The organism is Sphingobacterium daejeonense (assembly GCF_901472535.1).
GTDB classification, from domain to species: Bacteria; Bacteroidota; Bacteroidia; order Sphingobacteriales; family Sphingobacteriaceae; genus Sphingobacterium; species Sphingobacterium daejeonense.
On the sequence record NZ_LR590470.1, the window covers coordinates 230,687 to 287,245 of the forward strand.

The 56,559-nt window shown below is 42.1% G+C and carries 68 protein-coding genes and 3 pseudogenes (2 of these 71 only partly in view); 56 read left to right on the forward strand and 15 right to left on the reverse strand.

What is annotated here, in order from left to right; genetic code table 11:
• Positions 1–4 carry the 5' portion of a response regulator transcription factor gene (locus tag FGL31_RS01100; RefSeq protein WP_171017506.1) on the reverse strand. It extends 626 nt beyond the left edge of the window, so the window shows 4 of its 630 coding nt (coding positions 1–4); it begins with the start codon at positions 2–4; its stop codon lies off the left edge, out of view.
• Positions 1–1,962 carry a tetratricopeptide repeat-containing sensor histidine kinase gene (locus FGL31_RS01105; protein ID WP_138089455.1) on the reverse strand — a complete coding sequence of 654 codons (1,962 nt, stop codon included), beginning with the start codon at positions 1,960–1,962 and terminating at the stop codon, positions 1–3. The genes FGL31_RS01100 and FGL31_RS01105 overlap by 4 nt, the downstream gene beginning before the upstream one ends.
• Positions 1,963–2,127: 165 nt before the next feature.
• Between FGL31_RS01105 and FGL31_RS01110 the strand changes: the two genes are divergently transcribed.
• The 5 genes from FGL31_RS01110 to FGL31_RS01125 all read left to right on the forward strand — a co-directional run bounded on the left by FGL31_RS01110 (position 2,128) and on the right by FGL31_RS01125 (position 3,972).
• On the forward strand, positions 2,128–2,529 hold the full coding sequence (locus FGL31_RS01110) for a lipocalin family protein (protein WP_171017507.1): 402 nt from the start codon (positions 2,128–2,130) through the stop codon (positions 2,527–2,529).
• 77 nt (positions 2,530–2,606) lie between these two features.
• Complete coding sequence (locus tag FGL31_RS01115) at positions 2,607–3,038, forward strand: hypothetical protein (protein WP_138089457.1); 432 nt, start codon at positions 2,607–2,609, stop codon at positions 3,036–3,038.
• Between the two features lie 25 nt (positions 3,039–3,063).
• The gene (locus FGL31_RS01120) at positions 3,064–3,345 is read left to right on the forward strand and encodes a hypothetical protein (protein ID WP_138089458.1); all 282 of its coding nucleotides are present in this window, start codon (positions 3,064–3,066) and stop codon (positions 3,343–3,345) included.
• A gap of 7 nt (positions 3,346–3,352) precedes the next feature.
• Complete coding sequence (locus FGL31_RS22470; protein WP_171017508.1) at positions 3,353–3,508, forward strand: hypothetical protein; 156 nt, start codon at positions 3,353–3,355, stop codon at positions 3,506–3,508.
• 23 nt (positions 3,509–3,531) lie between these two features.
• A complete protein-coding gene (locus FGL31_RS01125) occupies positions 3,532–3,972 on the forward strand; it encodes a hypothetical protein (RefSeq protein ID WP_138089459.1) in 441 nt (146 codons plus the stop codon).
• Between the two features lie 572 nt (positions 3,973–4,544).
• Here FGL31_RS01125 and FGL31_RS01130 read toward each other — a convergent pair.
• Positions 4,545–4,832 carry a helix-turn-helix domain-containing protein gene (locus tag FGL31_RS01130; RefSeq protein WP_138089460.1) on the reverse strand — a complete coding sequence of 96 codons (288 nt, stop codon included), beginning with the start codon at positions 4,830–4,832 and terminating at the stop codon, positions 4,545–4,547.
• A 916-nt stretch (positions 4,833–5,748) separates the two neighbouring features.
• Here FGL31_RS01130 and FGL31_RS01135 point away from each other — a divergent pair.
• The 5 genes from FGL31_RS01135 (at position 5,749) to FGL31_RS01150 (ending at position 10,980) form a co-directional block, all read left to right on the forward strand.
• A complete protein-coding gene (locus FGL31_RS01135; RefSeq protein ID WP_138089461.1) occupies positions 5,749–6,408 on the forward strand; it encodes a TlpA family protein disulfide reductase in 660 nt (219 codons plus the stop codon).
• A gap of 36 nt (positions 6,409–6,444) precedes the next feature.
• Positions 6,445–9,111, forward strand: coding sequence for a SusC/RagA family TonB-linked outer membrane protein (locus FGL31_RS01140; protein ID WP_232046152.1), 2,667 nt, complete (start codon positions 6,445–6,447; stop codon positions 9,109–9,111).
• Between the two features lie 22 nt (positions 9,112–9,133).
• Positions 9,134–9,607, forward strand: a complete 474-nt coding sequence (locus FGL31_RS01145) for a hypothetical protein (protein WP_138089463.1) — start codon at positions 9,134–9,136, stop codon at positions 9,605–9,607.
• A 73-nt stretch (positions 9,608–9,680) separates the two neighbouring features.
• Complete coding sequence (locus FGL31_RS22475) at positions 9,681–9,959, forward strand: hypothetical protein (RefSeq protein WP_171017482.1); 279 nt, start codon at positions 9,681–9,683, stop codon at positions 9,957–9,959.
• Complete coding sequence (locus tag FGL31_RS01150) at positions 9,946–10,980, forward strand: RagB/SusD family nutrient uptake outer membrane protein (protein ID WP_394366112.1); 1,035 nt, start codon at positions 9,946–9,948, stop codon at positions 10,978–10,980. Before FGL31_RS22475 ends, FGL31_RS01150 begins: the two co-directional genes overlap by 14 nt.
• A gap of 157 nt (positions 10,981–11,137) precedes the next feature.
• Here the strand turns inward: FGL31_RS01150 and FGL31_RS01155 are convergent, their stop codons facing one another.
• The 4 genes from FGL31_RS01155 to FGL31_RS01170 all read right to left on the reverse strand — a co-directional run bounded on the left by FGL31_RS01155 (position 11,138) and on the right by FGL31_RS01170 (position 14,410).
• Entirely contained in the window at positions 11,138–11,404 is a 267-nt protein-coding gene (locus tag FGL31_RS01155) for a hypothetical protein (RefSeq protein WP_138089465.1), read from the reverse strand.
• Positions 11,405–11,740: 336 nt separating this feature from the next.
• On the reverse strand, positions 11,741–12,724 hold the full coding sequence (locus tag FGL31_RS01160) for a helix-turn-helix domain-containing protein (RefSeq protein WP_138089466.1): 984 nt from the start codon (positions 12,722–12,724) through the stop codon (positions 11,741–11,743).
• Between the two features lie 49 nt (positions 12,725–12,773).
• Entirely contained in the window at positions 12,774–13,469 is a 696-nt protein-coding gene (locus FGL31_RS01165) for an ATP/GTP-binding protein (protein ID WP_138089467.1), read from the reverse strand.
• Positions 13,466–14,410, reverse strand: a complete 945-nt coding sequence (locus FGL31_RS01170; protein WP_138089468.1) for an AvrD family protein — start codon at positions 14,408–14,410, stop codon at positions 13,466–13,468. The genes FGL31_RS01165 and FGL31_RS01170 overlap by 4 nt, the downstream gene beginning before the upstream one ends.
• A gap of 246 nt (positions 14,411–14,656) precedes the next feature.
• On the opposite strand from FGL31_RS01170, the gene FGL31_RS01175 reads away from it, so the two are divergent.
• The 35 genes and pseudogenes from FGL31_RS01175 to FGL31_RS01310 all read left to right on the forward strand — a co-directional run bounded on the left by FGL31_RS01175 (position 14,657) and on the right by FGL31_RS01310 (position 39,130).
• The gene (locus FGL31_RS01175) at positions 14,657–15,631 is read left to right on the forward strand and encodes a hypothetical protein (protein ID WP_138089469.1); all 975 of its coding nucleotides are present in this window, start codon (positions 14,657–14,659) and stop codon (positions 15,629–15,631) included.
• Positions 15,632–15,697: 66 nt separating this feature from the next.
• A complete protein-coding gene (locus FGL31_RS01180; protein ID WP_138089470.1) occupies positions 15,698–16,870 on the forward strand; it encodes a hypothetical protein in 1,173 nt (390 codons plus the stop codon).
• 206 nt (positions 16,871–17,076) lie between these two features.
• A complete protein-coding gene (locus FGL31_RS01185; RefSeq protein ID WP_138089471.1) occupies positions 17,077–17,340 on the forward strand; it encodes a hypothetical protein in 264 nt (87 codons plus the stop codon).
• A 584-nt stretch (positions 17,341–17,924) separates the two neighbouring features.
• Positions 17,925–18,758, forward strand: coding sequence for a DUF8464 domain-containing protein (locus tag FGL31_RS01190; protein WP_138089472.1), 834 nt, complete (start codon positions 17,925–17,927; stop codon positions 18,756–18,758).
• A gap of 317 nt (positions 18,759–19,075) precedes the next feature.
• A complete protein-coding gene (locus FGL31_RS01195; RefSeq protein ID WP_171017511.1) occupies positions 19,076–19,729 on the forward strand; it encodes a DUF8464 domain-containing protein in 654 nt (217 codons plus the stop codon).
• Between the two features lie 406 nt (positions 19,730–20,135).
• Complete coding sequence (locus FGL31_RS01200; protein ID WP_138089474.1) at positions 20,136–20,453, forward strand: hypothetical protein; 318 nt, start codon at positions 20,136–20,138, stop codon at positions 20,451–20,453.
• A gap of 133 nt (positions 20,454–20,586) precedes the next feature.
• Positions 20,587–21,792, forward strand: coding sequence for a relaxase/mobilization nuclease domain-containing protein (locus tag FGL31_RS01205; RefSeq protein WP_394366113.1), 1,206 nt, complete (start codon positions 20,587–20,589; stop codon positions 21,790–21,792).
• 37 nt (positions 21,793–21,829) lie between these two features.
• Positions 21,830–22,258: a ParA family protein gene (locus tag FGL31_RS01210; protein ID WP_232046153.1), complete on the forward strand. Its 429-nt coding sequence runs from the start codon at positions 21,830–21,832 to the stop codon at positions 22,256–22,258.
• Positions 22,259–22,802: 544 nt separating this feature from the next.
• On the forward strand, positions 22,803–23,123 hold the full coding sequence (locus tag FGL31_RS01215) for a hypothetical protein (protein ID WP_099369424.1): 321 nt from the start codon (positions 22,803–22,805) through the stop codon (positions 23,121–23,123).
• Between the two features lie 25 nt (positions 23,124–23,148).
• The gene (locus FGL31_RS01220) at positions 23,149–23,436 is read left to right on the forward strand and encodes a DUF4134 domain-containing protein (RefSeq protein WP_232046154.1); all 288 of its coding nucleotides are present in this window, start codon (positions 23,149–23,151) and stop codon (positions 23,434–23,436) included.
• A 41-nt stretch (positions 23,437–23,477) separates the two neighbouring features.
• Complete coding sequence (locus tag FGL31_RS01225) at positions 23,478–23,786, forward strand: DUF4134 domain-containing protein (protein WP_028069947.1); 309 nt, start codon at positions 23,478–23,480, stop codon at positions 23,784–23,786.
• A complete protein-coding gene (locus tag FGL31_RS01230; protein WP_099369426.1) occupies positions 23,783–24,094 on the forward strand; it encodes a DUF4133 domain-containing protein in 312 nt (103 codons plus the stop codon). The genes FGL31_RS01225 and FGL31_RS01230 overlap by 4 nt, the downstream gene beginning before the upstream one ends.
• Positions 24,066–25,265 carry a hypothetical protein gene (locus FGL31_RS24135; protein ID WP_232046155.1) on the forward strand — a complete coding sequence of 400 codons (1,200 nt, stop codon included), beginning with the start codon at positions 24,066–24,068 and terminating at the stop codon, positions 25,263–25,265. Before FGL31_RS01230 ends, FGL31_RS24135 begins: the two co-directional genes overlap by 29 nt.
• Positions 25,266–25,281: 16 nt before the next feature.
• Positions 25,282–26,555, forward strand: a pseudogene (locus FGL31_RS24140) (TraG family conjugative transposon ATPase).
• A 74-nt stretch (positions 26,556–26,629) separates the two neighbouring features.
• Positions 26,630–26,767 (forward strand): hypothetical protein, encoded by a 138-nt coding sequence (locus FGL31_RS24145; protein WP_232046156.1) that lies wholly within the window; start codon positions 26,630–26,632, stop codon positions 26,765–26,767.
• A gap of 113 nt (positions 26,768–26,880) precedes the next feature.
• Positions 26,881–27,213, forward strand: coding sequence for a hypothetical protein (locus tag FGL31_RS24150; protein ID WP_232046157.1), 333 nt, complete (start codon positions 26,881–26,883; stop codon positions 27,211–27,213).
• The gene (locus FGL31_RS01245; RefSeq protein ID WP_138089477.1) at positions 27,210–27,869 is read left to right on the forward strand and encodes a hypothetical protein; all 660 of its coding nucleotides are present in this window, start codon (positions 27,210–27,212) and stop codon (positions 27,867–27,869) included. Before FGL31_RS24150 ends, FGL31_RS01245 begins: the two co-directional genes overlap by 4 nt.
• Complete coding sequence (locus tag FGL31_RS01250; RefSeq protein ID WP_099369430.1) at positions 27,866–28,540, forward strand: hypothetical protein; 675 nt, start codon at positions 27,866–27,868, stop codon at positions 28,538–28,540. Before FGL31_RS01245 ends, FGL31_RS01250 begins: the two co-directional genes overlap by 4 nt.
• Positions 28,541–29,046: 506 nt before the next feature.
• On the forward strand, positions 29,047–29,331 hold the full coding sequence (locus FGL31_RS01255) for a hypothetical protein (protein ID WP_138089478.1): 285 nt from the start codon (positions 29,047–29,049) through the stop codon (positions 29,329–29,331).
• A gap of 18 nt (positions 29,332–29,349) precedes the next feature.
• Positions 29,350–30,081 carry a hypothetical protein gene (locus FGL31_RS24155; protein WP_232046158.1) on the forward strand — a complete coding sequence of 244 codons (732 nt, stop codon included), beginning with the start codon at positions 29,350–29,352 and terminating at the stop codon, positions 30,079–30,081.
• Positions 30,015–30,491, forward strand: coding sequence for a TraJ family protein (locus FGL31_RS30455; protein WP_512745604.1), 477 nt, complete (start codon positions 30,015–30,017; stop codon positions 30,489–30,491). The genes FGL31_RS24155 and FGL31_RS30455 overlap by 67 nt, the downstream gene beginning before the upstream one ends.
• A gap of 21 nt (positions 30,492–30,512) precedes the next feature.
• A complete protein-coding gene (locus tag FGL31_RS30225; protein ID WP_232046160.1) occupies positions 30,513–30,893 on the forward strand; it encodes a hypothetical protein in 381 nt (126 codons plus the stop codon).
• Positions 30,894–30,897: 4 nt separating this feature from the next.
• Complete coding sequence (locus FGL31_RS30230; RefSeq protein WP_232046161.1) at positions 30,898–31,134, forward strand: hypothetical protein; 237 nt, start codon at positions 30,898–30,900, stop codon at positions 31,132–31,134.
• On the forward strand, positions 31,112–31,552 hold the full coding sequence (locus FGL31_RS01270; protein ID WP_138089479.1) for a hypothetical protein: 441 nt from the start codon (positions 31,112–31,114) through the stop codon (positions 31,550–31,552). The genes FGL31_RS30230 and FGL31_RS01270 overlap by 23 nt, the downstream gene beginning before the upstream one ends.
• Positions 31,553–31,567: 15 nt before the next feature.
• Positions 31,568–32,725: a conjugative transposon protein TraM gene (gene traM / locus FGL31_RS01275; protein WP_138089480.1), complete on the forward strand. Its 1,158-nt coding sequence runs from the start codon at positions 31,568–31,570 to the stop codon at positions 32,723–32,725.
• 26 nt (positions 32,726–32,751) lie between these two features.
• Entirely contained in the window at positions 32,752–33,174 is a 423-nt protein-coding gene (locus tag FGL31_RS01280) for a hypothetical protein (RefSeq protein ID WP_138089481.1), read from the forward strand.
• On the forward strand, positions 33,143–33,601 hold the full coding sequence (locus tag FGL31_RS01285) for a DUF4138 domain-containing protein (protein WP_171017512.1): 459 nt from the start codon (positions 33,143–33,145) through the stop codon (positions 33,599–33,601). Before FGL31_RS01280 ends, FGL31_RS01285 begins: the two co-directional genes overlap by 32 nt.
• A 139-nt stretch (positions 33,602–33,740) precedes the next feature.
• Entirely contained in the window at positions 33,741–35,042 is a 1,302-nt protein-coding gene (locus tag FGL31_RS24175) for a type IV secretory system conjugative DNA transfer family protein (protein WP_232046162.1), read from the forward strand.
• Positions 35,029–35,778: a TraM recognition domain-containing protein gene (locus FGL31_RS24180; RefSeq protein WP_232047117.1), complete on the forward strand. Its 750-nt coding sequence runs from the start codon at positions 35,029–35,031 to the stop codon at positions 35,776–35,778. Before FGL31_RS24175 ends, FGL31_RS24180 begins: the two co-directional genes overlap by 14 nt.
• Positions 35,779–35,831: 53 nt before the next feature.
• A complete protein-coding gene (locus FGL31_RS01295; RefSeq protein ID WP_099369437.1) occupies positions 35,832–36,356 on the forward strand; it encodes a M23 family metallopeptidase in 525 nt (174 codons plus the stop codon).
• A gap of 1 nt (position 36,357) precedes the next feature.
• Positions 36,358–36,516 (forward strand): hypothetical protein, encoded by a 159-nt coding sequence (locus FGL31_RS22480; protein ID WP_171017513.1) that lies wholly within the window; start codon positions 36,358–36,360, stop codon positions 36,514–36,516.
• Positions 36,506–37,024, forward strand: coding sequence for an ArdC-like ssDNA-binding domain-containing protein (locus FGL31_RS22945; protein WP_197734048.1), 519 nt, complete (start codon positions 36,506–36,508; stop codon positions 37,022–37,024). Before FGL31_RS22480 ends, FGL31_RS22945 begins: the two co-directional genes overlap by 11 nt.
• 21 nt (positions 37,025–37,045) lie before the next feature.
• Positions 37,046–37,732: pseudogene (locus FGL31_RS22950) on the forward strand (zincin-like metallopeptidase domain-containing protein); the annotation flags it as partial.
• A 28-nt stretch (positions 37,733–37,760) separates the two neighbouring features.
• On the forward strand, positions 37,761–38,576 hold the full coding sequence (locus FGL31_RS01305; RefSeq protein WP_138089483.1) for a DUF4099 domain-containing protein: 816 nt from the start codon (positions 37,761–37,763) through the stop codon (positions 38,574–38,576).
• Between the two features lie 50 nt (positions 38,577–38,626).
• The gene (locus FGL31_RS01310; RefSeq protein WP_138089484.1) at positions 38,627–39,130 is read left to right on the forward strand and encodes a hypothetical protein; all 504 of its coding nucleotides are present in this window, start codon (positions 38,627–38,629) and stop codon (positions 39,128–39,130) included.
• Between the two features lie 812 nt (positions 39,131–39,942).
• Here the strand turns inward: FGL31_RS01310 and FGL31_RS01315 are convergent.
• Both FGL31_RS01315 and FGL31_RS22485 read right to left on the reverse strand, forming a co-directional pair.
• A complete protein-coding gene (locus FGL31_RS01315) occupies positions 39,943–40,491 on the reverse strand; it encodes a penicillin-binding transpeptidase domain-containing protein (protein ID WP_138089485.1) in 549 nt (182 codons plus the stop codon).
• Positions 40,391–40,762 carry a penicillin-binding transpeptidase domain-containing protein gene (locus FGL31_RS22485; protein ID WP_171017483.1) on the reverse strand — a complete coding sequence of 124 codons (372 nt, stop codon included), beginning with the start codon at positions 40,760–40,762 and terminating at the stop codon, positions 40,391–40,393. The genes FGL31_RS01315 and FGL31_RS22485 overlap by 101 nt, the downstream gene beginning before the upstream one ends.
• A 389-nt stretch (positions 40,763–41,151) precedes the next feature.
• Here FGL31_RS22485 and FGL31_RS01320 point away from each other — a divergent pair, with 389 nt between their 5' ends.
• The 3 genes from FGL31_RS01320 to FGL31_RS01330 all read left to right on the forward strand — a co-directional run bounded on the left by FGL31_RS01320 (position 41,152) and on the right by FGL31_RS01330 (position 42,539).
• Positions 41,152–41,421, forward strand: a complete 270-nt coding sequence (locus FGL31_RS01320) for a YtxH domain-containing protein (protein ID WP_099369442.1) — start codon at positions 41,152–41,154, stop codon at positions 41,419–41,421.
• 91 nt (positions 41,422–41,512) lie between these two features.
• Entirely contained in the window at positions 41,513–41,974 is a 462-nt protein-coding gene (locus FGL31_RS01325) for a hypothetical protein (protein WP_197734049.1), read from the forward strand.
• A gap of 58 nt (positions 41,975–42,032) precedes the next feature.
• Positions 42,033–42,539, forward strand: a complete 507-nt coding sequence (locus FGL31_RS01330) for a hypothetical protein (RefSeq protein ID WP_138089486.1) — start codon at positions 42,033–42,035, stop codon at positions 42,537–42,539.
• Between the two features lie 13 nt (positions 42,540–42,552).
• Here the strand turns inward: FGL31_RS01330 and fcl are convergent, their stop codons facing one another.
• Positions 42,553–43,491 (reverse strand): GDP-L-fucose synthase, encoded by a 939-nt coding sequence (fcl, locus tag FGL31_RS01335; RefSeq protein WP_099369443.1) that lies wholly within the window; start codon positions 43,489–43,491, stop codon positions 42,553–42,555.
• A 55-nt stretch (positions 43,492–43,546) separates the two neighbouring features.
• Between fcl and trmB the strand changes: the two genes are divergently transcribed.
• Positions 43,547–44,200, forward strand: a complete 654-nt coding sequence (gene trmB / locus FGL31_RS01340; protein WP_138089487.1) for a tRNA (guanosine(46)-N7)-methyltransferase TrmB — start codon at positions 43,547–43,549, stop codon at positions 44,198–44,200.
• 36 nt (positions 44,201–44,236) lie between these two features.
• A complete protein-coding gene (locus tag FGL31_RS01345) occupies positions 44,237–45,673 on the forward strand; it encodes a M28 family peptidase (protein WP_138089488.1) in 1,437 nt (478 codons plus the stop codon).
• Here the strand turns inward: FGL31_RS01345 and pncA are convergent, their stop codons facing one another.
• From pncA to FGL31_RS01360, 3 genes are read right to left on the reverse strand one after another with little or no spacing between them, the layout of a single operon-like run.
• A complete protein-coding gene (gene pncA, locus FGL31_RS01350) occupies positions 45,674–46,264 on the reverse strand; it encodes a bifunctional nicotinamidase/pyrazinamidase (RefSeq protein WP_138089489.1) in 591 nt (196 codons plus the stop codon). It abuts the gene before it with no gap.
• 14 nt (positions 46,265–46,278) lie between these two features.
• Positions 46,279–46,953: a response regulator transcription factor gene (locus FGL31_RS01355; RefSeq protein WP_138089490.1), complete on the reverse strand. Its 675-nt coding sequence runs from the start codon at positions 46,951–46,953 to the stop codon at positions 46,279–46,281.
• Complete coding sequence (locus FGL31_RS01360) at positions 46,953–48,317, reverse strand: sensor histidine kinase (protein ID WP_138089491.1); 1,365 nt, start codon at positions 48,315–48,317, stop codon at positions 46,953–46,955. Before FGL31_RS01360 ends, FGL31_RS01355 begins: the two co-directional genes overlap by 1 nt.
• 340 nt (positions 48,318–48,657) lie before the next feature.
• Between FGL31_RS01360 and FGL31_RS01365 the strand changes: the two genes are divergently transcribed.
• Positions 48,658–50,019, forward strand: a complete 1,362-nt coding sequence (locus tag FGL31_RS01365; protein ID WP_138089492.1) for a DUF4270 family protein — start codon at positions 48,658–48,660, stop codon at positions 50,017–50,019.
• Between the two features lie 3 nt (positions 50,020–50,022).
• Positions 50,023–51,015, forward strand: coding sequence for a Kelch repeat-containing protein (locus tag FGL31_RS01370; protein WP_138089493.1), 993 nt, complete (start codon positions 50,023–50,025; stop codon positions 51,013–51,015).
• A 110-nt stretch (positions 51,016–51,125) separates the two neighbouring features.
• Here the strand turns inward: FGL31_RS01370 and FGL31_RS01375 are convergent, their stop codons facing one another.
• Positions 51,126–52,115 (reverse strand): aspartate-semialdehyde dehydrogenase, encoded by a 990-nt coding sequence (locus FGL31_RS01375; protein ID WP_099369451.1) that lies wholly within the window; start codon positions 52,113–52,115, stop codon positions 51,126–51,128.
• A gap of 367 nt (positions 52,116–52,482) precedes the next feature.
• Between FGL31_RS01375 and FGL31_RS01380 the strand changes: the two genes are divergently transcribed.
• The 4 genes and pseudogenes from FGL31_RS01380 to FGL31_RS01395 all read left to right on the forward strand — a co-directional run bounded on the left by FGL31_RS01380 (position 52,483) and on the right by FGL31_RS01395 (position 56,211).
• A complete protein-coding gene (locus FGL31_RS01380; protein ID WP_099369452.1) occupies positions 52,483–53,433 on the forward strand; it encodes an NAD-dependent epimerase/dehydratase family protein in 951 nt (316 codons plus the stop codon).
• Between the two features lies 1 nt (position 53,434).
• A pseudogene (locus FGL31_RS01385) lies at positions 53,435–54,161 on the forward strand (YebC/PmpR family DNA-binding transcriptional regulator).
• A gap of 75 nt (positions 54,162–54,236) precedes the next feature.
• Complete coding sequence (locus FGL31_RS01390; protein WP_138089494.1) at positions 54,237–55,409, forward strand: hypothetical protein; 1,173 nt, start codon at positions 54,237–54,239, stop codon at positions 55,407–55,409.
• Between the two features lie 58 nt (positions 55,410–55,467).
• Positions 55,468–56,211 carry a DeoR/GlpR family DNA-binding transcription regulator gene (locus FGL31_RS01395; protein ID WP_099369455.1) on the forward strand — a complete coding sequence of 248 codons (744 nt, stop codon included), beginning with the start codon at positions 55,468–55,470 and terminating at the stop codon, positions 56,209–56,211.
• Here FGL31_RS01395 and FGL31_RS01400 read toward each other — a convergent pair.
• A protein-coding gene (locus FGL31_RS01400; protein ID WP_099369456.1) for a CapA family protein crosses the window boundary here: on the reverse strand, positions 56,208–56,559 show its end. The gene runs 770 nt beyond the window's last position; the window shows 352 of its 1,122 coding nt (coding positions 771–1,122); its start codon lies off the right edge, out of view — the gene reads right to left on this strand; the stop codon is at positions 56,208–56,210. The genes FGL31_RS01395 and FGL31_RS01400 overlap by 4 nt on opposite strands.

Consider the following 56,559-nt stretch of genomic DNA (forward strand, 5'->3'; position numbering starts at 1 on the left):
TCATATCAAACATTCAATACTGATGGAGGTCCCTTTTTGGGGAAACGCATCGATGTTCATTTTTCCGTTGAGGTATTTCACCCGCGTTTCTATGTTGCTTAAACCCATATTGCGGCGAATGGTTGTGGGGTCGAATCCTTTTCCGTTGTCTTCTATTTCTATGAGCAATAAGTTGTTTTCTACCGTACATTGGAGAAAAATGGCCAATGCCCCGGCGTGCTTCACGGCATTGGTGACCAATTCCTGCACTATGCGGTAAACAGCCAGTTGCTTGTTCCTGTCGGTTAGTTGGGAGAGGTTGCTGGCATAAAAATCGATTTTGGTGTCTCGTGTTTGCAGATTCTGCACAAAATCACGCAGGGCGCTGTCCAATCCGTAGAGAACCAAAGACACGGGCATCAGGTTGCTGGAGAGATTGCGGATGTCCGACACTGTCTCTTCGAGTTGCGAGACGACCTTTCGCAGGGGGGCGTTGTTGTGAGTGGTTTCAAGAATGTTCTCGATGTTTATTTTTATCCCCGTTAGCTTGCCGCCCAAGCCGTCGTGCAGTTCCATTGCGACGCGCGAACGTTCCTGCTCGCTTCCTTCCATCAGCGCTTTGGATATCTCCACTTCTTTTTGCTGCGCCATCGAGATCAATTCCTGCCGGGCTTGCTTTTTATTTTGTTTCGAGACGTACAGGTAAAACGCTAGCAGCAAAATCGCGAAGGAAACGCTGCTCAAGGTAAGAATGTTTTGCGTTTTGGTTTTGTTTTGAAGCGCCAATATTTTTTTTTCTTGTTCCGAGGTGTTATAGCGGGCTTCGAGTTCCTCCACCCTCAACTTTTCGTTCCTTACCACCATACTGTCGTTTATTTTATGCAATTGCTTCAGTGCGTCGTACGCCGATCTGTAGTTGCCCAGCTTTAGCTCAGCCTCGGATAATAACTTCAACGAGTTTGCCTTATTCTTCAACGACCTGCTATTTATCTCATCCGCGAGAAGCATTAGACTTATTCTCTTTGCTTCGGCGTATCCGCCGGTTTGCAACAGATTATGGCCCAAGTAATGTGCCAACGAATTGTAATCGGATTTCAGATTGTATTTGCCGCAAAAAGCCATTCCTTCTCTTGACGTTTTAATGGAATTTGGCTTGTCACCGATCAAATCGTAGTATTTTGTTTTAATGATGTAATAGTAGGATATATAGGGCAGGTAATCTTCTTGCATTCTGCTCTTCTTATCTATAATTTTTTCGACACTTTGCAGGGCTTCAGCCGCTTTGTTGGACTTGGATAAATACAGGAAAGAATGTGCTAAATTTAGGTATGCCCACACGAGTTGCTTGTCTTCGATTGCATTTTCCCTCAAAAGACCAATGGCTTTTTGGCTATAATGTATCGCTTTGGGGTAATTTTTTTGATTAAAGAGAACCAGGCTCACATTGGTCAAATAAGAAGCATGCAGGCTCACCTTGTTTGTTTTCTGAATATAGGGAATAGATTTGTTAAGCAAAATATCCAGAAACAAATCGTGCCTGTCTTTGGCTTGCTCCAAGACACCATAGTTATTCCACAAACGTGCTCTATACTCGTAAGACAACGGAGATGAAAAATCTTTCAATATGTTTTCGGCTTGCATGTACAGTTGCTGACTTTTCTCGATATTTAAATCGAAATAAACACCCGCTTCGTAAAAAGTGAGAATGCCGTAATAAAGTTTATCCTTCGGGTCGATGAGAGAGTTGGCGGAATCCAGCATCGCAAACGCTTTGGCGGTGTCTCTGTAGGAATAAAAATCGGATAAAAGAAAGTAAATATCCGCCTTCTCCTTATTGCTACGCGTTGCCTCCTTCAGTTGTCTATTAAGACTATCCACATACGTCGTTTCCTGCGACCACACGACCGACGCCTGCAGCGTAGCCCACAAAAACAAAAACATGAAAACAACGAGACGCATGGTGAATTGTTTTATTTTTTCCACAAATATAATAACGCACCTCCCTAGAATCCAAACAATTAAGAATCATGTCGAGAAAAATCCTCCAAAAAGGGGAGAAAAAAATCCCGATTTCGGAGAATTGTACAGCATTGTGGCAGGCTATACCTTTGCTTTGAACAAAATCATAAAAACAAAATGCATAAGAAAATGAAAAGATTAACTTCGACACTTCTCTTGTTAACGGGACTTCTCTTATTGATATCATGTGCAAAAGATGAAATTTCGGAACAGGATCCGCTTGTGGGGTTGTGGAAATTGCAGCGCATTACCGCCGGAAACGAAAGCGTGGATGTTACCAATGTGACGTGTTATGGCCAATCAACTTTAAAGGTGACAAAATCGGAGATAACATTATCGTTGAAGAGTCCCCAAACAGGTGCAGATTGCAGTACCGATACTTCCTCGTTCGGATGGAAGAAAAACGGCAACGTTTATCAGGTTGTGGATGACGAGGTCGGAGAATATATTACGATTACATTAATCGGGGACGATTTATCGTTAACAGTTACTGCCGATGGAAATTCATCCATCTTTTTATTTAGAAAGTAAACCAAATAAATCATATTAAATCATCACAGTATGCAAAAAGAATCACATTTTTATGTTTAACGGCTGTATTTGTTTTTGTGCTTGGCGTATCGGCGCAAACAGCGGAAGGCAACCAATACAAATTGGGTGGGGGAATTTTGATTGACGTGGGCGATGGTGGTACCATGGTGGGGCCACACGCCAAGTATTTCTTCACGCCCAATCACGCGGGCGAAGCGGCTGTTTTATTCGGACGGGGCGCCACCTTTGTACACGGAGTATATAGTTACAATAGCACTTTCCCGGGCGTTAACGGACTGTCATGGCACCTAGGCGCCGGCCCCTCTGTGGCCTTTGGCGGCGGAACCACGCTATTCACTCTAATGGCGCCGGTAGGCGTTGAATTTGTCATCCCGAAAGCGCCCATCGCGGTAAGTGTGGATTGGCGGCCACGGTATTTTTTTATTGAAAACGAAACGTACTTCGATGCTTCTCGTTTTGGATTAGGATTACGCTATACCATTAAATAACAATCAATTTAAAAGCAAAAAAACAATGAGAAAATTTATTTTCACATCCATTCTCGGGTTCCTGATCAGTGTATCGGGAGCAAAAGCACAAAGCTTTTTAGACAAACTCGATAAAGCGGTAAATCACATTGACAGAGCCGCGCAGTCGGCCGACAAAGCGTCTAAAACAGGCGGTAAAGTAAGGTCGCTCCTCAATAAAAAACAAGGCGCAGGTGCCAACCAAACCATGTTACAGATTTCGGGAATCGATTTGTCGAAGTTAAAAAAAACTCAATGGCAATGTGGAGTCAGTAAAAGGGGTAAATGAAACCAAAATGAAATTCAATGCTGCCAAATCTACCATTACCGTAAACCATTCGGGTACTACGGAAGAGCTTTTGACCAACATTCAATTAAAATCTAGAGATATTTTCGACGACGAGAACGTTGCGGCTTTAGAGGAAGGATTGATTGAGATTCAATTAAAATAGACCTTACATAAAATTATAGTCAGATGAAAAAAATATTAATATTCGCAGTCGTAATGGTTGGAATGATCTCATTTACTTCGTGCTCAAAAGATGACGGTCCAGGCGTACAGAAAGGCAAAACCGCAAAGTTTACCCTCTCTGCTCCTGGACTTACCTCGGAAGACATCGTGGCATTTGTGTTCACAGGAAGTATGAATGGGCAAGTTTCGGGCACATCGTGGAAGATAAATGGGATAACACAAGATAATCAAGGAGTTATTCAAATAAAAAATGAGCTTTTGATTGGTAATAAAACAGTAATTGTAGAAACTACAAAACCTCTCGATAATATTATTGTTACGTTTGGCGGGAGTAGTGATAACACTCCTTATACCATTAAGTTAAGGGCGGAAATAAATGGAAAAATCGAAAATGATATTTCGGATATCGTTAACCAAACGTATTCTAAAAGCTTAAATTACTAATTCTATTTTCAAAAAGCTCATCAGTATTTTTTTTCATTTACGTTTCACAAGTTAGTGCTTTATTCCAAATAGTTTTGGTGAAGGGTAGAGCGGGCGTCGAATTTATTTTGACGCCCGCTTATCTGTTCCTTACTTATTTACATTTATCAAAGCTCTAACCTTTGAAAAAGTTACACAGGTAAGCTTTTGATATCGCCAATTAGACTGTTATACTTTTCCTTTTCTTTAGCATTAGTCGCACCTAATTTCGCATAATTAATTGCTATTGATTTATTCGGAGGTCAGAAAGTTAGCTATTCGCAAATAATAAACGGAGATATTCCTGTGTTAATTGAATCCACTATCCAGGACATTAAAAATATCGGTAATATAACTCTTACGGGAGTAAACCTCCTTCAAAAGGTTTTATTAAAAAGCCGGAAGTTATATACTTTTTGCTTTTGGAATATCAATAACGCTCTCTGACCAAACTTCATCGTTGATAAGTTATAGGATGCATTATAATGATAAGAATTATCTTACGTAAGAAAAATTCCTAAAAACTTATTATTTGTTAGATTCATTAATTAAAGCTATTTCTTAGAATACTTAGTTCGTAGATACTCTTCAAATTGTGAAAAAAAATCAGAAAGAGGGATTTCGGCGTATTTGCAAATTTTGAAAATAGTTGAGAATGGCACATCATATCCTTGACTTTTAGTTAATTTTGTGATAGTTGTTCTACCAATAGATGTAAGATCTTCATATTGCCGGATAGTCGGTTTATTCCCGTTAATTTTGATTGGTTCTAGAAACTTGATTCTAATAAAATTCAATAATTCATTTTCAAAATCTACATTTTGTTCATCTTTAAATTTCATCAATAAAAATTTTTTAAAAAAAATTGTCCGCTTTAGCGGACAAATCAGAATAATTACTTATCTTTGTAAGAGTTATTTATTAAAGCGACAATTACTAAAGGAAATCCTTTAGCAACGATGTCACTCATAGTCGAAAACCGCTATTTTCCTTATGAGTTGAACTTGGTGTCGCCTTATTATTGGATTCAAATTATATTTATATATTTGAGCCAATAAGGCGCTCCATGTCAGTCTCTGTGGAACCTTGATTGATCAAGGTGGTCCTAGCGGTACCTCGACCTGAGCATTGGAGTGTCTTTTTGGTTTTCGTTCCAATAGTCATTTTCCTCAGTTTCAAGAGTGCCCATCGTTATCATAAACCAAAAAAATTATGGTACGATTTACAATCACAATGAAAATTTGCACCAATAAGATTCCGAATTATAGTTGCCGGTTTTCTCGTAAACAACAAACAAAGAACATTTTTTGCAGTCCTGAATAGAATATAACTTTAAGGAAAAGGGTGGATTTGGGTACTTATGGCTTATAAAAGTCATAACACCAAAATATGCAAGAGATTAAAAATCCCTGAGGTAATAATCCTAATGGGAAATTTTCTTTTCTACCTCTTTTCTTAACCGACCTTCTATAAACTGACAGCGCATGGTTGTGAGGAAATAAGTGGATCGGTAGTTTTATTATATTCTGACACAATAAATCTAACTATTCTTTTCCACTATCCCAAGCGGACTGTGTTATAGTTTACTCCTTAAATAGGAGTGAAGGTCGGTTCTTTTTGTTTTTACTGAAGCTAAAGTGATGTATTGATCAGGACTATTGTTCCATGCCTTGAAATGCATCTTGTTGGTTTTCAGCTGTACTGTTTTAGTCTCCAAACGCATTATTGAATTTGTAATTCCGATTTAACCTATTAATTATGACAGATCCAAATATATATAGATTAGGTTCCATAACCCGATCTAAACAAACTATTAATCTCGAATTTTGGTTTCCCAAAGCCCTGTTAATTCTATTAAGTGGGGTAATACTATTGTTTCATATATTGTTTAGTTGTCCGGTCAAGGCGCAGGTGTCTTCTATAGAGCCTGCGTCTACGGATGTAAAGTATTTGCCAATCTTGAGAGTCGGAGAGAAGGTTCCTCCAGAATTCTGGGAAATAAAGCACCTGCTATTCGAGAATGGACAAACGCGAGAAATTACCTTAAAAGAGTTCAAAGGGAAGCTGTTGATCCTTGACTTTTGGTCCACAACATGCAGCATCTGCCTGAAACACCAAAAGGAGATTTCCCACTTTAAGGAAAAGTACAAAGACCGGTTGGCCGTTGTTATGGTCAACCCATTAAAAAGCTACGATAACCTTTCCATCCTTCAAGAGAAGATTGAAGAGCCTTTTTTTAAGTCTTTCGGAATCACCAAGTCCAATTTTACAAGCATCGTTGAAGATGAATATCTTCAATCGCTGTTTCCATCAAAGGGCTATCCTCAATATGTATGGATCAATTCGGCTGGATATGTACAATTGATCACCTTCAGGAACCTGCTGGACCGGAATTATTCTTCACCCTATATCGACTGATCATGAAAAAAAATAATTATATGGTTAATACTTGTGTTGGCACATAATCAAGTTTTAGCCCAGACGATTTTACAAGGGCAGGTCCTGGATAAGCATTCATTGGCAATCGAAGGTGCTACAGTGAGTATATTGGGAGAACCAACGGTTGCTAAATCGGAAAAAGATGGGCAATTTACAATCAATAGTCCGATCGAGTCAGGAAAACTTATGGTTTCCAAACAAGGGTTTAAAAATTCCTTCATCTCATTTAAGGGAAGAATGGAAGGTATAGTAATAGTTCTTGCAGATTCTTTAATTGCCGTTGAAGAGATCAAAATAGTTCATACTGGATACGAATCGCTTCCTAAGGAGCGATCTACCGGAAGTTTTGCTAAAATTTCAGCAGACGATATCACCCAAAGAATCGGCACGAATTTGATAGAGAGTATTGGGGGGTATATGCCCAGTTTGCAAGTTGAAACTCGATATGGTGAAACCGATCTCCATGTTCGAGGGCTTAGCTCGTTTGATCTGGCGATGAGCAAACCGCTAGTAGTGGTCGATAATTTTCCGTATGAAGGCGATCTTGAAGACATCAATCCTAATGATATAGAATCGGTAACATTGCTCCGAGATGCCTCTGCTACTAGTATTTGGGGGGCAAGGGCAGGCAATGGGGTATTGGTCATTTCGCGTAAAAAGGGAAGGGCTGGAAAGACCGAAATGACCTTGCAATCCAGAACACGTATTTCATCCAAACCAGATATCTATGCATATCCTAGCTTAAGATCATCAGAATTTATTAACGTGGAGAGGATGTTGTTTGATGAAGGCTTCTATGATGGTCTTTTGGATCCACTCTCCAATAAATACATCATTGTTTCACCTGTTGTCGATCTGCTGGCTGAACATCGGAGTGGAAGGCTAACGGATCAGGTCTTAAAGGAAGAATTGATGAGGTTGGGGACCAAAGATTATAGAGATGAACTTTATAAGCATCTTTTTCGTAATCCCTTTCTTCAGGAAACCACCTTTGGGATATCATCATCATTAAGCAAGCTCAATTATCGCGGGTCAATTGGGCACCATCAAATTATTGGCAACAAGGTAAATGAAAGTTCAAATCGGCTTACCCTAAGCAATCAGCTCAATTATGCGCCCAGTCCCAATTGGATTGTTAGCTTAGCCTTGGATCAGACCCATTCAACAGAACAGTTCATGCTCCAGGGGGAGGATTTTCCACTTAGGATTGGTGGGGGACGTTCTTATTTATATCCCTATGCTGAGCTGGCTGACGTCAACGGAAATTTTCTTTCTGTTCCCAAAGGCTACAACCAACATTATTTAGGTATGCAACAGGGGACTGGTTTATTGGATTGGAATTATTATCCCCTAATGGAACTTGACCGATCACTTGGTAGGACTCCTTCCTCCCATTTTCTTGGAAATCTGTCCATACAATGGAAACCAACTACTTGGCTGCAGACCGAACTGATGTACGGACTGGAAAATCAAAAAGATGGAAGCGATATGCTTTATGGCGCGGATTCCTATTATGTGAGGGACTTGGTGAACACCTATAGTAACATGATGGGTCAGGGATTGACGAATGCCATTCCTCAGGGTAGCATTTTAGATCAGGGCAGTGGATCGATGAGAAGTCAAAAGGGCAGAGGAATGGTCCGAATCGATCAATCCTGGAACGAAAACCATGAAATCCATGGTCTGATTGGAATGGAATTCAGCCAAACGCGACGGGAGACGATTGCTTCTCGAGTGTACGGTTACAATGAAGATTTGCGAACCTCCCAGCCTGTTGATTATGTTACTGTTTTCCCTACCTATGACGGTCTGCTGGGAAGCCAGCGGATCCAATATGGGAACTCAATCACGGAATTCAATAATCGATTTGTATCTGTATTTGCCAATGCCTCCTATACCTACCAAAGTAAATACACCCTGAGCGGTTCAGCCAGGAGGGATGCATCCAATGTTTTTGGTGTCAATACAAATAATAAATGGAACCCGCTCTGGTCAGTAGGTTTTGCATGGAACATGCATCGGGAACCATGGTTTGAGGAGGCGAGTTGGCTGGAGTCGCTGCGACTCAAAGGAAGCTATGGTCACAGTGGAAACGCCGGTGGAATTTCGGCAACAAGACCAATCCTAAGATATGAAAGTCCCACCACGGAATGGATCAATAGCTACCCCAGGGCACAGGTCACCTCACTTCCGAATGCAAATTTGAAGTGGGAAGATGTGGCAATGAAGAACATTGGCGTGGAGTTCTCGATATTCAATGGTTTGTTGACAGGTTCCTTCGAATATTTTGTAAAGCATTCGACCGACCTTCTCTCGGAAAATTACATGGATCCAACCACGGGATTTTCCAGAGCGACCATGAATATTGGGAAAATGAAAGGAAGTGGATATGATGCGGAACTGGGTGTAAGATTAGTGTCTTCGGTCCTAACTTGGTCAAGTACGCTGAATTTTTCAAAAAATCTTTCGAAGGTAACAGACTATCAGGGGGCATCCGAAAGAGCTTCATTTTACACATCGAACACAGGAAAAAGGATGAACCCGCGGGAAGGGCTGAGTCCCTATCCGGTCTTTGCCTATCGTTTTGCGGGTCTTGAGGCACAAACTGGAGATCCCCAGGGGTTTTTGAATAATGAACCCTTCGATCGACTACCGAAAGCTGCTCGCAGATTCGGTCAATAGGTTGCACTATTTTGGATCATCAATGGCACCCTATTTCGGGAGCTGGCGCAATGCACTTGGAATCAAAAAGTTTCTACTGTCATTTCTGGTTTCATACAAATTCGGTCACTTCAAACAAAGCGAGACCATTAATTACAGTGCGCTCTTCAATTCCTATGTCGGGCATCCGGATTTTGAGGATCGATGGCGACAGCCTGGGGATGAATCGGAAACGACCATTCCGAGCATGAAATATCCGGCCAATACGAATAGGGATAAATTTTATGCAGAATCGGAAGCTAATATTATTCGAGCTGATTTTATCCGTTTACAGGACATCAGCCTTTCGTACCCCTTGGATATCAAACTGGGGAACAAAATTACTAAAATGACCATAACTGGACATGTTAACAATGTCGGTGTGCTTTGGAAAAGAAATAAAAAAGGTATCGACCCAGAAATTTATCCAATTCCGGCTTCACGACATTTTGGCCTTTCGGTCCGTTTACTCTATTAATCCGATGAATATGAAAACACATTTTTAGTATTTGCATCGATGCTCATTATATTAAGTAGCTGCGATCATTTTTTTGGATATCAAGCCTGATCAATCGATCGCTATTCCCGAAAACCTTTCTGATGTTAGGGCAATTTTGGACCAACAATCTGAAATCAATGATAATTTTCCCGGATTGATGGATTTGGCTGCCGATGATTATTTTATTGACCATACGACCTGGCAATCAAAACCTGTCGATGACCAAATGCTTTACATTTTGGGACGGGGGGGCAACGACGGAAGATCCCCTGACCTGGAACGAATCTTATGGGGCAATCCTCATAGCGAATGTTGCGTTGGAATCCCTTGATATCTTGGAGTCTGATGGGAAAGACAGATCCGCCATTAACGAGCTCAGGGGTGAGGCCCATTTTATTCGAGCAATTCGACTATACCATCTTAGCCAATTGTTCTGCAGGCCTTATGCGTCCGGTACCGATAACGATGGACCCGGACTTCCATTGCGTGAGTCATCGGATCTCAATGCTACGTCCTTTCGAGTAACGGTGGAACAGACCTACCAATACATCTTGGAAAATTTATCCAAGGCTATTTCATTTCTGCCAAAAAAATCAGCCAGCATTACCCGACCCGGTCTTGATGCTGCGTACGCCCTTCAAGCTAAGGTTTATCTAAGTATGCAGAACTATGAAAAAGCCCTAACCGCAGCTGAGCAAAGCCTGGAAATCCACCCCGATCTGCTGGATTACAACGAGCTTGACCCCAGCCCTTCAATTCCTTTCACCCTTAATAATAAAGAATTGATATATTATGCGCATAATGTAAGTGCAGGGAGGTTAATTACACAGGCCCTGGCCAATGTCGATACGTTACTTTACGATCTTTTTGAAGAGGATGATCTGCGAAAGAAACTGTTTTTTGAACCTAAAAAGAACGGATATATGGCATTCAAAGGTCAGTATTCAGCCAATCAACGAAACCTTTTCGCAGGCTTGGCCACAGATGAGGTCTACCTTATAAAAGCTGAATGCGAAGCTAGGTTGGGTAAAACAAATGAATGTTTGTCCACATTGAATACCCTGTTGGAAAAAAGATGGGAGAAAGGAAAATTCCAGGGGATCCAATCCGACTCTTCGGAAAGATTATTGTCGATGGTTCTTTCAGAAAGAAGAAAACAGTTGATGTTCCGAGGAATCCGTTGGGGTGATTTGAGAAGACTGAATCAAGAAACCCGCTTTGAAACCGTCATTAGAAGAAGATTTCCAAACATCGGTGAAGAATATTTGTTACCTCCGAGAGATCTGCGCTATACATTTTTAATTCCTATGAAGGTGATTGAATTCTCAGGGATGGAACAGAATCCTAGATAAAATTTTTATTATGTTCGTATGCAACCTATCTTCACCTTAATAAAATAGCAAGGCTTTGGCCTTCAGATCAATCCTGAAGGCCAAAGTCCGCTGTTTAATTGATTACTTCAAACCTTTTAACGGTGTGAGCCCGCTCAGAATTAGGCAATTTTGAAATTTAATGACTTCTGAACGATTTAACAGTGCCGTTTGCTGTAGGCTTATTGTTTTCGATGGATTCCAGGGCGTCCTCAATGTCCGCAATCTGACTGGTACCCAACATAGGTTGACCTCCATTATTTGGAGCTTCAATGGTGCATACAGTTTGGGGAGTTCCGCCACATGAACCGGATGTCAGGGTATAGTCTGAAGGCTCTAATGGATCGTCTCCATTAAAAATACCAGACCAAAGGCAAGGCGTTCGAAGTTGTTGCGATTTCTGCATCCATCCTATTTGAATGGGCAAATGCGAGTGATAATAAAGCACAAAGAGACAGTCCCAATCCAAGAACTGTGATCTTATTTTTATTTTTTAATTTCATGTTTTAATTGTTTAAGGTTTTCCAAAGCCATATAATAATGGCTTTTTTTTTACTCCAATGGAAGGGTCTACACAAACCAGAATGATCTGCATAAACCCTTACTCGGGAACAGTGCAAATTTTCTGGTATGTGTCGGTATGCTCAACATGTTTCGTTATTCATTTGTTCATTCTATTTCAAAAGTAAACAGGATAAAAATCTGATGTTAACCATATCTGGTACATAATATTTTTTTACTTTTACGAAATGTGTAGATTTCTATGATGGGAACGGAACTTGCCCATCGTTGTTCCGGAATGTTTTTTGAAAGTTCTGTTCATGGCACTGATGGAACTGAACTTAAACATTATCGAAAGTTCCAACAGGGATATTTCAGTGTCTATCAATAGACCGGAGATCAGTTCGAGCTTCTTTTCTTGGATAAACTTTCGGACGGTTGTTCCATACCTTTCTTTGAACAGACGTTCCATTTTGGAGATGGACAAACCGTTTTTTCTGGCTAACTTTTGGACGAATTGTGTGTCGGCCGTTGCTAAATTGTTCAATAGGTCAATTTGAATTTGATTGATTTTTTTTATTGTACGATGGATATTGTATTTACCGTGCAATCCTTTATAAGCTGATAATAACTTGGAGAATCGGACCAAAAGATAATGTATGTAACGGGAGTTGGAGTTTTTAGGAACTTTTAGCAAACTTTTTAAGGACATGATGAAATAATTGTCCATTTTGTGAGGCTTCATTCCATTGATTTTTTTATTGTTGGAACCTGCAACAAAATCTAGCAGCAGACGGTTCCTATGAAAGAGCATTGGAGAAAGCGAGTCAAGTATACTAACGGTATACAGCTCCATCTCCTGATCAAGAAAGATGATATTATAGATATCCTGGCGTGCAAATAATAATATGGTTTCACCATCCTTTAGGTATATTGGATTCCCACCATTTTTTTCGGAATATGCAATCGAACCTTTCATGAGCATCAGAAGGACATATACATTAGTGGTCGATTGTATTGTCAATGAATAACCTTCTTTTGAGGTAATGATATAATGTTCTATCAACAGGCAGTCCTTATCAAAGCTTGCCAATTTTATCTGACAACGTTTTCCTTTTAAGTAGATGTACTCTGAACAGGGCAAGGGCATCAGTACTGTGTCTACAATTCCTTTGAGCAGGAGCTCTTTGGAAGTTCTTTCTGGAAGGGTAAGTATAAACTTCATGATACGTTCATTTTAATTTCCAGTTTATCCGACCGATGGGGGGCCAGCCCTACTCAAGGGCTATACGATCGAATTGATCTTTTTTCACTTTTAATGAAAGCATTATCGCTTCTTCCACAGTTATCTTAGATACTATATTAAGGTGATCTAAAATTATACTCAGTCTATTTTCTAATGTTCCGGTGACATATATCGGGGAAATATTAAGGGTTGGATAAGTATTTATGAGCATCCTTTCAGATTCCTCCCTGAATCTTTCAGAAGTCGGACGGTGTCCATCTTCAACAAATGGAAATTCAATGGGAAGATGAAAAAAGAGGTCGTAATTGTTTTTTGTATAGGTCTTTGCCAAACCTTCAAAACCTCTCATCAGCAATTCAAAATCTCTGTACTGTCTGTAGTTCTTTATTTTCTTCCATAACATCGACCACTTGTTCTCATTGGGATAAGCTCCAGTAACCAAACGAGTGCTCCCATAGAGCCATTCCTGCAGAGGACAGCCGTCACTGATGAAACCTGTGGTTAATCCACTTTCCGCTTCCAATCTATTCTTGAAACGCTCCATGCCCAATCGTAATAATTCAGGATAGGAACACTGTTTAAGATTCTTCCGTGGAAACAGATCAGGTAAGATTTCACGCATGGTTGGTGCATGTGTTGAAGGAATCCCTGTTGCGAAGGATAGAGCCAAGCTTAATGTGGTCTTGCCCGTACAGTAGGTTCCACTGATAACTATCCGCTTCATAAGTAGGCAATTTTATGACAAACATTGAACCTCGCATCCATATTTGCAATCTTACTTATGACAGAAAACGAATGGTATGTATGGTCTCCCATTTTGAGCATCTTTCTATCAGAAAGGTTGACCTTAGCCCTGTAATTTTCCCTCTTTTCTGGTCTTTCAAATTTGATATCCATTGACCTCAGCCAAATATTCGGACATTTTTCCCTTTCAGTCTTCAATAACCTAAAGAGCAGGACTTGCATAAGTTGTCCAGTAGTCCCTATAAGATCTGTCAATATTATATGGTCAAATGAAGTTCCCAGACCGCTCAGTTCTTGAAAAAGAGTTGGTGTGGGTTGCATGACACAGGAAATCTTTTCTTGACTCTCATCTATTTTAATTTCTGATATTTCAGTATTTCTATCTCGATAGGATCTGCTGTACATCGTTCCATCTTGGATCGGCCAGTCATTTTCCCTGAGCTTTACCTGGGAAGGGCCCGGGTGGTCCAAAGTGATCCTACAGGTCGTCCTTCCGATCTTTACAAGAAGTACCGTAAGCCTCCCGTTAAGTGAATCCAGTGTCAACTTGGAACTCAATTGATGGCATTCCACACAGATCTCTTCAGGATTGGAAGCAATTGTGATCTCTTTATTGATCTTGACCTGGAAATTTCTTGGAAATGCCCTGGCAAGTTCGGATCTCGTCAATCTGGATATTTTCACCATATGTACTTCAGCTAAATAAAGTGCAATTGCGGAATATTCCATACTGCCCAAATGGGGATTTTCCTGACGTGGCCTGCCCGGCCCCTTATATGATGCAGTAATCACTGAAGTAAAACCATCTTCTGTTAATCTAACCGTGTGCAGATCAAATTCAAAATGTTTGAACCCTTGAGAAAAATACCTTGAATCTCCTTTTCCCAAATAGCTGTCAATCTCTGTGCAATATTTTTCCATGATATGTTATGATTTGTCCATATTGTAAATCTAGATGCTCAAATGGATAATCATTGTTCTATTTCCGTAAAGAATGTTTTGTATTTTACGGGTTTCGTAACTTTAGGGGAAACCATTGGTTTTTATTTATGATATTCATAAAAAACGGAGCCTTTTCGTTAAATTCTATCTATAGACGTAAAATCTTGTTCAGAACATCAATAACAGATAAATTGAAATTTCCAGTAATAACTAAAATAGCTGATTATGAAAAAACAGACCAAATTGTTCGAAATCATAAAGAGAAAAGTTTTTGGTCCCAAAAAATGGGTCGAAGAGGTCTCAAGTGTTCTTCACATGAGCCATGCTTCAGTTTACAGGAGGGAAAGGGGAGAGGTTCCATTGGATATGGAGCAGGTAGGGATGCTTTCTGATCATTTCGGGATCGATATTGGCGAAATATTCCATGGGCAGGGCGAATATGTCCATTTTCGTTATTTGGATGTTGATGTGAATGATATGGAAAATTATCGGAACTATATAAATGGCATCATAAAGTCCATGGTCGAAACAAGATCTGCAATTAAAAGGGAAATCATCTTCTGTGCCGATGACATTCCTATTTTTCATTTAATGGCCTTTCCCGAACTTACATATTTTAAATTGTACGTTTGGTCGCAATGGATGGGCAATATCGATCACCAAATGCAATTTGAGGAATTTGTATACAAGATGAAAAGGAACGATATAGAACCCCTGTTCTCCGAACTCAAAAAGGAATACGAAAGTGTATCCTCAAGAGAAATTTGGACAGAAAACACGATAGACCCTTTTCTAAGGCTTCTTGACTATTACGAAAATATTGGGAGTTTTTCAGATCCTGGTTCCCTTGGAAAGCTTCTGGATCAACTTGAAAGTTTAAGAGAAAAACTTGAAAAATATACCATAGAAAAGGAAAAAGTTGAGGGCGCTTCTTTTGAACTTTACATAACCCCATTGGATTTCGGTTCCAGCCAAATGGTCAGTATGGTCAATGAAAGATCCGTTACATCCATTAAGCTCTATACCATAAACAGTATCATGACCGCCGATATGAGGTTCCAAGAAAGCAATCTCAGGGTCATAAAGGGAATCCTGTCCAAATCGACCTGTTTGAGCCACACCTCAGAACGTGAAAGGGTCCAGTTCTTCAAGGGATTTCAGTTTAAGATCGATCAATTGCGAAATAAATTGACGGGGTAGTTTCATATGGACAGAATTTTCTCTTTCTATAGGTACATTAATATTTTCTACTGACAGCAAACTATATTGGAATATAAAAAAGCATCATATACGGATTTCATATCGGACCTGCAGAACATCCAATCGTCATTAATCCAAGGAGACTTTGAGTCCCTTAAGGATGTTTTCATTTTCCGTGATCGAAAAGAGCATAGTGTATTTTCATTGAACCTGGCAATAACTTTGTTCAAATCAGTTGATTCTGAAACTGACCTAATCAGGGAAGCCAAGGTACTGATTGCGCTCAGTGATAGCATCTATGACAATTTTCTGCTTTTCGACCGAAATACCTATTTGTCAAACAAAGAATACCTTCGGTATCAAATATTGAGCATACTCCATCAAATCGAGGATATCCTCTGTGATATAGATAACTTAAGCCCGAGGATATTTTATGGACTAAAGATGTCCCGTTTTGTTATATCTCTTGATAAGCCTCGTATCAGGGCTGAACTTTCAGCGATTTCCTCTAAGCTTAAACGCGTCGGTACAAGTAATAAATTGAGAGAACTAATTATGAAAACGGTAAGTGGCCAACTAAAGGCCGGAAAAATCACCTATGGACAGATTGACAAAATCCGCAAGGTTTTAAACAGAATAAAATTCATGGAAGGGTTTGACGATACGGCTATTGAGAAGGTTCTGGTCCTTTCGGACCTAGATCCCTCCGCAATAGCCTGCTATTTAATTGACAGATCCAGGTATTCATTGCTTGAAAAAGAGTCCCTCTATGACCAAGCGAATGAATTGGTCAAGTTTAAGGAAGATACAGATATGCTATCCATCCTAATTGAGAAATATCAAACGAATGAATTTTCCATTACCGCGAAGAAACTGGAATCCTATTACAGATCCCAAAGCTCCAATATATCCAAAAAAATAAAACTTCATAGAAAAGAAGCAATTGATCAACAGAACTATCAGGGGAATAGGAAGCTTCAAGTCAACCTGCCAGTATCCCAATTTGGGCTGTTCATAAGACTTGCCATGCAGGTTGGCTGGTTCGGGGAAAGAGAAGTAGCTAGAACCTTTGAGTTCTTTTCCAAGAATTTCTCTACCTCACGAACACTAATCATCTCACCTGAAAGCCTACAGAAGAAATCCCTAGATGTAGAATATTCTACTGCCAAGAAAATGAAAGCCCATCTTATTCAGATGGTCAACCATTTAAACCAGCACCATAATACCTCCAAGCTCTGAAGGAAATGAATGCAACATAACACCCTAATCAAAATTTATTTTCCATTTTATCTACACTGCTAGATCCCCTAAAATCCCACTACACCTTAATCCCAACCTACATTTTTATTAAAGGGTGAAACTTTTCTTTCACCCCCTTTCACTGTTTTCGCCCTATGTAATTTTCGTGCTTTGTACCCGAATGGAAGAATAAAACCATCGGTAGAATGAAGTACACGGAACTGGCATCGCTGCTAAAAAATGCAGCCGAACAAGGAACAGCAAAAGCCATCAAAGAAGAACAACCTGTTCCAGATCAGTTGACCAAAGCCGACGCTTACCGTCTGTATGGCCGTAGCAATGTAGATAGATGGCTCCGTGAGGGGCTTATCTTCAAACAACAACCTACCGACACTTCCCAAATCTTTTTTGACAGATCGGAACTCGAAGCCGTAGCGGCTTCGAGCAATCGGATCACCTACCTGCCGTAGCGGACAGGTAAGCGCATCCGCTGCGATAGCGGAGCAAGAACGGTCTTTGACATCGAGGAGTGAAACATTATCCCGTGAGGAACGGGAAATTTTGCGAAAGTGAGGTAAGCCAATGCTTTGGCAATACCAATATGCTGAAAGCGCATTGGCAGGCGATAGCCCGGTCCGTACGGACTGACGTGAGTAGCTCCGACAACTTACCATAATCGGCAACAACGGATCTTTTCGGCTGCCCGTTGCCCGCTGCCGGTTCCTTTATTGAAAATCTTAATCTCTATATCTGTAAACCGTTAAACCCCAAAGAAGCCATGACTCACTTTTGACACCGTTTCAATTGCGGACACTGCTTTGCTTTGCTGTCGAAATGGGCGCAAAACTATCAGGTCCAAAATCCGCTCAAAAAATCAGAGGCATTCAAGCGGTATGGGCCTAAAAACGTACATCATTGGGTCGATCTGGGACTGTTGATCCTTCTCAAGACGGCGACCACACCCGCAGCGGGGAGGGTCGACCGCATGGATATCGAAACCATCTGCAAATCCCAGCAGACCTAATCCTAATATAAACCTCCAAAAACAATTATTATGACATCTTACAATAAAATCATACCATCCAACGAAACGCCAGACCTCGTAACCCTGCTCAAAGCATTGGGGCATGAACCGATTTCAATCAATTCCATTGAATTTGGGTACGCCAGTGTGTTTGGAAAGAGAAGCAATAACAAAATTGTACTAACGGTTAATCAACAATTTAACAGTTGGTTTGACAGCTCACTTCGCAAAGGGGGAAAGCTCATGGATTTTGCCCATACCTATTGGCCAAACCTGTCTACCGCACAGATCGAAGGAAAACTTCGGGAGATACAGGCCAGATCAGCAAAAGAAAATAGGCCCCTTCGAAAACGGAAAGCAATCAGGATACCCGATTATCGTTTCGCCAGTGCTCACCCATTGGGGTATAACAATGAGTTTGCCAATTTTCTGTTGGAAAGCGATCTTTTGGAACTTGCCGATCTGAACATACAAGAAGTCCATTATTATGTCATCGATCAAAAGGGTAAGCGAAAGGACTTCTGTGCAGCAGGTTGGCAGAACGAAAACGGAGGATGGGAAGTGCGCGCCCAAAAATATTCGGGCTGTATCGGCACAAAAGGAATGACCTTTATTCCGGGAAGCCACTCCGTGCTTGCCATATTCCCGGAATATGTGGACTTTCTGAAAAGACGGAACGATGAGCATCTGTACTACGCATCTATACTGATACTGAACCATCCCGAATTTTTGTCCGCCGCACTGAAACGTGCCAGCCATTTTAAAAAGGTACTATCCTATATCGATGATATGAGGCTAGGGTACCAATCAACGAGTGAAGTGTTCAAGGATAAACTACCGCATGCGGAGGTTAAACCCCTTTAATTATTCCATCCCTGCTTATGTCAAAATATGTAAATGTGGATGACCTCCGGGAAATCGCAATTTCGGACTTCTTGGCCCGTCTCGGCCACTACCCGGTACGCAGGTCGGGCAAGGAACTATTTTACCACAGTATGCTACGGGAAACCAAGCAAGATACGCCATCCCTTACCGTATGGGACGAGGGTGGAAAATGGATAGACCGGGGAGGCCCGAACTCGACGGGCATAAACGGCGGTAGTATCGTCCAGCTCGGCCTTGCCTATTGGCCAGGGCTTTCCTTTGTCGAGGTACTGGGAAAGATAAAGGATACCTGCGATATGCAGGTATCCATGATACCCGTTTATGAACCTGTCAAATACCCTACAGAACAAGAGCAGAAAGGATACGCCTTTGAACTCGTACGAACACAGCCAATCGGCAGAAACTTTGTACTGACAAAATACCTTGAAGGACGAGGGATATTGGACATTGCACATGGATACATGCAAGAGATCTATTACAGAAACCGTCTTGATATCGAAAATAAAAGTATATTCTATGCCATCGGATGGAAGAACGACCAATCGGGTTGGGAATTTACCAATGCCAAAGGCTTCAAGAGCAGTATCGGCAAAAAAGGAATTTCCGTGATACCCGGTAAGCCTGGACATGCCGTTCTCTTTGAGGGATATATGGACTGCCTAAGTTGGCTCAAAGTGAACCGCCCGGATCCTGCCCCTACAGCCATTGTACTGAACTCCATTGTCCAGTTAAAGAATGCCATCGAGCGGATCAGGGAAATTCCCGAGGTGGACGTGTATTTCGACAACGACGGTCCCGGGCGCAACTGTACCCAAATGCTGATCGATGCCGTACCACAGGCTAAAGACCGTTCGGGTGTTTATGGGTCGCACAAGGATTACAACGATATGCTAAGGGCAGTCCTAAATGAGCAGGAAGTACAGCTTCAGAGAGCGTGGCAGAAGCGCTGATTTTTAGAGATTCGAAAACGATTGTTCAGCTAAATAGGTAATCCGATATAGTTACATACCGAAGCTAGCTCTATTGCCATTCCGAAATATTGGCATCCATATGCTCCGATAATCCGATATACAGCTATTCAGAAAGCAGTGCATATCGATATTCATATATCCCACTATAGGTGTTGTATCCAGATAGGAGACGATATGATATTTTATGGCCACATATAGATTTAGGGATTTAAGTTAAATGGATATCAATCCGACAACGCCGAACCTACAGGGGAAAGTACGAAAAAATCATACTTGCAGAACATCGCGGTTCCGATGAGACAGGGATGTACCGGAGTAGGTAAAGGCCGAAGCTCGTCATTATCCTGCAAAGCACCGACAAAGAAAAAGAATTCAAATTAAAGCTATGAAATACAAAAAAGCAGACCGAAAATCCACAGGACATGTACAGCGTCACCGGCGCTTTGAGCTCCGGTTGAGCGATGAGGAACACGCACAGTTTCTCGAACTTGAAATAGCACTTAGCATGAACCGTGCGGACATCGTGCGAATCTGGGTACTACAACATTCCAAAAAGATGTTGGTCAATACCACCGAAATCATGAAACTGTTGGACAGTATCGGCACAGAGATCGGTCGGTCAGGCAACAAAATCAACGAAATGGCGAAAACAAGCCAACATCTTGCAACAACAGGGAATTTTGCAGCCCAGCCTGATCCGTGACCTTGCCCCCTTGTTCACCGAATATATCCAGTTGCAAAGGAGGTTGGAACGGACCTTCCGACATCTCCTCAGACTTATAAGGAGACAGGCATGATCGTCAAGATATTAAAAGCGGTCTGCCACTTTCAGGGGGGTGCGTTACAACACGGACAAAGTTGACAAGGATAAAGGGGAACTGATGAAAGTATCGGGTTTCGGTGCCCTGCACGCCCTGCAAAATCCCAGCCCAAAGGATTACGTCAATTATCTGGAGGCCCAATCCGCTGCCAGCAAACGGACGAAGTTTCCGCAGCTGCACGCAGTCATTTCCGGCAAAGGTCGCTCGCATAGTAAGCATGAGCTTGCTGCCATTGCCGACCGATGGATGGACGGTATGGGTTATGGCGAACAGCCTTATCTCTTGGTATTCCATAAGGACACAGCAAACAACCATATACATATCATTTCCACGCGGGTAGGCCGCAACGGCAAAAAGATAAACGACAACTTCGAGATAATCCGTGCCCACGAAGTGCTCAACCGTATCCTTGGCACGGACGTCAAACAACAGACAGAGAAGGATATCGGAAAAGTCCTGACCTATGGTTTCTCCATGCGGGAGCAATTCATGATGGTACTTGGGTCACTGGGCTATTCCCTCAAGCTATGTGATAAGGAATATCAGATCTTCCGTTACGGCAAAAGGCAAGGCACGGTGTCATTGGAACAGGTGGACGCCAAGATCGCAACTTTCAGCAAAGACATCAGTCGGCTTGGGCAGCTCCGGGCAGTCTTTGCTAAATATCAAGACCAATACGATCCGGCGGTGGTTCATACTCCGGCTCCACTTCCCGGCAACAGGCCGTCCGCTCCATCCGGCTATACATCAGCAATGGCGCAAATGCTATCGGCCAAAATCGGGGTACAGGTCATATTCCACGGTAAGGACGGAAAACCGCCATACGGCTACACGATCATTGACCATTCGAGGAAAATGGTATATAAAGGCAAAGACCTCATGCCATTGGCAGAATTTATCACACCATCGGAAGACAGACACAAAATATCGCCTAAAGCGGATATAACGAAACCTACTTTAAAGGGGCGTGTATCCCGGCCGGAAGAAACAGTCACCGAGAACGGTTATGTGCAATCAGCCAAAGACGACTTCGCAGAGCCGAACGAAAAAGAACGGAAATCGGTATCCGAAGAAACCACCATAGTTGCCGATCATGTACAGGGAACAGCCGATCAATGGATACCGAATATCCAGATCGATATTTCCGACGACATCGACGACGAGGCGATCCACGGGCGCAACCGGAGGCGTAAGCGCAAGGCCCGCACAAATACCCGTTGACACCCCTTTATCAACAACACCATTAACACAATGCACTATGCTCATACTCATTGGAAACCAAAAAGGCGGGGCGGGAAAAAGTACGCTCACCCTGCTGCTCGCCAATTACCTGGCCCAGCAACAGGAACGGCGGGTTACGATACTTGACATGGATTACCAGCAATCACTTTCCGCCAAAGCCGAGAAAGCAAAGATTTTGGAAAATGAACCACTGTACGAAATCGTACCTGCCGATCTTGGCCATTTTCCTGCAATGCAACGGAAACTGGAAAAATCACGGAACGAAATCGTACTCGTAGACCTGCCGGGCAAGATGGACGACGACGGGTTGATACCCATATTCGCCGCCGCCGATGCGGTACTCTGTCCGTTTGCCTTTGACGAATTTTCCGTGGATTCGACATTGCTGTTTGCAATGGTCATCGGCAAGATCAACAGTCGGGCTCCCTTGGTTTTTCGTACCTAACCGTATCAAGAACACCGTCAAGTACGAAACCCGCACGGAAGTCGAAAAGGTACTTCGGGTGTTCGGCACTGTAGCCCCCGGTCTGCCGGATCGCATAGACTTCCAGCGGGTAAATTCGTTACACACACCGAGCATCCTGTATCCCGTTATCCTGCCATTACTGGACCTTATCTATGATCAGTACATCGCCAAGCAAGTATCACCTTGATCTCAATAAAAATCCTTGCCGACGCGCTGCGGATTCCAAACGGAAAGGGGAACCGCCACAGCCATAAGAAATCCCCCTGCAGGGCAAAAGGGAGACACCAAAGAAAAAAGCGGAAACGCTGGAACGCCTGTTTGAAAGTATCCAAAACCATGAACTGACCGGACGTGAACGGTTACTAATCCGCCTGGACGACAAGACCCTTTTTCTGCTCAAAAAACTGAATGTTGCCAAAGACATTAACATGACAAAGATCATGTCTTTCAGCCTGCACCAATTTCTAAAAACCCATCCCGAACTCACCCGGTACATCAAAGAACACATTAAAACCCTTGATCTATGAACTGGACACAATTCCTGCTCGGCGTTATCGCCATCTATGGCATTTACTATGCCCTAAACGTACTGTATGACCTTTTTATCCACCGCCGTGCTCCACGGGCGGCCGATGGAGGAAACGAACTGACATTTGATGAAGATTCACCGCCAGAAAGGGTTATTCCCGAACCATCCAAAAGAGAAAACGAACCTATAGTAACCGAGGGGAAACCCGTTATCTCGTCCGGCCCCCTGCAATCCACAGGAGGCATAAACCTAAAGCAGCTCGTATCGCTCGTACAGAACGACGTTATCGAGTACACCAAAGCCATCCCTTATTGAATCCATTATGCGACCAATCCGCTTTGTGGCAGTATTCCTCACTGCCATTTTTTTTGACCTGTACGCAACCGCCCAGCCCGGCCTTGCGGAATTTAGGGAAGTGCGCAGGGAAGTCAATACGTGGTACTACAACTTCTCTGACCTTGCCTTTGTCATCGGTGCCGTGTGCGGACTGCTCGGCGGTTTGCGGGTGTACAGCAACTGGCAGTCCGGCAAGCACCACATCGATGCGCAGGTCATGGGATGGTTCTTTTCCTGCCTGTTCCTGTCGCTCGTCGGCGCCGCACTAAAGGCCCTTTTCGGGGTAAACTGACAATCCAATCATTTTTTATTCACTTTTTATCCATTATCTCTATGACAGTAAACACTAAAAAACTGTTTGCAATGGCCGCGCTTTGCCTTTCCGCGGCCCAATCAACATTCGCACAAGGTGGTACCGTGGGTATCGATGCCGCCACATCATCGCTCACCAGCTATGTAGACCCCATTTCGACGCTCATTTTGGCGATCGGCGCGGTCGTCGGCCTGATCGGGGGAATACGGGTGTACATCAAGTGGAACAGCGGAGATCAGGACATCAATAAGGAACTGATGTCATGGGGAGGTTCCTGCCTGTTCTTGGTACTCGTGTCGGTGGTCATCAAAGCGTTTTTCGGCGTATGACACAAGAGCGTTATCCGATCTATAAGGGGCTGCAAAAGCCCCTTATTTACCGCGGTTTCAAGGGTAAGTTTATCTATTGGGGCATAGGCTCCCTTATCGGCGGCCTGGCCATCGGTGGGCTTATCGGCGCACTGACCAACCTGATCCTGGGCGGCTTTGCCACCCTTGCCCTGATGGGTGCAGGACTTGCCTATACATTCATGAAACAGGGTAACGGTCTCCATGACAAAACCCGCCACCGAGGCGTATTTATCCATACCGCAAAATTATCGATCAGCTATGAGAACAGAGAGAAAGACAGCCTTTGAAATGCCCTACGTGGGTATTGACCATTATCAGGGAATGTCCATACTGTACGGTGAGCGTGGCGATTTTTCAGTCGTGATGCGACTGACCAATCCTGTCTTACAGTATGGTGCCGATCCCGAAGCCTATACCGCTTTCCAACAGGTATTGCTTAACGTCATCAAGATACTTGGCGAGGGACATATCATCCAAAAGCACGACGTATTCATCAAACGGAAATACCGCCCCAAACCTGCAACCGAGTTCTTGGAACAGAAATACCAAGAACATTTTGAAGGTCGGGAATATACCGAGATCAGAACCTATCTGACCGTTACCCGTCTGGTCAAAAAAGGGGCATTCTATACGTATGACAAAAAAGTGCTGGCCACTTTCGGGCAGAACATGGCCAAAGTATTTGATCTGCTTTCCGGCGCCGCACTTAACCCAGCATACCTTACCGAAGCGGAAATAAACCGTTTCGTAAACAGGGTGCTCGCCGTAGAGTTTGAACAGCCGCACATCACATTGGACAATCTCCGCTGCGGAGACCGCGGGTTGCAGATCGGTGACCGAACCGTCCGCTGTATCAGCATGGTGGGCACCGATTCGGTTGACCTGCCCGAAAAGGTCGGAACGTTCACGGCCAAAAATGAAACGAACGGTATGCGCGATTTTCCGGTGGACAACCTTTTTTTCCTGCACAATGTTCCGGGTTACCGCACCATTATCTATAACCAATTATTGGAGATACCCAGCCAACAGATCACGCTCGGTAAACTTGAAGTAAAGCGTAAAAGGCATTCGAGTGTACCTGATCCGGCCAACCTCATGTGCGTGGAGGACATCGACCGTTTATTGGTGGACGTAGCACGTGATAACCAGTTATTGGTAAATGCACATTATTCCATGATCGTATGTGCCGATACGGACAAGATCGACAAGACGGCCAATTTTATCGAAGCCGCCCTGTTCCAGCAAGGGATCATCCCGTCACGCAATGCTTACAACCAATTGGAACTTTTCCGTTGTGCCCTGCCGGGTGTTGGCGTGGAACTGAAAAAATACGATTGGTTCCTGACGACAGCTGATGCCGCGCTTTGTTTCTTTTTCAAGGAACGGCTACCGACGGACGAACCCTCGGAGTTTCTGTTAAGGTTTACCGACCGTTCAAGGGGTGCCCGTGGCGATTGACCCATCGGATTTGGTTATGAGGACAGGCCGTATAAAAAATCGCAATCGCTTCGTTTTGGGGAGCAGTGGTACGGGTAAAAGTTATGCCATAAATGCGATCTGTCAGCAGTACCTGCAATACAACATGGACGTGGTGATCGTGGACGTGGGACATTCCTATTCCGGTCTTTGCAGTACCTACGGGGGCAAGTACATCACCTATTCGGAGGAAAAGCCCATTACGATGAACCCCTTTGCGATCAGCGAGGAAGAATACAACATCGAGAAAAAGGATTTTTTGATAACGTTGATCTGTCTGCTCTGGAAAAGTTCCGAGGTTCGGTATCCACTGTCGAGCGTGACGTAATTTCCAATGTCATTTCAGCCTATTACGCCCATCATTTCGATAAGGCCATCGAAGACCGTGTAGACAGGTTGGACTTCAATTCCTTTTATGAATTTGCCGTTCAGAAAATCCCCGATATAAGGAACGAAGAAAGCATTGCTTTTGACGTGGAGGAATTTCGGTTTGTATTAAAGAAGTTTTACAGAGGGGGTGAATACGAAGCGATACTGAACGAAGATGCCGACCAATCCCTGTTCAACGAACGGTTCATAGTCTATGAAATTGACAATATACAGAATAATAAAACGCTCCTGCCAATTGTCACGCTCATCATTATGGATCTGTTCGTACAAAAGATGCGCCACCGGAAGAACCGCCGGAAAACGCTGATATTGGAAGAAGCATGGCGGGCCATTTCGTCGCCCATGATGGCGAATTTCCTTTTATACCTGAACAAGACCGTACGGAAATTCTGGGGGGAAATCATCGAGGTGACACAGGAGATCAACGACATCATCGGCAACCCCATAATCAAGGACAGCATCATAAACAATTCGGACACCATCATCCTGCTCCAACAGAACGAAGCCGACTTTAGAAAGGTCGCCGAAGTGCTTTCCATAGGCGAAGCCGAGCAGAAGAAGATTTTCACGATCAACCGTCTCGACAACAAAGACGGACGTGCCCGTTTCAACGAGTTCTATATCCGGCGTGGAAATACAGGTGAAGTTTACGGCGTGGAGGTCAGCATGTACCACCACTTGGCATTCACGACCGAAAAACCCGAAAAAAGCGCCGTGGAGATTTATGCCAAACATCATGGCAGCTACCCAAAAGCCCTAACGGCGTTCGTGTCCGACATGGAAAAGAGCGGTCTTGCATTGGGCGATTTTGTGCAAAGGGTGAACGAGAACAACGCGCCCGCCAGCACACAAAGAGAATATTTTAAACCTGATTTTACATGAGACGATTTATTGCAATAACGATCCTGTCCTTTGCCGTTTTCTATGCAAGAGGACAGATTTATATCGACCCCGCCGTGGCAGCTGCGACGGGTGTCCATGCAGGGGTCATGAACAGCCAGCTCAATGACGTAAACAGTAATCTCCACGCTCATCCAGCGTGGACAGCTCGCCGTCAAGGGCCAGCTCCTGATCGTGAACGATTTGCAGGATAAGATTTACAAAGGGTTAAGCGAAGTATCGGGCGTTGTCCGTTCACTGCTCACCCTAAAGGACATTGCCAGTATTTCCCTTGACATCGTTAACGATGTGGAAAAGGCAATGAACATTGCAAGGGAAATCCGGCACTCCTGCTGTTCGCCGAAGCGGGCTCAAGGAATTTAAGACACGGGCGACGAACCTGTCTGCCGAGGTCAGCGCCTTTGTGCTGAAAGGTGGAAAGGATAACCTGATGGATGCGGGCGAACGGGCAAAACTGCTCAACCGGATACGTACAGAACTGACCATCCTGCGGGGCGTAGCCTTTGGGATGCACAGAAGTATGTATTGGGCGAAACAGCGCGGTATCCTTAACTCCCTCAATCCATACGCAGGGTTTATCAATATCGACAAACAGATTGCCGATGACATTATCCGTAATTCAAAATTGCTCAAACGATGAGATACTTTATTCTGACCCTCTTGCTTTTGGCCACCAGCTTGACCAGAGCAACCGCACAGCTCAACGTGGAACTGCTCCACCAATTGGTCGAACACAGCAAAGATGAATACGACCGCCAGATCACCGCACGGAACCGACAGGCCATTACCTCGGCTAACGAGGAAGTAAACAAAGAAGAAACCTCAAAACTCAAAACCCGTTACCGAGAACTGCACAGCCGTTTTCAGGTTTTGGGAACAGCATTGCAGGGGCTTAGTATGGGGCTTGAATCCGCGCCAATTGTCACCGACATCATAAACCAACAAAAAAGGATTATCGGCATCGTTTCCGCACATCCCGAATTTCTATTGCTCGCCATCGATGCGGAAAAGGATATGGCAGAAAAAGCCGTGCAGTTGGCACGTTACCTGACCGGACTTTTTATCAGTATCGGTGACCTTAACCAGATGAAAGCAAGCGACAGGAGAATACTTTACGGACACGTCCTGCAGGAGCTTCGGAAGATCGCAGGAGCATCGCGAGGACTTGCAGCTACCCTATACTATTCGACACGAAAAAAGCTACTTGATTCCCTAAATCCGTTTTCGGGTTACATCAATGAGGACAAGCGTATAGTTGATAATATCTTAAGGCAATTGGAGGGATTTAAGCCATGAAGAAACAACTTATATCCGTGCTGTTTATATGCTTTTCGACGCTTGCCTTTGGACAAAGCTATGTAACCATTATCTATGATGCCAAGCACCTCGCCATCGTAAACGAGAACGGCGCGGTAAGGTTGGTTTCCGAACAGACCCATAACAACATGCTGGGCAATATCCGAGGACGGATCGACGACATCAATGTTAACCTTTCTTCCGTCGTGCTGGTCCAGAACATGATCCACCGATCATTGACCGAAGTGGATCGGGCGTTGAAGTCCGGCCGCTCCGCGTTCCATATTTCAAGGCTCGTTCAGGACATTGCCACGCACAGCACAAAAATGCTGGAAACCGCCAAAGGAGAACCGTGGTTATTGCTCTTTGCCGAAGACGTTGCCCGGCAGCTCAAAGACAGGGGAATAAACCTTGCTGCCGAAGTCTCCGATTTTGTTCTCCAAGAGGGAAAAAACGTATTGATGGACTATGAAAAAAGAGATCACCTCATGCGGAAAATCATTTTGGAACTAAAAGTTATACGGGCATTGGTATTCAGTATGGAAAGATCAATGTATTGGGCAAAAATCAACGGTGTACTGAAAATGGCAAACCCTTACCGCAATTTCATCAACATGGACAAACGTAAAGCGGACGAGATCATACGAAACTATTATCTACTAAAGGGCTGAACATGAATAGAATATTTATCACCGGCTTACTGTTGTGCCTGTTTCCATCACGGGAACAATGGCCCAGAACGTGAAGCGACAGACCGACAAACATATCGTACACCAACATGAGCGCATGGTTCACAAGCAATGGGATCGCAAGAAGTTTACGCCGACAAGTGGCTTTCTCGGTCTCAACTACCAATATTGGCTCACCTGGGCGTGGCACCCCAACTACCCCAAGACCGACCGTCGACCGTTGAGCGGTACAGGCCCGCAGACCTTGCGCATGGGGATGGTACTGGCCATGCAACAGACGGACGAAGCCTTTAAAAAACACGCAGATACCATCCGAAATGTGGCAGTTACCGAAGCCCTCAATTATTCCGGTCTGGTTACAGATGCCGACCCTTTATGGCTCCTGTATTACCGCAGGGAATTTGGAAACCTTATCGACGGAACAGAGGCCGATCCACTCTCCGGACTTTCACCGGACGTGAGGGATTATTTGAGAAATAAAGGGTCTATTGGAATGGTACGGCGAAGAACGTGCAGAACTCAAAGAACGGTTGGAAGCAGCCCGAACGACCACGCTTGACCGAGGCAGCCGTATCATGGCCTATCACCGTTTGCTTGGAGACCATAGAAAACTACTGTCCGCATGGGAGGCCAAAAAGAACTATGCCACCAAATTCCTTTTATTGGCAAAGAACCGTGACCGCATGCAAAGTGACAGCCCCGATCTGCCGGAGTTTGGTGGCGGTCGTTCCGATGTACAGATTGCGGAGGACATCCTAAAAAGAACCCAATAACCAAAATCAGATTACTTTATGGACTTTATCAACATGACGGGGCTAATGCCTCGTTTTTTATTGCAGGGAAATCCTGTAAATGTGCCGGACTCTTTTAAAGACACGTTCAATTTTTTACAGGGGAACGGTGTCTATGAGGAGGGTGTCATGCACTTTCTCAAAGGCATGAAAAACACGATCTGGACGCACTTCGATACGTTCATCACCGATGCACAGGCCCTTGCCGCCATTTTCATGCTCATATTCTTTGCCATCAAATCCTACGAAATGATGGCGGGCGACAAAAAAATGGAAATCATGCCCTTGTTGCGGCCGTTCGGGCTGGTCATGGTCATCATCTGGTGGGGAACGTTCACACGCGTACTTGCCTATCCCACGGACATCGTTGCCGCCAAGACGGAAAGCCTGTTTGACAGCGGGCAGATCGAAGTAAATAACCTACGCCTGCAACGTGCAAAACTCATGGTGGACGTTGCCGACCAACTGACCACGATACAGGCCGAAACCGAGATCGCCGAAAAAGAAGCGGATACATGGTACGGACAGGCATGGGATGCGGTCACATCAACCGTAAAGGAGGGTTTTGCTTCGGTATGGAACCCAATCGTTGAACTTAAAAACCGTATGCAAGTGGGGTTGCAGCTACTGGCGACCTATACCTTAGAAACGTTGGCCGTCTGGTATTGCGCATCTGCGTTTATATTATATTCATTATCCAGATCATCTATTCGAGCATCCTTATCATTTTAGGCCCGTTTAGTGTTGCCGTAAGTATCCTGCCTGCCTTTAGGGATTCCTTTGGTACATGGATAGCCCGGTTTATCGCCGTTAACCTCTATTCCGGCATTGCCTATCTGGTCATGCACGTAGCCAGCCTGTTCCAACAGTATGCAATGGAAGCCGAGATTACAAGGTATCAACAACTCCTTGAAAGCACGGGCGACACATTGGAGAAAATGGGCTGGTTTGCGGGCAACGGGATTTTAAGTTTTGGCATCGTCATCGTGACATTCCTGATCGGAGGACTGACCATGCTCACCGTGCCGAGTATCAGCACATGGATCGTATCGACATCCGGCATCACCTCGGCAGCCGCCACGATGGGCCGCGGTGCTTCCAACGCAGCCCGTACGGCAAGAAAGCTGATCGCCAAGTTTTAAACCTTTTAAACACTTCATTTCATGATAATAAAAAATATCGAAGCCAAGATCAGGCTTGCCACTTTTATTGCAGGGGCAAGCCTGATCGCCGCCCTGCTCATGGTGGTGGCGGTATCTTTTTTTGCCTACAAACAGGTCGGCAATGCACGGAAATCCGTGTACATACTTGATGCCAATAATGTACCCATGTCCGCAAACCAAACCGACGTCGAGGTAAATAGACCCATTGAATACCGCACACACATCAACTCATTTCATTCACTATTCTTTACCCTTGCACCTGACGATAAGTTTATCGAATACCAGATGAAAAAAGCTATGTACCTGATCGATGAATCCGGTGCTTTGCAGTACAACAACTTGCGGGAAAAAGGGATTTTTCAACTCCGTGCTATCATCTAGCTCCGTGCTCACCATCCAGACAGATTCCATCCATGTCGATCCGGTAAAGAAATACTTTAAGTTTTATGGCAAACAGACCATAGATCGGCGCAGCTCTACCGTAATACGCTCGCTGGTCACCGAGGGCTATTTACGGGACCTTGAAATGCGTACGGAGAACAATGGTCACGGTGTACTGATAACCCGATGGAAAACACTCGAAAACAAAGATATATCCTATGTTCAAAAAAATAACTTCTAACCGACCACCCGATACTACGGTATGGGCAGCTTTTTATAAGGAGTTTGGCAAGTACATCGATGGGAGCATCACACGTACCCAACGGTTTCTTGAAGCCCGGCCACGTGCGGTATTTTCGGTAATGGTGTTGAGCATCCTCGTTTCTGCCAGTTGCTTTCTTTTTCTCCCAAAGGAAATACCGAAGAAAGAACCCTTACAACTTTCCATGCAACAGCCCCTAATGGATGGAATGGGCGGTATTGTTACCACCGTTTCAGCTTTAAAAGAACTGCTTGAAATCCGCGCTGTCCTTGACACACTCATGCAAAAGGAACAGTTAAACAGTGCCGACAGCCTTCTTATGGAAAGTGCCATCGACAGGATGCAGATACTCGAAAAACGACTGTCCGAAGCCAACAAACCCCACAACTCACCCTAATATAATCCAACAAACATGAAAATCAATTTCAGACAACCGCGCTATGTGCTGCCAATCATAGTGCTGCCTTTTCTATGCCTGTTCTTTTACGTGTACCAGACAGGCTTTGCGAAGGATGAAGTACCACACCAAGAGGGCGATCCCCTGCAGGGACAGATTGCCGAAGTATCGGAAGATGTGAAAAAACGTGCGCTTTCGGACAAACTTGCCGCCTATCGTGAACAGTACCGCCATGGTGATGGCTATACAGCAATAGGCCAGCTACAGGAAGAAAGAGCCGAACAGTTTCGTTTTGATGAAATGTATAACGAGGAAGAAAAGCGCAGGCTTGATTCCATCGAACGGGCAATCAAAAATCAGCGACCTGTTTTCACTACTAGAGATTCGGAAAACAATGATCAAGATCGAGCGTTACAACAGGCTCTTTCCTCATTACAGCGAAAACGTGAACCGACGAGAGCCATGCCCGATAAGGCCGATCCGATGGAACTTTTCCGCAAACAGATGGCCTATGCGGACAGCATGGCAAGGGCAAACGATCCCGACGAACAGGCAGCCCGCATGGAACGTGAACGTATGGAAGAAGCAAAAAGGGAACTCGAAAACCAGCCCCGTCTGTCCGTCTCCAAATACGGTACAGGCCAGGGAACGTTCAACACCGTCCGCCCCGAAAATGACAATACTTTCATTCAGGCTATTGTCGATGAAAACATGACAGGGTATGCCGATTCGCGTTTGCGCATTCGGCTCATGGATGACCTATTGGTCGGCCCGCACGTGGTCAAGAAAGGTACCCACGTATTTGCAAAAATTTCCGGTTTTTCAGGGCAACGGGTACTGCTCACCATCACTTCCATTATGTACGGCAACAACATATTGCCTGTCCGACTGGAAATCTATGATAATGACGGTTCACCCGGACTGTACGTGCCCGCTTCGGCATTCAGGGAGTTTAGCCGGGAGCTCGGCGGTAACACCACGCAGGGAGTTAACCTGCAACAACAAGCGGAAAACAACAGCCAATTGGTCATGAGCGCCATCCAGCGGATGTTCCAATCCACAACGACCGCCGTATCAAAGCATATACGGAAGAACAGGGCGAAACTGAAATACAACACGATGGTCTACCTCATCGATCCTCCAAGCTCTCCGCCAAAACCAACAAAATTATAAACAGTAAAACCATTTAAGATTTCACCATGAAAAAAAAACATCATTTTCTAATCCTTTTCCTTTTGTGCTGTATCGGATATTCCGCCCATAGTCAACAAGCTACGGAAACCCGGTTAGGAGCACTTCCCGAACTTCCTTTGCACCAAGGACATACGCTGCATATCCTTTCGCCAGAACCTATACAGTATGTTGATATTGCTTCGCACCATGTATCAGGTGACCTGCCACTTGACAACGTGTTGCGAATCAAATTAAATGAGGACACCATGCTGACAGAACGCCTCGATTACGAACTTGGAGCGGTTACCATTGTAGGCGATAATTACTTCGCGCAATACCGCTTGACGGCGCCATTATTGATTGATGATAAGAGCATTCCGGCCATGCTGGAAATCAAAACCGGAACACACCCGCCCTTTGGAAATTTCGGAAATCGGATTGAGCCGTAGCCAGATGAAAAACCTCGCATTCGGTCTGCTTACAAAAGGTGTTCATCATCCTGTAAGAAGCACACAGGAAAACGGTGTGGGTATTGTACTTAATGGTATCAGCACATTGGGTGATTACATCTTCCTGGATATTTCATTTACAAACACATCAAATGTTTCCTACAATGTGGACGAACTCCGTTTTTTCATCGAGGACAAGAAGATCACCAAAGCAACGAACGTGCAGACCGTGGAAATCAACCCCCTTTGGCAATACCAAACTTTAAAGGAGTTTGAGAAAAGACACCGCAATGTGTTCGTACTGAAAAAGGCCACCTTTCCCGGCAGTAAGGTACTTAAGGTAAGTCTTACCGAAAAACAGATTTCAGGCCGTACTGTCAACCTAAAAATAAAGTACGGAGATATTCTGAAAGCCGACACTTTTTAAACCGGCTTTATCTAACCTTTCAAAGCTGACTTTATGGAAGCCTTCTGCTAACCAGATTGAAGGCTTAGTACTGATAAATAACCCAATTTATTATGGAGGAACGGCGAAGCCCTCCTTCCAACCGATAAAAAAAATATTTATGGAAGAAACCAAAGAACAGCTGGGGCTTTACCGTTCCCTGCAATTTGGCATCTACCTATCCGTTGTCCTCGAAGCCTTTCTTTTTTTCTATGTAGATAGGTTCGTCTTGACAGGAACAACCGATAGCGGGTTGTTCCTATTTGCGGAAAGGCTTTCGAGGGTGCCGTTCTATGCCGAACTGATAAACAGCAAACTCTTTACGTTCGTACTGATCTGTCTGGTCTCCGTTGGAACATTGAGCCGAAAGAAAAAAGACCTCAATCCCAAGACACAGATCGGTTACCCTTTGGCATTGGGGATGCTCATTCTGTTTTCGGGATTGTGGTTGCAAGGACGTGTAGCGGCTCCGATATGGGGGCAAGTAAATTGGTTTGACCTTGCCTATGTCACGAGTTCGTTTGCGGGAGCCGTTTTGGTACACGTTGCAATGGATAACGTGTCCAAGATCATAAGCACCAGTCTGGGAAAGGATCGCTGGAACGTCGAAGAAGAATCCTTTATGCAGCCGACCCAGCCCGTCGTAAGCCCGTATTCGATCAACATCCCGACATTGTTCTATTACAAAGGGAAAGTTCGCAAAGGTTTTCTATCCATCGAAAACATTTTTAGGGGCCTGATTCTTTGCGGAGTTCCGGGAAGTGGAAAATCGTTTGGGGTCATCATGCCGATCATCCGCCAAATGCTGGCCAATTCGTTCACGATGTGCCTGTACGATTTGAAATACCCCGATCTCGGCAAGGTAGCCTATTATCACTATCTGCTTGCCAAACAGGACAATCGGTGCAAGGATTACAAATTCCATGTTATCAATCTCAACGACCCGGCAAAGAGCAGACGGGTAAACCCGATGAAGCGGGAGTATCTGGGTACGCTTGCCGATGCTTCGGAAACAGCCGAAGCACTTGTTGAAGCCTTGAAAAAGGGCGACAAATCCGGCGGGAGCGACCAGTTTTTCACGCAGTCCGCCGTCAATTTCCTTGCCGCCTGTATCTTCTTTTTCAGCAGGTACGAGGACGGCCGTTATTCCAGCCTGCCCCATGTGCTTGCCTTTCTTAACCTGTCCTATGAACAGATTTTTACGGTATTGTTCAGCAACGGAGAGCTTAGTTCCCTTTTATCGCCGTTCATGTCCGCCTACAAGGCAAAGGCATTTGACCAATTGGAGGGGCAGGTCGGAACGCTCAAAATCTTTATCAGCCGGATGGCCACCAAAGAAACATTTTGGGTGTTCGCTGGCGATGATTTCGAACTACAGGTCAGCAATCCCAAACACCCCCGGTGTTTTGGTGCTTGCCAATGATCCCAGCACGCAGAGCATCAACTCCGCCTGCCTGTCGGTAGTACTTAATCGGGTTACGAAACTTATCAATACGAAAGGCAATTTACCCATCGGTTTAGTGGTGGATGAGGCTCCAAGCCTCTATATTCACCGTGTTGACCTATTGGTGGCACAGAGCAGATCCAATTTTTCTGGGGTGGTTTTGGGGCTTCAGGAGTTGCCTATGTTACGTCAACAATACGGCAAGGAAACGGCCGAAACCATCACGTCCATCATGGGGAATGTACTGTCCGGTGCGGTCAGGAGCAAAGAAACTTTGGAGTGGCTGGAACGTCTGTTTGGCAAGGTCAAGCAAACGGGTGAAAGCCTAAGCATCGACCGTACGAAAACCTCGCTATCCCTGAATGAAAAACTTGAACCGCTGATACCCGCCGGAAAGATAGCATCATTAAAAGCGGGTGAAATTGTCGGCATCGTTGCCCGTGATACGATGGAAACTTATACGGGCAAATACGAGACCACGGCGGTCAATTGCCGCGTCAATCTGGACATGGAAGCCATCAAAAAGGAAGAAGCAAGTTATCGGGAACTACCTACCTATTACGACTTCGGTGGTCGGAAAGAAGAAATCCTACTGGACAATTTTTTCCGTATCAACAGGGAGGTTGAAGAAATTGTCGAACAGTTTATTCCCGTTCAGGACAACATGCAATTCCCCACACCAAGTGAAATAACGGAGTACAACAAAAGAAAATAGTCACCCGACTTTTTAAAGGGAGTATAAGCCGTTAAACCAAAATCCAAAACATCATGAAGAAACCCGAACGTTCCGCATATCTGCGGAACAGACTTGTCGTCCCAAGCCTTTTTTTGGGGTGGTTGATGTTCGTTCCGTTTATGCTTTGTGGACAGGCTATCGACTACAGTCCACCGTTGGAGAAATTAAAGATTACCTCGCCATTCGGATACCGTATCCACCCGATCAGTGGTAAGGCTTCACACCATAACGGTGTTGACTTTGCCGCCCGTTCCGATCCCGTTTTCAATGTACTTGACGGCCGGGTTAAAGAAACCGGAAAGCATAAGTTGCTCGGCAAGTACATACGCATAGCACACGGCGAAGTAGAAACCATTTACGGACACCTTTCCCATATACTCGTTGCAACGCGTGATACAGTTATAACTGGACAGCCTATCGCCATCACTGGAAGCACGGGCAGGGCAACGGGAGAACACCTGCATTTTTCGGTGAAATTCAATGGTAAATTCCTTGACCCCTTGAAATTCCTGCGCAGGTTAAAAGAACAATCAGATCAATCCTTAAACATCGAATAATATGGACTATCATTTAAGAACACTGCAACAAAAACTAAGTGTCCTGGCCAGTGGTGAAGACATTGGACTAACACCAGCGGAAGCGGCCATTTATGGCGTAGAATACGCCGACGAATGCCCAGACGACGAATCCCCGGAGGTGGTCGAAGATGAGCATTAAAAATTCAAAATCCCTGCATGAAATAGTTGCGGAGAACATCATCAAGAAACTTGAACAGGGTACAGCGCCGTGGCAAAAGCCGTGGAACAGCAACATTCCAGCATTTGAACTGCCCTATAATGCGATTACGGGCAACCGTTACAAAGGTATCAACAGCCTGTCGCTGTTATCGTCAGACCGTGAAGACCCGCGTTGGATGACGTTCAATCAGGCTTCGACAAACGGTTGGAAAGTACGAAAAGGAGAAAAAGCATCCATGATCCAATTTGTCAAGACCCATGAACTTGTTACCAAAAGAGACGAGCAGGGCAAGCCGATTTTGGATGAAAAGGGCAAGCCTGTAAAAGCCAAAGTAGGTCTGAACCGGGCAATCATTACCAGCGCATGGGTTTTCAATGCGCAGCAGATCGATGGCATCGAACCTTTGGTAAAACCCGACGTAAAGCAATTCCAATGGGACTCTATCCAACGGGCAGAAAATATCATTCAGGCTTCGGAGCGGACATAACCTACAGATCGGGGAGACCGAGCCTATTACAGTCCGGCACTCGACAGTATCACCATGCCTATGCGCGAACAATTCGACGCATCGGATAAGTATTATGCCACCCTGCTCCATGAGCTCGGCCATTGGACGGGACACAAAGACCGTCTGGACAGAAGTATGATTGGCAGCTTTGGGACAGAGGGCTATGCTCGCGAGGAACTCCGTGCTGAAATCGCTTCGATGCTTATCGGTCAGGAACTCAATATTGGCCACGATCCCGGCCAACACGTGGCCTACGTGGACAGTTGGATACAGATTTTGCGTGACACGCCCTTTGAGATACATGCAGCCGCGGCTGATGCCGAAAAAATACTTAATTACCTTTTGGCATTTGAGCAAAAAAGGGAAATCAAAGCAGCCGCTAATGTTCAGACCGAGGTACAGGCCGAAGCAAGACCACAAAGGACAAAAGAAAGCAGCCTTTCTATAGGTGATGAAATTGCCTATAACAATACCGTCTACAAAGTGCAAGGTCATCTGAAACGTGGCCGTATGCGTGTGGAAGACCTGACTACCGGAAATATTTTCCCGCTATCGAAAACTGATCGGCTATACGGTTCACTGCTCCATGCCAAACAGTATCCCGATGCTATCAAAATAAGTGAAGACCTACACCGCCCGGTACATGCCGAAAAGGAGGCTGTTGCCGCCTATGGTATCAGAAGATAAAATCTAAAACTTAACAAACAATTACATCATGAAATATCCCATCAACGAAAATGAAATGCCCCTAATCGAACTTGAAAAATTGGGGCTTTACAAAGACGGAGGGTTCAGTATCGGTCCGGAGAATATCGATGCCCTGCTTGCAGGAAGAAGAACCGATATGTTGAGCATGGCAGCTCTGAACATCGACGGGCTTGCCATCCGTCAATTGGATGCCAAGTTATCCCTTGGCCGGAATACAGACGGCACGGTACAGCTAAACATACACCCCATCTATCGGGAACCGCAATGGCATCCACTGTTGAGCGATGACGAGGAAAAAGCCCTGATCGCAGGAGAAAAGCACGTTGTCAGCAAGGAACAGGAGATTGACGGTAACAGAAAGAAGAAAGTCCTCATTGAATATGACGACCTGACACGGGAATTTATAGCGTATGAATCAGACGCTGTGCAGGCTCCGATCAGAGTAAACGGCGAAGAACTTTCGGAAAAGCAACAGGAGGCTTTCCGCAACGGTGAAGTTGTGGAACTCAAAGACGGAACCAAAATCCAACATTCAGCAACGGACAATAAGGGTATCCGTTCAGACCGAAAACGGCTTATGTTATCGGTGCTTTTGGACGGCGGTATATCTTACTTGGTGTTCAGAGGTATCAATAACCTAAAAGGTAGGCTTGAACCGCAGAGCGAGGGTTACAGCGAGGGGTATAACCGCGCATTGGCCGATATGATGATGGCGGATAAAAAACAGAAAGACAGAGGCAATGAAAAAACCGTTGAAGACTTTGTACTAGATCTTCGGGATAAACAAGAAAGCAGAGGCTACGGTCGTACCGGGGCGAGGTAATGGTATTTCTCCGATTGAAGACCCAAGTACGGAAGTTTTTTGCACCCTATTTGGATATTGTCGAAGGTAATATTCTATTTCCATATACCCTAAAAAATCAGGTTGTAGAGAATGAACGTTGGAGTGAAAATAGTGTTCGTGATCCGGTTACACAAGGTATATGGTTGGCGGCGAATAGCTTGCCTTTGTCCGTTACCGACCTTTTTATCGGTCATTCGGCTCGTGATATAATCTGCTTTTGTCATTTTTACACCAATTGGATTATCCCACATTGTCCGTGTGCATTTGCTTCAATGGGATTGTTGCCAACCAAAAGTCAGTTTACGGGGCTTAAGACCGTTTTCCCGAACGCAAAAATACATACAATATTCGATGGGGGGCTAAGTGGCCGTGTTGCAGATTGTAAAGTAGCTTCTTGGCAGATCGGAATGAGTGCGATGTTTAGTATTGTCGATGAAAATGTCGAATTTTTTTGCAAAAAAAAGAGATACATTATTCCTATCGAAAATTTTTCATTGAACTGTTTTGAAAAAAATGTCCGGAATCCGGGCTAATATCAGAACCCATAAACCGAAGGCACACTTTGAGACGTTTTACCAATCCTTTGCAAAAGGGGTCCTGTAAATAGTTCCATTCCATGCCAATGATCATTAATTGGGATAGGCCTGACCTAATGGTAAGGTCAAAAATCCCGACATAAGGAACCATTCTATATCTTTTGTTAGAGACACCTGTACGATGTCTTCTTTTTTTATCCAAGGCGATTTAAATCTGCAATTTGATAGTAGAATCAGCCGATGCGCAATGCCTGCTTATTGGATTAATGCGGGCATATAAAGGGTTTAGCATTCTCTCAAATTGCAGTATTGCCCAAAATACTGAAGAACTTATAGATTTAGGATAAAACTCAAGGAAAGGTGCCTCGGATTTAGTTTCCTTAGCAGGATAGTTATGCACGAGCACCCTATCGGTTGGGTATTCTTTAGGCTTGCCGCTGCCATGGAGGAATGGGGTCGAGAGGAAATTCCAAGCAAGTTTACTGCGTCGGATATTTTACGGGAGAGGATTGGGAAACTTCTCTGTTGACAGGCTGTTTGGGATACAAATGGGAAGGGCATTAAGCTAATACTCCTATCCTCAAGAGATCACTGTCGTAAAGAAGCAAAGATGCTATAATATATGTCCGAAAAAGCATTTCCGAAAAATCCACAACGTGTCACCTCTACAAGTAAAATTGTAACTTATTGCCGATTTGTTAAGTGCATTCTTGCCTAAGGGAGTTATTGTCCTGCTCATGATTAAAGGTCAATTCTCTTTCCCAAGGCGGATTAATGGATGTTCCGGATGTTTTGAATTCAATGATGAATTATTTTCCTGAAGTTTTTTGGATATAATCATTTAGGACCTTATTTGTGATTTCAACCCTTGATTTTGCAAAATAGGGATTTTTTGTTTCTGTAGAATCTATAACTCTCGTTGCGAAGAAATATTGGTTGTCATTCGTTGATAAGTATCCAATAAACCAACCGATGTTAAGGCAGTCTTTTAATGTCCAACCTGTTTTGCCTCTTAGGATAGTATTGTCCTTTTTTTCTAAAACCATCATTTCCTTTACAAGGTCCATATTTTCTGGTGAGAATGGGAGTTGATTTTGAGATAACTGGATTAAGAATTCTACTTGATTTTTTGGAGTGACCTCAAAATCTCCATAGTTCCAAAAATCATCTTTTGCTTGACTAATATCTCCGTTTCCATACTTCAATTTCTTCAATGTTTTTTTATATTTTTTCTTACCAATCTTCTGGGAGAGAACTTCATAAAACCAGATTGTCGAATTTTTGAATGCACCTTTTAAATCGGTGTCTTGGTTCCATGCAGGGATAACGGTCCCTAAAATGAGATTTTTCTTTCCCATCCCACTTCAGCGTATCATTTGCGGTAGAAATAGCTTTAGTTTCTAGGGCTATTAATGAATTGACGATTTTGAAAGTTGAGGCTGGTAAAGTTCCTATATGGGCGTCCTTTTCATCGGTATAGTACCATTTTGCATTTTTTAGATCAAAGATAGTGGTGCTTCCCTTGACATTATTCACAGAAAATAAGTCTGAATTGTTTGTTTGAGCAAAGGATTTGTTGAAAAGTATGAATGTAATGGTAATAAAGAGATAGTATTTGATAGATGTCATTTATTTTCGTGTTATAACAATTAAAAAACGGTTAGTAATACAGTTTATTATTATTTAATATAAAAACGAAATTATAACAAACTGCCATTTTGCCTAATGTGATCATGAACTCTGTAATTGATTGAGCAATGACAATGGTCTTTGGAAGTTGCAATCTGTATAAATAATAAGATAATTAATGTTTAATTACGGTATAAATTTATTTGATAGTAAAGTGATAGTGTAAAATTGATATTAAATTCTTACATTTTACTGTATTACAGTATCTGATTGTGGTTAATAGGCGACGAAGAATAGTTTATTTTTATTTCATAAAACGATTCGGTCTATTTTTTGTTATTAAGTAAGTAAATGCAGAAATTAGTTTAACACATAAATTGCAGTATAAAATGAATGATAACGGTAAGATTGTAACAGCGCTGTTGGCTGGATTGGCCGCAGGTGCAGTTTTAGGAATTATTTTCGCTCCTGAGAAAGGTAGTGAAACAAGAGAGAAATTGAATGAATCATTGACTGATCTTGGTGACGCGATTAAGGAACGTGCAGAGGAGCAGTTTGATCAGCTAAGTGATTTTAAAGATAAGTTAGTTGCTGCGGTAAAATCGAAGCTTGGAAGAGCTGAGGATGCTATCGATGAAGAAATCGAAGAGCACGCTTAAGGATACCAAGCCTTAGATTATTAATGAGTTTTAAATAATTCCAGGACTATCACATGGATAGTCTTGGAATCTATGATATGGAATTACGTGCATGGAAGAACAAAAATTTTCATTTTCTGAAGTATTCGATAAATCAAAAGAATACATAGAGACACAAATCGAACTGGCAAAGCTAAAAGCCTTGTCAAGGTCATCACGGATCGTCGGATCACTGATTGTTGATGGCAGTAAGGTGTTGTTGAGTTTGCTGATTGTGTTTTTTATTTCCTTGGCTCTGGGTTTTTACTTAGGAGAACTTTTGGGAAGTTATTCACTTGGATTTTTAGCTACAGGAGGTATATTCTTTGTCATATTGCTTTTGATAAGAGTATTTGAGCCTAAATTGGAAGAAAAGTTCATGAATGTTACCATCAAACGTATCATGTCAAAATGGGATGCTGATGATGATGACGAATTGGATGAAGAAAAAATCAAAGAAAAGGTTCGAGAGGCAGTTGAGGAAGTAGAAAATGAAGTTGAAGAAGAAGTAAAGGTAGAAAAAGAACGAGTTTAATCTGATTATGAGGACAAAGGTTACGAATTTTGACGAATTGACTGCAGAAATTGCTCGATTGAAAGTACAGAAAAAAGAGCAAGAGGCATTTTTATTGAATCAGTATGATTTGCTGAAAAATAAAATTGAAAAGCCAGTTCGAATTGCGAATATGGTATTAAATCGCGTACCTGGAGTATCAACTGTAAAAGGCTTGATATCGGGTATCGGTCAAGTGACGAATAAAAATAATAAAGCTGATTGGTTGACTAAAACATTGCAATTGGGATTGCCATTGGTTTTAAACAGAACACTGTTGAAAAATGCAGGTTGGTTGAAAAAAGGCCTTGTTCTATTAGGATCGGAAACTGTTGCCAGCCAGGTTAACCAAAGCAAAGTGTCTTCTATTATCGATAAGATTACCTCTTTTATTAAGCCTAAAAAGAAGAAAAAGAAAAAAGGTGAAATTATTGATGTTGTTGTTGAACCTCCAACTATTCCGCCCAACCATCCACCGATGATTACCGCAGAAGAAAGTGTACAAGATAATGCTTACGGCATTCCAAAAGACAGTGAAGCTTATTAGGATAAACTCCTAATTAAGCTTTTTCATTGTAGTTTTGCAGGAAATCTTGATATGCTAATCTGATGCCGTCTTTTAAATCTGTTTTGGCTTTCCAGCCTAATCTATTTAGTTTACTGACATCCATCAATTTCCGGGGAGTACCATCAGGTTTACTACTGTCGAATTCCAATTGACCCTCAAATCCCACGACCTCTTTAATGAGTTGTGCCAAATCTCGAATACTGACATCCTCTCCTACACCAATATTTACAAACTGAAGGTCATCATAGTTTTCCATTAAAAAAACACACGCATCTGCGAGGTCGTCAGCATACATAAATTCTCGGAGTGGCGTCCCAGAACCCCAAATACTAACAGTAGGGCTGTTATTCACTTTTGCTTCATGGAATTTTCGGATCAAAGCTGGCAGTACATGTGAATTTTCGGGATGGTAATTGTCATTTATGCCATACAGGTTTGTTGGCATAACCGAAATATAGTTGTCCTGATATTGAAGCCGATAAGATTCTACCATTTTTATCCCTGCAATCTTAGCAATGGCATAAGGCTCATTGGTAGGTTCAAGAGTTCCTGTCAATAAATAATCCTCCTTCAATGGCTGAGGGGCCATTTTTGGATAGATGCAGCTGGATCCTAAGAACATTAGTTTCTTGACATCATTTTCGTGAGAAAAGTGGATAACATTATTTTGAATAGCTAAATTCTCATATAAAAAATCAGCCCTGTAGATATTGTTCGCCATAATTCCGCCGACTTTGGCTGCAGCTAAAAAAACATATTCCGGTTTTTCATTTTCAAAAAACTCCTTTACAGCTTGTTGATCACGAAGGTCTAGTTCTTTGGATGTTCTGGTAATGATATTTTCATATCCTAACTCTTTTAATCTACGATAAATAGCCGATCCGACCATCCCTCTATGTCCTGCAACGTAAATTTTCGCTTGTTTTTCCACCTGAATATATTATTTATACAAATATAAGGTTAATTTTGCGACTTAATTATCAGCTATGGGTAAGGATAAACTAAGAAAATTCGCAGAAGTTGCTACATTCAAAAATGTTGTTCAGCTAGATGCAGGTAAGGAATTTAAAGGAAAATGGGCTAAGGAATTCTTTAAGAATGAACAACCTATTATTCTGGAATTGGCATGTGGAAAAGGAGAATATACCGTGAACTTGGCCAAATTATTCCCTGACAAGAATTTTATTGGTATTGACTATAAAGGGAATAGAATTTGGCGCGGCGCCAAAACAGCAATAGAGGAAGGTATTGATAATGTCGGTTTTCTAAGAATACAGATTGAGACTATTTTAGACCATTTTGAAAAAGATGAAGTTTCTGAAATATGGATTACATTCCCGGATCCTCAACCTCAAGATAGCCGTGAGAAAAAACGACTAACGAATCCTGTCTTTTTGGAAAGATACAAGCATATTCTTGTCCCTGAAGGTATTATGCACTTAAAAACCGACAATGACGGTTTTTATGCGTACACCATCGAACAAATTGAATTACAATCATTACCTAAGATAAAGGAAACAACAGACCTTTACCACTCTGATTTGGTAGATGATGTTTTGTCAATCAAAACATATTATGAGAAAAAATATTTAGCGGAAGATAAAAACATCAATTACGTACAATGGAAATTCGATAAATAAAGGACGTTTAAAAATGATTTCGTAAATTCATTTATTATGAAAAGAATTTACCTAATCTGCCTTTTATTAAGTTTTCAGTTTGCAGTTGCACAAGAAGGCTTGAAAACAACCTTTCAAAGGATTTACGAGGATATCAGTACGAATTCCGAAGCCTATGATCGCCTGAAATATTCTACAGAGAATCTAGGACATCGGCTGACGGGATCAGAGAATGGTAAAAAAACGGAAGAATATGCTTATAATCTTCTTGAATCCTATGGTTATGCAGTCAGTTACCAGCCATTTACTACCGAAAGCTGGGCGCGTGAATCTCTTGAACTCACCTTAAATAACAAAAATGTACCCTCCGTTTCTTTGGCACATTCACCTGTAAAGGTTGATTTAACAGCTGATCTTATTGATTTGGGTAATGGTCTTGAGGCTGATTATGAAAAAGCTGGAGAACAGGTCAAGGGGAAGATCGCCTTGGTATATCTTCATATCTTACCTAATACTGGAGAGAACCTAAAGAATTTGCATCGCTCTGAAAAGACAGCCTTAGCGAATAAAAATGGCGCCAAGGGAATTATTTTTATCAATAGTGTCAAGGGAAATGTGCTTTTGACCGGAACGGCGTCAATTACGGGGAAATTAATTGATATTCCAGCAATCTGTATCGGATATGAGGATGGCATGAAATGGAAAGAAACCTTGGAGAAAGAAAAGGTTTCTGCAGCTATTAAAATGCGCAATAAATCTGAGTTAACCACTGCCAGAAACGTTATTGTTTCTATTAAAGGTACGGAATACCCAGAAGAGAAAATCGTAATCGGAGGGCATTTGGATAGTTGGGACTTGGCCACTGGAGCAATTGATAATGGCTTGGGTTCTTATGCTGTAATGGATATAGCAAGGGTTTTCAAGAAGTTGAACTTGCAACCAAAGAGAAGTGTAGATTTTGTTTTGTTTATGGGTGAAGAGCAAGGGTTGTTGGGTTCTAAAGCATATGTGAATGAAGCCATTGAAAATGGAACCCTTGGTCAGGTAAGATATATGTTGAATTTTGATATGGTCAATGCACCAACGGGATTTGCAACAAGCAGAGATGAAATGAAAACGCTTTTAGACTCAATTGGGGCTGTGTATGCAGAAGTTGACACGGATTTTAAAAATCAAAATAGTTCAGGTGCAGGTTTACATAGTGATCACCAGCCTTTTATGATGCAGGGGATTCCAAGTGGTTCCGGTACTGGCGGTAAGTTGCCGAACAATGCTGGACAATACTACCACTCCGACAATGATGTCTTTAAATTGGTGGATAAAAAAGGAATGGAACAAACTGTTAAAGTCGGAGCTGCTTACCTTTATGGGCTGACCGATGCCAATGAGATTCCTGCACAACGCTTTTCAGACGAGGAAATTGTAAAATTCCTTGAATCAAAAGGACTAAAGGAGCCATTGATTATTTCTGGAGAATGGCGTTGGGGGAAATAATTATATCAAAAATCCACCTGCTTGAATAAAGGTGTTTTTCTTTTCCATGAAATCACCTTTATCAATAGCTTTAGTAGCTTTGGAAATGATACTGGTTTTGAACCCTTCTGAAATAGCATCCATTGCGGTATAGAAAACACAATAATCAGCTGCCAATCCGCAAACATGTACTTCATCTATTTTTCGGGCTCTTAAATAACCGGCTAAACCAGTATCTTTCCTTTTTCCGTTGTCATAAAATCCACTGTAGCTATCAATCCTAGGATCCATTCCTTTTCTGAAAATAGCCTCAATCTGAGAAGTGTCTAGATCTTCAGATAATTCAGCTCCGTAGCTTTCTTGAACACAGTGGCCTGGCCAAAGTACCTGACTTAATCCGTCAAGATCAATGACTTCAAAGGGTAACTTTCCCACATGTTGATTGGAAAAGCTCATATGTTCTTTTGGATGCCAATCCTGTGTAGCAACCACTAAATCGTAATCTTTTTGAATGTTATTTATGATTGGAATGATTTCATCACCCTTCGCCACCTCTAGGGAGCCTCCTGGCAAGAAATCATACTGCATGTCTACTATTATTAAAGCTTTCATTATTCTAATTTACATTAATCCACAGTTAGCATATAGCCTACGCCACGGATATTTGTGATTTTGATTCTTTCATCCTCAGAAAGATATTTCCTGATCCGACTGATAAATACGTCTAGACTCCGTCCAGTAAAGTAAGTGTCATTGCTCCAGTAAGTCCTAATAATTTCATCACGAGGTACTACCTTGTCTTTATTTTCTATCAACCTTTTTAATAATTCTGACTCGCGGTAAGAGAGCTTTTCGGAACTTTCTCCAAGTGATAGGGTGTTTTTTGAGCAATCCAAGGTGTAGCTTCCTAACACTAGCTTGCTCGGGGACATACTATTACCGTTTTTTTTGAGTGCAGCTTCCATGCGGACGATTAACTCTTCAATTTTGAATGGCTTCCTAATATAATCATTAGCTCCTAGTTTAAACCCCTTGACAACATCTTCAGTTTGAGTCATTGCCGTGAGGAAGATTATAGGCGTTACAAGATCAGTTTTTCGGATTTCTTTTGCCGTTGTAAAACCATCCATAATGGGCATCATGACATCCATAACAATAATATCAGGTTTATATTTGTTATGGAAAATCAAGGCTTGTTGACCGTTCAGTACATGGCGTACGATAAAACCTTGTGCCTCCAAGCTGTCAGAAACTATCATCGCTAGACTTTCTTCGTCCTCTACATATAAAACGTTTGTCATTATGCCTCTTTAGGTAATTCTATAACAAAAGTACTGCCAACTGACTCCTCACTGCTCAGGTCAATAGTGCCTTGATGTTGCTGAACTATCTGTTTTACATAAGCAAGGCCCAAACCGAATCCTTTGACATTGTGGATGTCCCCGGATGGTACACGGAAGAACAAGTCAAATACCCCCTTCTGATACGTCTTGGGTATTCCAATCCCATTGTCAGAAATAGACAATATAAAACTTTTATCCTTTTCTCGAAGATCTATCTTGATGTGTACTTCATCTCCAGCATATTTAATGGCATTATCCAATAGATTACTAATGACATTTTTGATATGAGCCTGATCTGCTAAAATATTGAAATCTGTACCTGAACTTGATTTCGCGATTTCAACCTTTTTCTTTGCAAATATTTTTGCGTTTTCGGTACACTCATCTATCAGCTGATTGAGGTTGAACCAAGACTTCTCAAGTTGTACCCCATTGGTTTCAGCGACATCTACCTGCAAGACGCGTTCGATCATATTGGATAAATGCTCTAATTCTTGTCTTGAGACAGCGAGATATCTGTTCATTCTTTCTTTATCATCTTGTGCTCCAAATCGCTGGATAGATTCCACGGCTGCCATTACGGTAGAAACTGGTGTTTTCAGCTCATGAGTCATATTATTTACAAAAGCCTTTCTCATTTTTGCCAGTCTATTCTGTTTCCGAACTGTACTCAGTAGTGCTAAGAATGTTCCTATTAATGCAGAAACCAAAATAATTGAAAAGATCAATTGCCAACTTATTTTTTTGAGCAAGTAACCATTCGGATTTACATAATCCACTTCCAGGTATAAGTTTTCACTTTGATCCACAACGATAGGTTTAGATTTACTGTCTTCAAACCTCTGCTTATAAAATTCTTTTGTCCTGCTTTCTTCATCTGGCAAATTTGAAATCTTTAAGTCAAATGCTGAATACATATCTCTTTCTTTCAAGGCTTTGGTCAGTCGGATATTTAAAGAATCTAATGTTGTATCATTCCAATTTATGGTTCTGACCACATAGTTAGAGATATAATGCCTGCTCATCCTTGTTTTTCCGGTATTTGATGAGTCGCTGCTATTTTTGTCATTAGTTGAACGTCTGCCAAAGTTGAGCCCTTCGATTATCTTTTTTGCTGTATCTAAATTTATTTCTGGATACTTTTCTTTAAATGCAGAGGAAAGTCTTTCAATTCTTGCTGTTCTTTGATTTTGATTGTCTCTTTGAATTTGTTCTTCATTTTCGTTGTAAAAGTCTTGAACAACATCAAAAAGCTCATGCTCGGTCATACCCAAGAAGAATTGTTTTTGTCCGTAATAACTCCCGAATAGCCAAAAAACCAATACGACGATTATTCCGGCGATTGGTGAGTATTATGGAAGCCAACAATATTTTATACTTTTTTAACATAATTAAAACAAATTTAAATTAGTAGATTTGCTCCGCATAAATAATTGATGGCTTTTAACAAATTATAACACTGATTAACAAAGTGATGCTTAAATTGTCGCATTCTTCGATGATTTTACGTTAAAAGACACAAAAGGTTTATGTTGCTTACAAAAGATTTTCCATTGGAATTTAGAAAGTATGCCGCTGGTTGGTTAAAATTAAGGAGTTTTAACATATAATAACAAGGGATATCTGTTTTCATTCCATACTTTTGCTAGACTTAATGATTTTATGATTAAACATTTACGAATTATTCTTTTTGCTACCCTTGGTTTAAGTGCTGCATTATTTACTGTGAGTTGCGATAAAGATATGTCAATTTCGTTGGACAACGACAAATTAGATAATCTTCTCGTTACTGAAGATGACACTTTGACTGCTTCAGTTGCTACCTTGCAAATGCTTAATATCCCCACTTCAGGTACTTCTGTAATTTTGGTGGGTAAAATTAGCCAACCAACTACTGGTAGTATAAAGTCTACTTCATATTTCCGACTTAACCCAGCTGGTATTACCAATGATATTCCTACGAATGCAAATTTCGATTCATTGAACCTTGTCTTGGTACCGAGTTCCAGAAGGATTGTATATGGTGATACCACCAAATTGCTTTCCATTTCTGCGCACCGATTGACCCAATCTTTGGAAACCAAAACAATCGATAACTCATTGACAGGATTACCAACACCGGTATATATTTCAGCACCAGCAATTTTTGGTCAACAAAAATTCAATTATGCTACAGAAGCTTTGGGATCAGTAAATTTCAGACCTAAAGTTAATAAGACTGACACTGTCTCAATGCGCTTGAATGATGCATTGGGTAAAGAGTTTTTCAGCAAGATTAAAGCATCTGATATTGCATTTAATTCAGCATCGAACTTTCAGGAATATTTTAAAGGGTTGAGCTTGGTTCCTGCAGAAACCAATACGGCAATGATCGGATTCTCTGATACGCTTCAAGTTCGAGTAAACTACTCCTTTATTGGTTCAGATGGTTTCAAGAAAAATGGATCTAAAGTACTGAGCCTGTCTGAGAGAACATTGCAGTACAACCATATTGAGAAAAACGTTAGCGGGACCTCATTTGCTGGCCTGACAACAGAAAAACCAATTGAAAGTTCAGCAACATCTGGCGTCACCTATGTTCAAGGTGGTTCTGGAGTTGTTACAGAAATAAAATTCCCTGCACTAAAAGAGTTTTTATTGCAACCAGGAGTCGCAATCAATAAAGCAGAGTTAGAAATAGAACTAGAAACCCCGCATACCGGAATGTTTCCTGCTATTCCAAATCCAATTTTAATGCTCGCAGACTCTAGAGTTGCCGTAAATTATTTGCGTGATCCTTTTGGAAGTGATCCTCAATTTGGTACCTACATAGTAGGGAATAATACAGGTGTAAAGGGGAAGTATCTGTTCAATCTGATTCAATATATTAAATCAGCAACAGAAGCCAATGCTGAGGATAAATCATTATTCTTAACTTTGGCTCCAACAATGGGGTTAGGTTTTACACCTTATACTAGCGTGTTGGCCACAGAAAACAATAAACCGAAAGTTAAATTAAATATCGTATATACAAAATTTAAATAGTCTATGAATAAGAGAAATTGGCTTGTACTACTTTTGATAGGAGCCTTCGCAATTACTACTTTTAACTCGTGTAAGAAAGAGGACGCAGAAGAAACAGACTCTGGTCCTACAGAATGGGAGAAATCAATTGTTTTTACTGGTAAACCAAGAAATGGTGCTGCAACATTTACCATCAATGATGTAGCTTATTTAGTAGGTGGCCAAATGAAAAACAATGAGATATTAAGTGACTCTTATTCATTTGACGGAAATGCATGGTCTAAAAAGGCTGATTTTACAGGTCCTAAAAGACATAGCGCTGTAGGTTTTGAAGTTGCTGGAAAAGGATATATTGGATTAGGATATGGAACTGATGGCGAAACCACAGGTGCTTTGAAAGATTTCTACCAATTTGATCCAGCATCAAATACTTGGAAAAAAGTGGCTGATTTCCCGGGTGAAGCTCGTCACTCAGCTATAGCATTTACTTTAGGAAATGCTGCATACGTAGGATTAGGTAGAATTGATGCTACTGACGAAACATTCTCGGATATTTACAAATATGATCCGGCTTCAAATACATGGTCTGAAATCCAAACTTCATTCAGCAACAAAAAAGGCGATGCTTTTGCATTCGTAATTAATAATGTTGCTTATGTTGGTGGTGGTTACTCTAATGGAGTTCCTACTGAAGATTTCTATTCTTTTGATGGAAAAACTTGGACTAAGAAAAAAGCATTAAATGCTGATAACAAAGACGCTAGACGTTTCAGAGCTGGTGCATTTGCAATCGGAAGCAATGGTTATGTTGTGAGCGGTCGTTCTCAAACTGGAGTTGTTTCAACAGTTTGGAAATACAACCCTTCAGATGATTCATGGACTGATGGTAGCCAACAATTGCCTTCACCACGTGAAAAAGCTGTAGCATTCGCGTTGAAAGGAAAAGGTTATATCACTACTGGAAGTAGCGGTACAACTTTCTTCGATGACACTTACGTGTTTACACCTGTTAGATAATATTTTATATAACGATAGAAAAGGGATATCCATTAAGATATCCCTTTTTTGTTGGACAAAATAAAAGCGGTTCAAATTTGAACCGCTTTATATTAGTTTTATGAATCTTCTTAAATTAAGCCTTTGGAATGAAGGAGTTCAGCAACCTGAACTGCATTTGTAGCGGCACCTTTGCGAAGGTTGTCTGCAACGATCCAAAGATTTAGAGTTTTATCTTGAGTCTCATCTCTACGGATACGACCTACAAAAACCTCATCTTTGCCATGTGCATCTTTAGGCATAGGGTATTCCAAATTAGCAGGATTATCTACAACAACCACGCCTTCCTGCGCTTCTAATGCAGCACGAACATCTGCTAAGTCAAATTCATTTTCAAATTCAATATTTACCGACTCTGAGTGACCGCCAATTACTGGGATACGTACAGTAGTCGCAGTAACCTTGATGGAGTCGTCGCCCATAATCTTGTTTGTCTCTAGGATCATCTTCATTTCCTCTTTGGTATATCCATTATCTTGGAATACGTCAATCTGAGGAATAACATTCAGGTCGATTTGATAAGGATAAGCCTTCTCTCCTTCAATACCTTTACGCTCATTCATCAATTGGTCTACTGCTTTCACACCAGTACCCGTAACAGATTGGTAAGTAGAAACTACCACACGTTTGATTTTATATTTTTCGTGCAATGGTTTTAATACGACAACCATTTGTATGGTCGAACAGTTAGGATTTGCAATGATTTTATCGTCCGCAGTTAATACGTCTCCATTAACTTCAGGTACCACTAATTTTTTAGTAGGGTCCATACGCCACGCTGAAGAGTTATCGATCACTGTGATTCCAGCCTCTGCGAACAAAGGCGCATATTCTGTTGAGGTGCCGCCTCCAGCGGAGAATATTGCAACATCAGGTTTAAGTGCAATAGCTTCAGATGCAGTAACCACCTTATACTTCTTTCCCTTGAATTCGATTTCTTTACCCTTGCTTCTTTCAGAAGCTACTGGAATCAATTCTGTTACGGGGAAATTTCGCTCCGCTAATACTGTCAACATTTCTGACCCGACTAATCCTGTCGCGCCTACTACTGCAACTTTCATAAATAATGTTTGCTTTAAATTTTAATTATTATTGATTTTCTTAAGGTAACAAACATACTAAATAAACCTGAAGATTTTTGGAATATTTTAGCTTTTAATAATTGATTATCACAATGATAGAATAATGTTCAATGACTATTGTGTTTTGATGTAATTCGTTCAGTCAATCGTTGGTTTTGTTGACAATGTTTCATTGAAAATTTGGTTTTGGAGAGTATAATATGTTGAAAGCTTTTTGAATGTAAAAAATTAAATCATACGTTTGCGCAAAATGTTGGGATTCATCCTATTCAGGCATTTTATTGGTAATTTCGCCATTATTAATGGTTATTGAAATAACTCAACTTATAAAACTATCATTTTTCAAATGAAAGAAGTCATTTTGATGATCGGAGCCAATGGACAAATTGGTTCTGAATTAGCAGCCGCATTAAGAGTTAAGTTTGGCAACGAGAATGTTATCACCTCAGATATCAGAGAGCCCAAAGAAATCGCAGCAGGCGAAATCTTTGAAACTTTAAACGTCTTAGATAAAGAAGCTATCAAAGCTTTGATATTAAAATATAAACCTACGCAGATTTATTTATTGGCAGCGATGCTTTCGGCAACCGGAGAGCAATATCCACAGAAAGCATGGGATCTAAACATGAATGGACTGTTGAATGTCCTGGATTTAGCAGTCGAACTAGGCATTAAAAAAATCTTTTGGCCAAGTTCTATCGCTGTATTTGGTCCTCATTCACCAAAAATCGATACCCCTCAATATTGCGTTATGGATCCTAACAGTATCTACGGGATCAGTAAATTGGCAGGGGAGCGTTTATGTGAATATTATCACAATAAATATGGATTAGATATCCGCAGTATCCGCTATCCTGGTATTATTTCTTGGAGAACGGAACCCGGAGGAGGTACTACGGATTATGCTGTACATATCTTTTTTGAGGCTATTCGTCAAGGGAAATATACTTCTTTCTTGTCAGAAAGCACGGAGCTTCCGATGTTATACATGGATGACGCTGTACGTGGTACAATTGAGCTAATGGACGCGCCATCAGATAGTTTAAAAATTCGTTCAAGCTATAATTTGGCGGGAGTAAGTTTCACTCCGAAACAAATTGCTGAAGAAATTAAAAAAATTCTCCCTAATTTTGAAATCTCCTATTCAGACAATGATCCACGTCAGGCAATTGCTGATTCATGGCCTAAGAGCATCAATGATGATGAAGCAAGAGCAGACTGGGGCTGGCAGCCAACATTTGATCTGGCAGGGATGACAAAAGACATGCTGGAGAATCTTAAAACAAAACTAAAATAAAATGGGTAGAGCTTTCGAATTCAGAAAAGAAAGAAAATTTAAACGCTGGGCCAAAATGGCCGTTCAATTTACGCGTCTTGGAAAAGAAATTGCAATGGCAGTAAAAGAAGGCGGTCCTCACCCGGAGAATAACTCGCGCTTGCGTACCGCAGTACAAAACGCCAAAGCTGTAAACATGCCGAAGGACCGTGTAGAAGCAGCAATCAAAAGAGCTTCTGAAAAGGATTCCAAAGGTTACGAAGAATATGTGTATGAAGGATACGGCCCGCATGGTGTGCCTGTATTGATTGAAACAGCAACTGACAATACCAACAGAACCGTAGGGAATATCAGAAGCTATTTTACAAAAAGCCGGTGGTTCCCTAGGAAAAACTGGATCCCTGGATTTTATTTTCCAAAGAAAATCTATTTTCCGCTTCCCTGCAAATGATGAACTTGACGTGGAAGAACTAGAGTTGGAATTGATCGATGGTGGATTGGAAGAGTTATACGTAGAAGCTGATGAAGAAGGAAACGATATCGTAGTTGTTCAAACCTCTTTTGAGGACTTCGGGAATATGCAACGTTTACTGGAGGAAAAAGGAATTGAAGTTTCCTCTGCCAAACTTGAGCGCATCTCCCTTTCACATACTGCTCTTTCTGAAGAACAAGCAGCAGATGTCCTCAAAATGATCGACAAAATCGAGGAAGACGACGATGTTCAAGCAGTTTACCACAATATGGAATAATGCATTAAATGCTTATAAATATTAAACGAGAGGGCTTTGCCCTCTTTTTTTATGTCTAAATGTATACATTTGTATATGCTATCGTTCACGGAATTCTTCACGAAAAAGAAAATCGACCTCAAAGCTTTGCAGATCGGAAGACCTGACCTATATCAAGAATTTGATAGAGACTATGCTTTAATGGGTGAAAAGAGTTTCGACCACAGCAAAAAGTTTTGGTTCAATAGACTGCGAAAAGATTATTTATTGCAAGAAATTGAAATTTCTGAATCTAAAAAAACTGATAGCCAAGCTGACGTTACGAAAAAAGAAGCGAGAGTAGTTCGCGATAGTGCCTCTACAGATAAACAGGAGACTCCTGTAAAGGCAAAGGGTTTTACTCCAAGATTTAAAGCAGCAGGTATACCTAAAAAAACTGAAGAAACAAAAGAACAAGAGGATAAAGCAACAACTAGCCAGCCAGAGGCAACCTCAGATCCACAGACAGAAAAAGCTGAGCCTGCTGCAAAACCAAAAGGCTTTACCCCACGATTTAAGGCAGGAAACCTTCCGAAAAAAGTAGAGGAAGAAAAACCATCTTCTAGCCAGTCTGAGTCAACCTCAGATGCACAGACAGAAAAAGCTGAGCCTGCTGCAAAACCAAAAGGCTTTACCCCACGATTTAAGGCAAGCAACCTTCCAAAAAAAGTCGAAGAGGATATTCCATCTTCTAGCCAGCCTGAGGCAACCTCAGATGCACAGACAGAAAAGACTGAACCTGCTACAAAACCAAAGGGTTTTACTCCACGGTTTAAAGCAAGCAACCTTCCGAAAAAAGTAGAAGAGGAAAAAGAACAAGAGGATAACCCATCTTCTAGCCAACCTGAGTCAACCTCAGATACACAGACAGAAAAAACTGAGCCTGCTGCAAAACCAAAAGGCTTTACCCCAAGATTTAAGGTAAGTAACCTTTCAAAAAAAGTCGAAGAAGAAAAAGTAAATGAAGAAAAATCTTCAGAAGAAAAAATAGAGTTAAAAGATACTAAAGAAAATATCGATACGCCTGTTTCAAAACCTGCTGGTTTTAAACCTCGGTTTAAAGCAGGTGTAACAAAAACAAATACTACCCAAGATATTCCGGACACTCATTCGGAGCAGAATACTGCACAACCTAAAGAACCATCTACCCCAACAACATCCAAACCTGTTGGTTTTAAGCCAAGATTTGCGGCAAAAAAATCTCCAGACCAAAACGACAAAGAAGAATAGAAATAGTGTGAAACCCCCATTATTTTTATATTTTTAAATACAAAATTCAGTTTAAACTATGTTAAAAGAAGAAAGGCAAGCATATATTATACACCAAATCAACATACACAATAAAGTATTATCTTCTGATCTGAGTGTTCAATTAAATGTTTCAGAGGACACTATCCGTCGTGATTTGAATGAGTTGGCAGAAAGTGGAAAGGTACTTAAGGTATATGGTGGTGCATTATCAAAATCTTTCCAATATCCATTTCAGGAAGGAAATGTATATGCTAAGGAAGCGAAGAAGGAAATTGCATCCAAAGCTATTTCTTTGATTCAAAGTGGTATGACCATTCTTGTGGGGGGTGGTACCAGTATGATTGAATTGGCTAGATTGGTTCCAAAAGATATTCAATGTACGTTCTTTACCATTAGCCCATTGGTTGCTTTGGAATTAGCTGAGAAAGAAAATTTAGAAGTGTTCTTGTTAGGAGGGAAACTCTCCAGAAATACCAATGTAGTATCTGGGTCCCAAGTTATCAATGAACTGTCAGATATTAAAGTGGATCTATGTCTATTAGGGACAAATAGCCTATCGGTCGAAGAAGGTGTAACTGATTCAGATTGGGAAGTCGTGCAGATAAAAAAGGCAATGATAAAATCTTCACAGAAATTAGGAGTGTTGAGTATTGTTGAGAAATTGAATTCTAATCAAAAACTTAGGGTTTGTCAATTAAAAGATATTACTTACCTGATAACAGATTTAAACCCTAAACATCCAAGTTTAGAAGAGTTCAGTAAACAGATTACCGTTATCTAAGATCTGTTTTTACCAAAAGTTTTTATGCGAATGGCTCTTTCTACGAGCCATTTGTTGCTTTCTATAAATAGATTGTGCCAAATTAAGTTATGATTGACCTCACGATTGAAGATAGACCTCTTAACATGTTTCAACAGTTTGCCTAAGCTGTAATCCGCTAGTCCGTTAAATGGTTTCGCATAATAAGAGGCATGATGATTTTCCCAATCCACTACCGCTTTTATATTGACATATTCTTCATAATCCTTGCCTTTTAATCTTTCAGAGAGAGGATTTATGAAGTTATTGGAACTTGTTTCATCTTTTAACTCTACAGATTGGCCTTTTTTCTCAACAAGACGGAACTTA

Coding starts and splice junctions, on each gene's coding strand:
- FGL31_RS01110 (WP_171017507.1), top strand. CDS start 2,128: ATGAAAAGATTAACTTCGACACTTCTCTTGTTAACGGGACTTCTCTTA.
- FGL31_RS01120 (WP_138089458.1), top strand. CDS start 3,064: ATGAGAAAATTTATTTTCACATCCATTCTCGGGTTCCTGATCAGTGTA.
- FGL31_RS22470 (WP_171017508.1), top strand. CDS start 3,353: ATGAAATTCAATGCTGCCAAATCTACCATTACCGTAAACCATTCGGGT.
- FGL31_RS01125 (WP_138089459.1), top strand. CDS start 3,532: ATGAAAAAAATATTAATATTCGCAGTCGTAATGGTTGGAATGATCTCA.
- FGL31_RS01130 (WP_138089460.1), bottom strand. CDS start 4,832: ATGAAATTTAAAGATGAACAAAATGTAGATTTTGAAAATGAATTATTG.
- FGL31_RS01135 (WP_138089461.1), top strand. CDS start 5,749: ATGACAGATCCAAATATATATAGATTAGGTTCCATAACCCGATCTAAA.
- FGL31_RS01145 (WP_138089463.1), top strand. CDS start 9,134: ATGGCACCCTATTTCGGGAGCTGGCGCAATGCACTTGGAATCAAAAAG.
- FGL31_RS01155 (WP_138089465.1), bottom strand. CDS start 11,404: ATGCAGAAATCGCAACAACTTCGAACGCCTTGCCTTTGGTCTGGTATT.
- FGL31_RS01160 (WP_138089466.1), bottom strand. CDS start 12,724: ATGAAGTTTATACTTACCCTTCCAGAAAGAACTTCCAAAGAGCTCCTG.
- FGL31_RS01165 (WP_138089467.1), bottom strand. CDS start 13,469: ATGAAGCGGATAGTTATCAGTGGAACCTACTGTACGGGCAAGACCACA.
- FGL31_RS01170 (WP_138089468.1), bottom strand. CDS start 14,410: ATGGAAAAATATTGCACAGAGATTGACAGCTATTTGGGAAAAGGAGAT.
- FGL31_RS01175 (WP_138089469.1), top strand. CDS start 14,657: ATGAAAAAACAGACCAAATTGTTCGAAATCATAAAGAGAAAAGTTTTT.
- FGL31_RS01185 (WP_138089471.1), top strand. CDS start 17,077: ATGAAGTACACGGAACTGGCATCGCTGCTAAAAAATGCAGCCGAACAA.
- FGL31_RS01190 (WP_138089472.1), top strand. CDS start 17,925: ATGACATCTTACAATAAAATCATACCATCCAACGAAACGCCAGACCTC.
- FGL31_RS01195 (WP_171017511.1), top strand. CDS start 19,076: ATGCAGGTATCCATGATACCCGTTTATGAACCTGTCAAATACCCTACA.
- FGL31_RS01200 (WP_138089474.1), top strand. CDS start 20,136: ATGAAATACAAAAAAGCAGACCGAAAATCCACAGGACATGTACAGCGT.
- FGL31_RS01210 (WP_232046153.1), top strand. CDS start 21,830: ATGCTCATACTCATTGGAAACCAAAAAGGCGGGGCGGGAAAAAGTACG.
- FGL31_RS01215 (WP_099369424.1), top strand. CDS start 22,803: ATGAACTGGACACAATTCCTGCTCGGCGTTATCGCCATCTATGGCATT.
- FGL31_RS01225 (WP_028069947.1), top strand. CDS start 23,478: ATGACAGTAAACACTAAAAAACTGTTTGCAATGGCCGCGCTTTGCCTT.
- FGL31_RS01230 (WP_099369426.1), top strand. CDS start 23,783: ATGACACAAGAGCGTTATCCGATCTATAAGGGGCTGCAAAAGCCCCTT.
- FGL31_RS24135 (WP_232046155.1), top strand. CDS start 24,066: ATGAGAACAGAGAGAAAGACAGCCTTTGAAATGCCCTACGTGGGTATT.
- FGL31_RS01245 (WP_138089477.1), top strand. CDS start 27,210: ATGAGATACTTTATTCTGACCCTCTTGCTTTTGGCCACCAGCTTGACC.
- FGL31_RS01250 (WP_099369430.1), top strand. CDS start 27,866: ATGAAGAAACAACTTATATCCGTGCTGTTTATATGCTTTTCGACGCTT.
- FGL31_RS24155 (WP_232046158.1), top strand. CDS start 29,350: ATGGACTTTATCAACATGACGGGGCTAATGCCTCGTTTTTTATTGCAG.
- FGL31_RS30225 (WP_232046160.1), top strand. CDS start 30,513: ATGATAATAAAAAATATCGAAGCCAAGATCAGGCTTGCCACTTTTATT.
- FGL31_RS01270 (WP_138089479.1), top strand. CDS start 31,112: ATGTTCAAAAAAATAACTTCTAACCGACCACCCGATACTACGGTATGG.
- traM (WP_138089480.1), top strand. CDS start 31,568: ATGAAAATCAATTTCAGACAACCGCGCTATGTGCTGCCAATCATAGTG.
- FGL31_RS01280 (WP_138089481.1), top strand. CDS start 32,752: ATGAAAAAAAAACATCATTTTCTAATCCTTTTCCTTTTGTGCTGTATC.
- FGL31_RS24175 (WP_232046162.1), top strand. CDS start 33,741: ATGGAAGAAACCAAAGAACAGCTGGGGCTTTACCGTTCCCTGCAATTT.
- FGL31_RS01295 (WP_099369437.1), top strand. CDS start 35,832: ATGAAGAAACCCGAACGTTCCGCATATCTGCGGAACAGACTTGTCGTC.
- FGL31_RS22480 (WP_171017513.1), top strand. CDS start 36,358: ATGGACTATCATTTAAGAACACTGCAACAAAAACTAAGTGTCCTGGCC.
- FGL31_RS22945 (WP_197734048.1), top strand. CDS start 36,506: ATGAGCATTAAAAATTCAAAATCCCTGCATGAAATAGTTGCGGAGAAC.
- FGL31_RS01305 (WP_138089483.1), top strand. CDS start 37,761: ATGAAATATCCCATCAACGAAAATGAAATGCCCCTAATCGAACTTGAA.
- FGL31_RS01315 (WP_138089485.1), bottom strand. CDS start 40,491: ATGGGAAAGAAAAATCTCATTTTAGGGACCGTTATCCCTGCATGGAAC.
- FGL31_RS22485 (WP_171017483.1), bottom strand. CDS start 40,762: ATGACATCTATCAAATACTATCTCTTTATTACCATTACATTCATACTT.
- FGL31_RS01320 (WP_099369442.1), top strand. CDS start 41,152: ATGAATGATAACGGTAAGATTGTAACAGCGCTGTTGGCTGGATTGGCC.
- FGL31_RS01325 (WP_197734049.1), top strand. CDS start 41,513: ATGGAAGAACAAAAATTTTCATTTTCTGAAGTATTCGATAAATCAAAA.
- trmB (WP_138089487.1), top strand. CDS start 43,547: ATGGGTAAGGATAAACTAAGAAAATTCGCAGAAGTTGCTACATTCAAA.
- FGL31_RS01345 (WP_138089488.1), top strand. CDS start 44,237: ATGAAAAGAATTTACCTAATCTGCCTTTTATTAAGTTTTCAGTTTGCA.
- pncA (WP_138089489.1), bottom strand. CDS start 46,264: ATGAAAGCTTTAATAATAGTAGACATGCAGTATGATTTCTTGCCAGGA.
- FGL31_RS01355 (WP_138089490.1), bottom strand. CDS start 46,953: ATGACAAACGTTTTATATGTAGAGGACGAAGAAAGTCTAGCGATGATA.
- FGL31_RS01365 (WP_138089492.1), top strand. CDS start 48,658: ATGATTAAACATTTACGAATTATTCTTTTTGCTACCCTTGGTTTAAGT.
- FGL31_RS01370 (WP_138089493.1), top strand. CDS start 50,023: ATGAATAAGAGAAATTGGCTTGTACTACTTTTGATAGGAGCCTTCGCA.
- FGL31_RS01375 (WP_099369451.1), bottom strand. CDS start 52,115: ATGAAAGTTGCAGTAGTAGGCGCGACAGGATTAGTCGGGTCAGAAATG.
- FGL31_RS01380 (WP_099369452.1), top strand. CDS start 52,483: ATGAAAGAAGTCATTTTGATGATCGGAGCCAATGGACAAATTGGTTCT.
- FGL31_RS01390 (WP_138089494.1), top strand. CDS start 54,237: ATGCTATCGTTCACGGAATTCTTCACGAAAAAGAAAATCGACCTCAAA.
- FGL31_RS01395 (WP_099369455.1), top strand. CDS start 55,468: ATGTTAAAAGAAGAAAGGCAAGCATATATTATACACCAAATCAACATA.